A 56,395-nucleotide genomic window follows, 5' to 3' on the forward strand; every position below is an offset into this window, starting at 1 on the left:
ACTCATTGACAGTACAAATATATATGTTTTATTAGGTATCTTGCAATACATAGTACCTTGTTTTTAACAATTTTTTAGAAAAAGTTTTTAGAAACAAACCGGGGTACCTTTTTTATAACAGATGTAAAACTAAATGGAAACGTTGCAGCACACCAGACAAAAAAGATGAAATGTCGATTTTACCTTCTGAAACGTAAAGGTTTAGGGATAAAACAAAAAAGCTGTCAGCAATAGCCGACAGCTTTTTTGTTTTGCTGACTTTCCTATTTTATTTCTCCCTGAAAAAGATGGTGATCGGAACGCCCGAGAAATCGAAGTTTTCCCGCATTCGGTTTTCCAGATAACGCAAGTACGGTTCTTTCACATGCTTCGGGTTGCTGCTGAAAAACACAAACGTCGGTGAAGGTGTAGGAAGCTGTATCATATATTTGATATTGATGTATTTTCCCCGGTTTGCGGGCGGCGGATATTTCTCAATTTCCGCCTGCATTACTTCATTCAGCTTTGAAGTGGAAATTTTCTTGGTTTTGTTTTTGTAAACCTCCATTGCCTTTTCCATCACCTGATGAATACGCTGTTTTTCAATAACGGATGCGAAAATGATCGGCATGTAGTTCATCGGAGCCAGCCTTTCGAGCAATGCTTTCTTGTAAGTGTCGGCCGTTTTGGAATCCTTTTCGACAAGGTCCCATTTATTCACCATGATTACAATTCCCTTTTTAGCTTTATCCGCCTGACCAATGATGTTAAGATCCTGACCTTCAAGTCCCAGTGTTGCATCCAGCAGAATGATACAGACATCGGATTCTTCCATTGCTTTTACAGAACGCAGCGTTGAGTAAAATTCAATGTCTTCTTTTACCCTCGATTTCCTGCGGATTCCCGCTGTGTCCGTCAGGATGAATTCCATTCCGAAGGCATTGTAATGCGTATGGATGGCGTCACGCGTGGTACCCGCAATATCCGTAACGATGCTCCTGTCTGTTCCGGTAAGTACATTCAGAAACGACGATTTTCCTACGTTTGGACGGCCCATGATCGCAATGCGCGGAATTCCTTCTTCGGGATTTTCGACTCCGGCTGTTTCGAAATGCTTGATGACCTCATCCAGCAATTCGCCTGTTCCAAATCCGGTTTGTGCCGAAACAGCATAAATATGATCGCCGATACCCAGCTCATAAAATTCCGCTGCCGATTGATAACGTTCCGTTGTTTCCGCCTTGTTGGCCACCAGATAAACCGGCTTATTGAATCGCCTGAGCACATTTGCAAAGTCCTTGTCCAGATCCGTAAGTCCGGTCATGGTATCCACCATAAACAAAACGACTGTTGACTCTTCAATCGCCAGCTCAACCTGATCCCTTATGGCGCCTTCAAATATATCTTCCGAACCTACAACGTAGCCTCCGGTGTCGATTACTGTAAAATATTGGTCTGTCCATTCGCCGTAACCGTAATGCCGGTCGCGGGTCACGCCGCTCTGATTGTCCATAATGGCTTTACGGCTTTCCGTAAGGCGATTGAATAATGTGGATTTGCCCACATTCGGACGACCAACGATTGATATTATATTTGCCATTTTTTTACTTGATAATGATCCAAACGGTTTGATAAAGTTTTACCGTTTTTCATTCAATTGTTTAATTATTCTTCATACCCAAACTGACGAAGCTTGTTTTCCTTGCTTCTCCAGTCCGGTTCTACTTTTACATGTTGTTCAAGAAACACTTTTTTACCAAAAAATTCTTCCAGATCCTGCCTGGCCTGAATTCCGATTTTTTTCAGCATTTCCCCTTTTTCTCCGATAATGATTCCTTTCTGGCTTTTTCTTTCTACAAGAATTTCGGCGCGGATTACAATGATGTCGTCCCTTTCCTTGAATTCTGTAATTACAACTTCGGAACTGTATGGAATTTCCTGGCGGTAATTGAGAAAGATTTTTTCCCGGATCATTTCAGAAGCAAAGAAACGCTCAGGCTTGTCGGTTAGTTCATCTTCATCAAAATAGGGCGGATGAAACGGCAAACGCGTGATAACGGCATCAAACAAAGTAGCAATGTTGGCATTATGCAAAGCAGAAATAGGCACAATCGCAGCGGGCTGGATCAGCTTGTCCCATTCTTCCATCTTAGCTTTTACCTGTTCATCATTCGAAAGGTCTATTTTGTTCAAAACCAGAATGACCGGTGCATCCGCGCGCTGCAGTAACGGCAATACTTCATGATCCGCGGCCTTCTCTCCTATTTCAGCGACAAACAAAACCACATCGGCATCTTCCAGCGAACCTTTTACGAAAGTCATCATCGAATCATGAAGCTTGTACGAAGGCTTTATGACACCGGGCGTATCCGAGTACACAAGCTGAAAAGGAATTCCTTCGTGTTTCCCGTTCAGGATTCCCATGATCCTGTGTCTTGTAGTTTGTGCCTTGGCCGTAATGATCGACATCCTTTCGCCCACCAGAACATTCATCAAGGTGGATTTCCCAACGTTCGGCTTGCCTATGATGCTGACAAATCCTGCACGATGGCTGCGAAGGGAAATATTTGTTTCCTGTTTTTCTTCCATAAAGTTGCTTTTTTCTGTTCAGGAAATGAATGGCTGAAAATTATTTTCCGCTTGATCCTGAGCGGTAAACCTTTCCAATCCAGCTTTTTCAAAATTGTATCTTCCTGATAATTATGCAAATCTACGGCTTTCCGTTCATCAAATTGCAATTTACGGGCACTTCCGGAAATATCCGGCAGAAAATTTTTTGTTAAAATCTTTTGCAAAAAGCTATTGTATTAAAATAGTTTTCCTATATTTGCACTCCAATTCAACGCCGCGGGATGGAGCAGTTGGTAGCTCGTTGGGCTCATAACCCAAAGGTCGCTGGTTCGAGTCCAGCTCCCGCTACTACAAAAGGTCACTAATTCACATTAGTGGCCTTTTTTCTTTTTACGGCAATTTTTTCTGCCAAAGCTGCCGCCCTGTTCAGGCATGATTTTGATCAAATCATTTCCTTCAAAAATTCATTTGCATTCAAGAAGATTTATCATTCAGAAATATGCTGTTCCCGATTTGCAGTCTGCGTTTTGTTACCATTTGCCTTTCACTGCTTTTGTCCGGCCTGTTTTCTGCCTCGGGGCAAGATGTTGATAAGCAATTTGAGAGAAAAATAATTGCCAAAGGCCTGAGCGATCCGTGGAATATAATTTACGGGCCTGACGATCATTTATGGATCAACGAAGCCAAAGGGTATCGTGTGCTGAAAGTAAATCCGGCCAATGGAAAAATGGATGTGCTGCTTGACCTTAATTCCGAAAAAACCTTTCCGAGATACGACACGCTGAACGATTCCAAAGACGGCAAAAAGCCCTGGCCGCAAGGCGGACTGATGGGTATGGCGCTGCATCCTGCATTACTGAGCGGAAAACCTTATGTTTATCTTGCCTATGTATATGATTTTGAAGGCAAAAAAAGCACAGGTGACGGACATGATCCCAGAGACGGAGGATTTCACTTCAAAACCAAAATCGTCCGTTATACGTACGAAAAAGACAGCAACAAGCTGCATGATGCTTTAACGATCTGCGATTCCATTTCCAGCAGTAACGATCATAACGGCGGCAGGCTCGCCATTTCTTCCATGGATGGAAAAGAATATTTGTTTTATTTAATCGGCGATTTGGGCGCTGGCCAGTTTACCAATGCAGGAAGAGCAAACCATGCGCAGGATTTGCGGTATTATGAAGGCAAAATCCTGCGGTTCAATACAGAGCCGGATAAAAGCGCACAAACGGCTGATCAGTGGATTCCGAAAGACAATCCTTTCCATTCGGGTTCGTCCAATGCCGTATGGAGTCTCGGGCACCGGAATCCGCAGGGACTTGCTACCATGAAAATCAATGGAAAAGAAATCCTTTATTCCTCCGAGCACGGGCCCTTTTCAGATGATGAAATCAATATCATAAAAAAAGGCAGAAATTACGGTCATCCGCTGGTTATCGGCTATGCGGACGGGAATTACAACGGACTTGCGGCCGGCGTTACCGAAAAGGACAGCCTGCCGGGGATCTGGAACACGGCTTATCCGCTGATCGAAAATGAGCAGCTGAATGCCAAGAAGCTGAAAAATTATGAAAATCCTGTAAAGAGCTTTAATGCTACGGAAAACAGCAGATTGAAAGAAGTGCTGGAAGCAAGCCGTTCCGGTGATGAAAAAAAGGCGGAATGGGAATCCGTTGCACCTTCCGGAATTGCTGCCTATACTTCGGATCTTATTCCGGAGTGGAAAAATTCACTGCTGGTTACTTCACTCAAACAAGGCAAACTGATCCGTCTGAAACTGAATGCAGCCGGTGATAAGGTCACGGATGAAAAGGAATACTTTAAAGCGCCGGTCCGCTATCGTGACGTTGCTGTTTCAAGAGACGGCAGAAAGATTTATCTGGTTACAGATAATTCCGCTGTTACATCGGGACCTACGCAGGAAAAACCCAAAGACATTTCAGATCAGGGCGCGATTATTGAATTTACATACGTTCCTTAAATCTTCAAGTCACAGAAGTGGAATCCTTTTCTGGCGTATTCGGGAAAAGGTATTTGGTCACAACCAGAAAAAATGTTGTTATGTTAACTGTCGCCGTCGTTATTAATGTAATTATGACAGTATCGGACAAACTGAATCTGAAATGAATGTATTTTACACCTGTACGCAGCAGCGGGTCCAGAAAATTATAGCAGTAAACTTCTCCCAGTCCGTTCAGCCAGACAATAATGACAACGGTAATCAGCCAGACCGAAACCATCCAGAAAATATATCCGGCGTACTTTTTTCTTTCCCGTATGTTTTGAGAAAGCCCTTCAAGGCTTACTTGCTGGAGTAAAGTAAGAAAAGTTTTTTCACTGATATCCTGCTCGGTGGACTCAGGCGATGCGGAAGTTACCCAGTTTCGCAGGGTGTTCCTGTCAATGGGATTCGGAGTATTAGCCTGCGGTTGATCGGATTTGCTGCTCAAAGTAATTTTTAATCAAGTTGTCGTCAATTACACCGTTCTCACCAATATTCCTGTAAGTAATCGCCCAGGGCGAATCGGGCGAATGAGACCAGTTTGAAAGGGTTATTGCATCCACGTCTTTTGTAATTTCCCAGGTGTTGTTAATGGCTTCCAGGGCTGATTCAGAAAGTTCGGAAAAGTATTCAAGCGGCTTTGAATTGACCAGAATGGAAGTTCTTTCGATAATCGGAGCATTGCCCCATTGCTTGTATAACTGATAGATGGTCGGAACAACCGGGCCGAACTTCCATGCCAGGAATTTTTCCCGGATCAGCGGATTTCCGTTATTAATGGCCAGATGAAGACCATGTGCAAAAAAAACCATTTTCTGCAACTTCATCTGCGTTACAGGATTGCTTTCCTTTATACCCAAATTAACAAACTGTCCGGCAATGAGTACGGATGAATACATAACTGAATCTTAAATCAAAAATACTTTATTACATGCAATGTACACAGTATCAACAGAAACTAATGTTCGTACAACCAAAAAGTTTACACCTCTTTTGATTGGTCTGTTTGCTTGTATATAAGTAATGTTATAAAAACTGAAGAAAAGTTGTGCCAAACTTGATTGTGACCATTCCACCGTATTCTACTTTGTTAAAATGATCGTCTCCTTTGATCCGGATGCCCAGAAACGGCGTTACACCGATCTTTACGTTTGAATTATCCGAAAGTAAGGGATAAAAGAAAACCCAGCTTTCAAGTCTCAGCCGGTTGAGGTTACCAAAAGGATTATCGGAATCACTCTTTCCCGTAAAATCATAATACACGGCCGGCGAATAACTGAAACTGCCTTTTCCTGGATAAATTTGCAGGGAAAACGCCGGAGAAAATAGCGAGGCAACGCCGGGCGGATCAATAATCATATCTGAAACGGTAACAACGCCATTGTTGTTTGCAGGATTTACAACGCCCGTTTCGCCGGCTGCCGTCCAGTCATGCGCGTAACGCAGCCGGAACTGCGGCGAAAGCTGCGTGGCACCCGAAGAACCCGCTGAAAAGAAACCGACATATTTCAGTTCCAGATCGTAAGATGTTTTGCCTGTTTTCTGCTGACTTTCCGAATTTCCAAGCGGATAATATTTAAAGCCGGTGTATCCGTATTCTATTTGTCCTCCGAAAGAATGCCTGGAAATATGGCCCGATTCCTGCGTATTGTCCCTGGTAAACTGAACGGCCATAATCGCTCTCCATTCCGAAGTAAACCGGTCAATCTGAAGAAGATTTTGTGCTTCATCCGTCAGCGGAAGCCGGATGGACGGCCTCAGCATAAAGGTTTTCCCTTTTTCCGGTTTTTGCCAGTTCAGTTCAGGCCCGGCTTCGATCAGACCGTTTCTGATTGAAGTCATTCCGTTGATATAAGGCAGCAACCTGAATTTTGCCTCTTGTGCAAAACTTATAAACGGAAACAGGAAAACAAGACTAAAGAAGAATTTCTGTTTCATAATAACCTCCCTGTAATTTCAGTGTAAGACTTTGATCGTCTGCTGTTCCGGGCAAATCAAGGCCGATTGTAAAAGATGCATTGTCAATACCGATCACCCTGACTTTAATTCTGACCTGCGCATCCGGAATTTTGCCTGCCCACGTTTTCTTGTCTGTCCCATCAGACTGGATTACTTTGACACCATTAATGAAAGCATAGAACAACGTTATGCCGCCGCTCACCGGTTCAAGCGTCAGGGTGAAGTCACGGTTTGTATTTTGGGATAACAATAGTGCTTTTTTTTTAGCCATTCCGGTCAAATTTAGATGAGCATTATAATTTTATAAGCATTACAAGATAGTAATATGACCGGTAAAAAACTCCCTTAAACCGTTAAATTAAAGCCTTGCTGTGTTTTGGATTAATGTCATAGGTTTGAAGACATCTTTACCATCTTACATTAAGGATAACCGTGAACCAAATTACTTGGCTTGAAAATCGAAACAACAGATACAGATTGTTGATCGCAGCCTTTGCACTTCTGATATTCCCCTTTGTTGCTGTTTCTTTTTTCAATTTCCCAACTACCGATGATTATTGCCATACGTTGGCTGTGAATAACTTAGGTTACTGGAAATATCAGGAACATTACTGGAAAACCTGGTCCGGGAGATATGTCGGAACACTTATTTCGTCTACCCAGCCACTTGCCTATGGCTCGTATTCCGGATATAAAATCGCTCCAATAGTCCTGCTTTTTATTTACGTACATGCCTTTATCTACTTCGTAAGAGGGTTTACACTGGACAAGTTTGAAAAATGGGAAACTGCATTGTTCGCCTTCTTACTGCTTTTTGCAATGATCACTGAAATGCCAAGTGTTGCAGGATATTTTTATTGGTATACAGGCTATTATTATACACTTGCCGACATTGGTACACTTTACCTGCTAGGCTATCTTTTCCGGAATCTTAATGATTTTTCATGGCGCAAAATTATTATTATATGTTTAGGAATGATCCTCTTAATCGGAATGAATGAGTATACGCTTTTATGGCTTGTTTGTATCACCGGTGCTGTATTCTTTTTCAATAGTATCAATCTGAAACGCTTCCTTGCCAAAGAATTCATCCTGAGCCTCGTTGCTTTGGTATTCGGCGTGCTGTCGGTTACAGCCCCTGGAAATAACGCACGGGCAGAATCCGGACTTTACCCGACAGCATTGAAATACAATCTGATTTTTTCTGCAAAAAGCAGTTTGCTTTGGGCGGTGCACAACTTTTCACAAATGGCGCCCACATTGTATGTGCTTACACTCGTGCTTATTCCTTTTGCCGCTCGTTTGTACAACTTACGCCGCCCGGAAGAGTTCAGGTTTTTTGATATGCATCCTGCAATTTCAATACTTGTTTTTATGGCCAGTCTTTGGCTGACTTATTTTCCATCTTACTGGTCCATAGCAGAGCCGCCAAATTTGCGTGGTCAGTGTGTTATCAATTTCTGGACATTGATCGGATGGACTTATAATGTATTTATTCTGGCTTTTTGGCTTTCAAAAAAGGGGCTGATGACACTGCCTACTCGGATGGGCATCCTGCAATGGGTTGTCGGTCTGTATTTTTTAACCTCCTATTTCAGCAACTTCAATTTCAGATCGGCATGGTCGGATCTTATCACGGGCAGAGCATCGCGCTATAACAAGGAAATGATCGCCAGAACACAATTGGTAGAGAATACAAAGGAACAACAAGTATATGTGCCAAAACTTCAGAACGTTCCTTATACCATTCTGATAGTATCGGAAAAATTTGACCCTGCATGGGCTTCTGTAGAAGTAAATAACGGCTGCGCAGAGTGGTATTTCAAGAAAAAGTTCTTTTATAAATGATCGATGACGGCCTGTATCTTAAAATTTGTTACGCATTTACTTGATGTAAGCTTAATTCAAGATGCCCGGTAGCGTTTTGCCTTGATTCAGCTTATAACAGCCTTCCAGCTTTTAAATGTTTGGCCACTTGGGCAGCAGCCTGAGAATGCCCGTAACAATTCCAATGATGGTCATAGACGAATGTCCATTCTTTATCTTTGTCCGAATTTAAAGCAATTGTTTTGAAGCCGGTCTTGAAAACTTGAGCTTTTAATGCCTTAGATACCGAAGGATGGAAGATGATAACTTTGTTTGACAATTGATAATGCTCTTTCACATATGCTAACAACTGGCTAGTATAACGCTCCTTCTGATCTGATTTGGTAGTTGGGATTTTATTCTTGTCAGATCTGCCAGGAACAAGGATCTTACTGGACCCAAAGCGATTGTAAAGATAGTAGGCGAACTTGCAACTGTAAAGAATCTTTTTCAGACCTGGCATCTTCATTACTGCCGGAACCATTTTCCCTTGTTCCAAATCTACCTGCATGATGTCAGAATGACGATTGAGATTACTGATACTTTCGGTAAAATCCTCATTGTTTACATAAATCAAGTGCAGCTTTACATGCAGTGAATCCAGTTCATCTGCAATTTCCAGCGCCTCGATAAAAGACACTCCTGACCGTCCTGCTTCTAAAAATTTCACCTGCGGAAAATGATTCTTTAGAAGTGCATCCTGATGACAGTTTTCAGGATTCATAAAATTTTCAATAAATGAGTCGCCAATGATTGTCACAAGACTGTCATTGCTATCAACAAATTTTCCGGCCCACCCTAATTTGTTAATATGCCATTGATGGCTGCCTCCTTTCCAGTATCCGGTTTGCTCCGGGACGTATTTCTGAATACCATGACTATCCAGATATCGCTGAGGAATGTCACTGTTTAAATGCCATACCCTTGCAATTATTTCGCCCAGAATACAGCCAACAAGTACAATGAAAAGAATTTTTGCTAAAAAGATTTTCATTTCAGAATTGAAAATAAATGAACTGTTGCTGGTCACCGGCAAACACAAACAAAGCAATCACAATAAGGTAATAGAACGCATATTTGATAATGCGAGGCCATTTATAGCCAAGTCTGGCAATTGCATAAGGCTCCTCTCTGCCAAGCCATTCAATGCAGATAAAAACAGCAATTAATGTGAGCAGATATCCCGGCTTTATTTGCGGGACGGTAAACAGGCTAGTTGAGAAAATGCCGCCGATGTATGAGATTGCATGGTTGATGCTCTCGGCTCGAAAAATGATCCAGGCGAATGTAGTAATGATAAATGTGGTTACGATTCTAAAAAAATCTCCGAGAGATGGCAAAACTTGTCCTTTTGCTACAATTTCTATGTGATTACGATTATTATTCGAAAGTAATAGCGGAAGAAAGAAAATTGCATTCAGGCCACCCCAGGCTATAAAAGTCCAGTTGGCACCATGCCAAAACCCGCTTAACAGAAAAATGATAAAGGTATTTCTCACTTGTAAGCCCAGACTTCCTCTGCTCCCGCCCAGTGGGAAGTAGACATAATCGCGGAACCAGGAAGAAAGAGAAATATGCCAGCGTCTCCAAAATTCAGCTATATCGCGAGAAAAATAAGGATAGGCGAAATTACGGAGCAGTTCAATTCCAAGCAGCCTTGCGGTACCCAGCGCCATGTCTGAATACCCGGAAAAGTCTCCATAAATTTGCATTGAAAATAGAAAAGCTCCCAGTAGCAATGTACTTCCTGAGTAAGTATCGGAATGATCAAAGATCAGGTTTACATATTCGGCACAATTGTCAGCGATTACAACTTTCTTGAAGAGTCCCCAAAGAACCTGCCGCAATCCATCCATTGCCTGATTGTAATCAAATTTTCTTTTTCGCTGGATTTGGGGTAAAAGATGCGTAGCCCGTTCAATAGGACCTGCTACCAACAACGGGAAAAAGCTTACAAATACAGCATAATCTATAAAATTCCTTTCAGGCTTTATTCTTTCTTTATATATGTCAATTACATATGACAGCCCGTGAAAAGTATAGAAGGATATTCCAACGGGAAGAACGAGATTTAAAAAGGCAGGAGTTACATTGAAGTTCAGCCCGGATAGTACTGTCGCGAATGAATCGGCAAAGAAATTATAGTATTTGAGAACGCCTAAAAAGGAAAGATTCACGGACACACTGACGATGAGCCAAATTTTTTTTGTTGATACTTTGGTAGCCTGTCCGATATACAACCCGGTGAAATAATCAAGGCCGATAGAGAACAGCAGCAGAAACAGAAAACGGTAATCCCAGCATCCATAGAAGTATAGGCTGGCTATCAATAATATCAGATTCTGAAAAATCAGGCTTTTCCTGCTAGCAAACCAATAAATTACAAACACTACCGGAAAGAACAGAGCAAAGCTTGGAGAGTTGAAAAGCATAAGGTTGTAAGTACATATTACTCGTTACTATGTTACCAAACAAACTTACAGCAACCAATTCGCAAGTATAGGAGTTAAATGTCAGGTGATTATCTTGCGGTAAATACCACTTTTCTGGCGGGTCACCTCATTATTTTACGGTTTTTGAAATTACATAACTTCACGCAGGCAGAAGCATAATTTTTTAACATTGTTGACTTTTCAGTTTTCTTTATTTACCTTTGCAAGCCCAAATTACGGGTAGACAGAGATTTATAGCGCAATAATTTGATAATGAGATGAAACGTACCTTTCAACCATCGAATCGCAAGAGGAGAAACAAGCACGGATTCCGTGAAAGAATGTCCACTGCAAACGGGCGTAAAGTAGTTGCCGGCCGTCGCAAGAAAGGCCGTTGGAAACTAACGGTATCAGACGAAAAACGTCATAAGCAATAATCAAAGGCTTGAAAGTTGAGTAGAGGACGTCAGTCTTTCATATGTCTGCCAGGTTCGGTATTCTAAACTTGGCAGACACTTTTTTCTTCTACAGGAACTTGAAACAAACATTTGGTAAAAATGAACGCTTATGCAGCCACCGTGTAATCGGGCGGCTTTTTAAGAGAGGTAGTTCGGAGGTCCACACGTTCTACCTTTTTCCTTTCAGGGTACTGTATATTTATGATCCGCAGGCCCCTCCTCTTCCCCAGGTTTTATTTTCTGTTTCTAAAAAACAGTTTAAAAAAGCCGTTGACCGCAACCTGATCCGCCGCCGCTGCAAGGAATCTTACCGGCTCAACAAAGAATCGTTGCTTACATTCTCCACGGAATCAAGACCTTCCTACATTGCTTTTTTGTATCTTGCAAAAGAAATAACTTCTTACGACGTTATTGAAACGGCCATGAAGCAAACGCTCAAACGACTTGAAAAGCTGCCTCCTGCCATTCAGAAAAATCAATCCAATTCCTGAACATAGATGAAAAAGTATCTTCGCTCTTTCTGGCTGGCAATTCCTGTAGTTGCAGGCCTGACTTTTGTTTCTTTCCGGCAGGATGACCGCTTATTTGAAATAGCGCGTAACCTTGATATCTACGCTACGCTGTTCAAAGAACTGAATGCCTATTACGTGGACGAGATCAATCCGAACCAGCTGATCAAAACCAGCATTGACGATATGCTCCGTTCGCTTGATCCTTATACCGTCTATTACGCCGAAGATGATATTGAGGATTACATGACGATGACAACCGGAAAATATAACGGCATTGGTGCGATTGTCAGTTCCATTGACAAAAAGCATACGGTCATGATGGTTTATGAAGACACGCCTGCACAAAAGGCCGGATTACAGCTCGGTGATGAAATTATTAAAATCAATGGCATTGATCTTTCAACAAGAGAAGATTTTGATACCGGAAAACTGCTGAAAGGCCAGACCCAAACCGGCGTTACACTGACTGTAAAACGTTACGGCACTCCGAAACCGCTGGAAATTTCATTGAACCGGGATATTGTGAAAGTAACCAATGTTCCGTATTATGGCATGATCAGTGAAGATGTCGGTTACATTGATTTAAAAGATTTTACCGCAACAGCTTCCCGTGAAGTCCGGAATGCATTTCAGGAACTGAAAGGAAAAGGCATGAAGCACGTTGTGCTTGACCTGCGCGATAATCCGGGCGGATTGCTGAACATGGCCATTGAAATTTCCAATATATTTATTCCTAAAGGTCAGGAAATCGTTTCCACAAAAGGAAAAGTAAGCGAATGGAACAAAACCTACACCGCTTACAATCCGGCTCTTGATACCGAAATTCCGGTTGTGGTGCTGACAAATAACCGGAGCGCTTCTGCGGCGGAAATCGTTTCAGGCGTTATTCAAGATTATGACCGGGGCGTGCTGATCGGACAGAGAACGTATGGAAAAGGGCTTGTGCAGACCACACGGGATCTTTCTTTCAATACCAAAATGAAAATCACAACGGCCAAATATTACATTCCAAGCGGAAGATGTATTCAGGCTATTGATTACAGCCACCGGAATGATGACGGAAGCGTTGGTAAAATTGCCGATTCGCTGATGACAGAGTTCAAAACCACGAACGGCCGGTCTGTTTTCGACGGCGGCGGTATTTTGCCGGATATTCTTACCGAAAAAGAAACCTATTCTCCGCTGGCCACATCATTGGGACGCAATCGCCTTTTCTTTGATTATGCAGTAAAATACCATTTTGAACACCCGACGATCAAGCCCGCAAAAGAATTCCATTTGTCCGATGCTGATTATACAGCTTTTGTAAAATGGCTGGGCGACAAAGAATACGACTACACTACGCAGGTGGAACGCGATATGAATGATCTTGAAGCTTCTGCAAAGAAAGAAAAGTCCTTTGAAGTAATCGAAGATCAGCTTAAAGCGCTAAAATCCAAGCTTTCTCACAGCAAAGACAACGATCTTCAGATTTTCAAGCCGGAGATTAAAAAAGTGCTTGAGGAAGAAGTCATCAAGCATTATTATCTGGAAAAAGGCATGCGGGAAGCTTCCTTCAATGAAGATCCGGAAGTTAAAGCTGCACTTGCATTGTTCAAAGATCCGGCCCGTTACAACCAGCTTCTCAAAAAGAAATAATTCCGGCCCGTCTGCAAAGGCGGGCTTCTCTTTTTTATGCTCTTACTAAGTATTGATACTTCTATCCGCGGCTGTTCCGTGGCTGTTCATGAAAATTCAGGATTGTTGGCGAGTTATGATCTCAATACAGACAAGTCGTCTTCATCCATACTTACAACGCTTATTAAAAGTGCCGTTGAACACAGCGGTTACGATTTGGCGGATCTGGATGCAGTTGCCATTGCCAAAGGTCCGGGTTCCTACACAGGCTTGCGCGTTGGCGTTTCCACGGCAAAAGGTCTCTGTTATGCACTGGACAAACCTTTGATTGCCATTAACACGTTGCAAGCCATGGCTTTGCAAGTCGCACCTTTTTATGCCGGACATTTGCTCTGCCCAATGATTGATGCGCGCCGGATGGAAGTTTATGCTGCCGTGTTTGATGATCAGAATAATTTTGTATGGCCAACGCAAGCTGTTATTATGAACGATGCATCTTTTCAGGATTTGTTAACAGATCATAAAGTAGTGTTTTTTGGCGACGGTGCTGCCAAATGCAAGCCGCTGTTGCTGGAACATCCGAATGCGATTTTTCCGGAAATGGAAATCCGGCCTTCTGCCATTACCATTGGGAAATTGGCTGTTCAGGCTTTTGAAACTAATCAGTTTGAAGACGTAGCTGCTTTTGAACCGTATTATCTGAAAGATTTCATGTCGCCTCCACCCAAAAAGGCGAACCTGACAGTGTAATTCTCAATTCTGCATTCAGCAAGCAAACAAACTCTTCTTTTTTGTTGTTACTGATTTACTAATTTATCGTGTAAAATGGAAACTCAGGAAATTGTAAACCGCGTTGCCGTCAGTGGCATTGTTTCACTGGACTTGGAAGAACTGTATCATCCGGGCGAACGCATTCTTTATGATATAAAAGATAATCTGTGGCAGGGAATGATCCTGCGGGAAAAAGATTTCCGCGAATTTCTGAAATCGCATGACTGGGTTCAGTATCAGGGAAAAAATGTGGCCATCATCTGTTCAGAAGATGCGATTGTGCCAACCTGGGCGTATATGCTGCTTGCCGTTCAGCTGGAACCTTATGCCAATGCCGTCGTTTTCGGCGACCTGGATGCGCTGGAAAGCAAATTGTTTACAGATGCGATCCATAAACTGAATCCTGAGGAATTTACGGGAAAACGCGTGGTTGTAAAAGGTTGCAGTAAAGTACCGGTTCCCGTTTCCGCATATGTTGAAGTAAGCCGTTTGCTGAAACCGGTTGTTCAGAGCCTGATGTTCGGCGAGCCATGCAGTACGGTTCCGATTTACAAAAAGCCCAGATCTTCCGCTTCTTCCACTGACTGATTTTCTTCTGTTTTGAACAGCTTAAAGGTCATTCTGTGATAAGAGCAAGGACCATGCAGGCTCAGTGCTTTTCTATGATGGATTGTAGGATAACCGACGTTGGTTTCCCAGCCGTAATGCGGAAACTGATTTGCGAGACTGCACATAAGCTCATCACGGTAATTTTTGGCCAGTACCGAAGCTGCTGCAATGGAAAGGTAATGCGCATCGCCTTTGATAATACAAGTATGCGGAATCAGCGGATACGGCGTAAAACGGTTTCCGTCCACAAGCAAATGCTCCGGTTTCAGATGCAGCTTGTCAACGGCACGGTGCATGGCCAGAAAGCTGGCTTTCAGAATGTTGATCTTATCTATTTCAAAATTGTCAACTTCGGCAACGGCATAGGAAAGTGCTTCCCGGATGATTTCTTTTTCAAGTTCCATACGCTGCCATTTTGTAAGTTGCTTGGAATCGTTCAGATAGGAATGCGAGTAATCTTTGGGCAAAATTACTGCTGCCGCCACAACTGGTCCGGCCAGACAACCGCGGCCCACTTCATCCAGCCCGGCTTCGATGACATTCATGTTATAGTAAGCTTTCAGCATCAGTCTTCCAGAATATTCGTCATAAATGTACTTTTTGTTCCCAGCGCCACCAGCAGGAACAATACGGCCCAGTAAAGATAAATCCGGTAAAAGTCGCTGATATCGCGGGATACAACGTTTCTGGCTTTTACTTTTTCGAGCTGGTCAATTTGTTTAAACACCGTTTCAAGCGCCGTATTATCCGTTGCCCTGAAATATTTCCCGTTTCCCAGGCCGGCAATGTTTTTCAGCTCACTTTCATCAACGAATGCATTTGAAATATTGGTACTGTCCTGCCGCGCTGCTTTTTTAGGCCGCCCGACGGAAATGGTATAAACTTTCACACCGAACGCATTGGCCAGTTGTGCCGAAGTTGCCGGGCCGAGATTGCCGGAAGTATTGTCTCCGTCGCTGATCAGAATGGCCACTTTACTTTCACCCTGCGTATCTCTCATCCGGTTTACAGCCACGGCCAGCGCACTTCCGATGGCCGTTCCCGGAGTCGGGATCATGTCCGGTTTGATCTCGTCCAGAAAACCGTATAATAATTCATAGTCCGTTGTAAGCGGACAAAGCGAAACGGCTTCGCCTGCGAAAATAATAAGCCCGATCCGATCTTGAAGACGTCCTTTTATAAACTGCCTCGCAACGGTTTTTGCCGCTTCCAGCCGGTTCGGGCTCAGGTCTTTTTCCATCATGGAATCCGAAATATCCAGCAACAGCATAATATCAATTCCTTCCGAATACTGGTCTGTACGTTCTGAAATGATCTGCGGGCGAGCCAGGCAAACGAGTATCAGACTAATGGCCAATGCAACACAAACCGGCTGGATCAAACGCAGAAGTGTAAGCCAGTCCCTGAAACCTTTTACGGGATTATAGGTTATGACAAGTTTCTGCTTGTGTTTCCGGTACAATGCATCGCGCAGCCAGAAAAGTAAAGGCACAAACGGCAGCAGGTACAAAAAGTAAGGATAAACCCATTCAAAGGAATTCAGAACATCATACCGGAACCATTTCAATGAATACCATTCTTCCATAAAAAACTATATTACCGGGCTGTCCAAAATAAATCTTCTTTTATTCTGATAATTCCGCGTGGCTCCGGCTTTGAGAACTTCCAGATACGTATGCATATTTTTGGAAATAACCTGACCGTAAATAATGCCGTCCATGTTTTTCAATGCTTCTGCAAGTGCTTCGTCGGGCATGTTGTCAACGATTTCACGTGTTGTATACGTTGCAAAAGGCTTTTTTTCCAGTCTTTCAAGATAATTTTTCCAGACGATAATGGCCTTTTCCGCATCTTTGATATTGTTTTTTTCACGTGCATTGCGCATCAGCCTGTTAAATGACCGCAGATATTCCAGATGCCGGCGCTGCAATTTTATAAGCTGCCATTGCTTGTAAATATCCTGTCCGAAAACCCAGTAAATGCTTCCGATAAACCCGATGATCAGCGCTACGCTTCCGATGAGTACAGAAAAATTAAACTGGCTGCTGAGCGGCAACAAGCCTGTTTCGGCCACAAGAACCGGCTTTTCTGTTTTCTCAAATACATTGCTTCGGATCAGAAAAAGGGAGTCCGGTTCGGTAAATACAGCCGTACAGTCTTTTTTATTGAAAATATAAACCGGCATCCGCAGCGACTGCACATTGGAAACATCAAATGAAACCAGATGATAAACGGCGCTGTCCAGCGTTCCTTTTTCATTGGTACTGGAAACAAAACTGGTTTTTGATATTATTTCAAAGGGGGAAAAGTTAAAGGAAGTATCCGGAAAAAAAACTTCGGTATTGGGTTTATGGCGTATGCTCAGCGAAAAATAAACCGGTTTTCCTACTTCCACGCTGTCGGTCAGAAAAATCCCCGACGGCTTCTGGCCGTAGCTGGCAAGCTGCATGACAAGAAGAAAAATAAGGATCCGGCAAATCGTTAAGTTTTGTTCCGGCAAAAACCATTTCCGGATTACCGATTTTAAATAAATCCGGAACTTCAAAAATTCCTTTATAACCATTGAATAACTATTGTGCAGCATTTTTGGTATAACGCCTCACCTTGAATAAATGGATAAGCGCGGGAACATAATCTTCCTGCGTGTTGATGGAAATATAATCCGCGCGGTTCTGATGACAGAGTTTCTGCAGTTCCGCACTTCTTTTACCAAACCGGCTTGCCATTTCCTGACGGTATTGCCGGGAAGAAGTATTTACCCAGACCGTACTTTGCCTTTCTGCGTCATAAAGCGGAATAATACCCAGTCCTGGCAAATTCACTTCACGCGTATCGTACAAATGAATGACAATCAGGTCATGTTTGCGCGCCAGCGCTTTGAGGTTATGCTGATAATCATTGTCGATAAAATCCGAGATCAGAAAAATCAGGCTGCGGCGTTTCAGAACGTTCAGCGCAACCAGAATGGCTTCTGCAATATTGGTTCTTGTTGACTCCGGAACCAGTTTATACAATTCAGAAATGACGCTGTAACCATGTTTCATGCCGTCGGAAGGCCGGATGTAACGTTCGTTGCGATCCGAAAAACACAACAAACCCACTCTGGAAGCTTCCTGAATGGCCGACAAAGTCAGTACGCCGCAGATTTCCTTTGCAATATCGATTTTAAGTCTTTTCAGCTCACCGACCTGCTGCGATGCACTTACATCCAGCATAAAAAACGCAGTCTGCTCTTTATCTTCCTTAAATATCTTAATGAACGTTCCGTGTCCTTTTGCGGAAGTATTCCAGTCAATAGCCCGGACGTCATCGCCGTACTGATAAAGACGCAGATCATCAAATTCAAGGCCCGATCCTTTAAAGACAGAATGAAAGTTGCCGTGACGTTCGCTGGTCACCGCTTTTCGCATACGTATTTCGTACTTTCTGAGCTTTCCCAGGAATTGTTCAAACATAAGTTTTGCAAAAAAATTATCACCTTTGTCATCCGGTGCATCTAAACAAAGATAGGCATTTTGAGAGTTATGAAGTCTCCGACCATGAATTTCACAAACAGATTAATCCTTTTTCTGATCACCGGCATGCTGCTTTCCGGCTGTGTGGATGATGAAAAGCCGCCGAAAAATACACTTTCGGAAGAACAGATGGCAACTATTCTCACAGATATTCACCTGGCCGAGTCCAGGGTTAACCGTTTGCAGCTAAGGTCGCTGGATTCGTCTATCATGATTTTCAACAAGCTGAAAAACGATATCTGGAAAAAACATAAAGTGGACACCGTTGCTTACCGGAACAGCTATTCTTATTATATGACGCATCCGCAGCAGATGACACGCATTTATGAAAAAGTAAACAGGAAAATTACGCTTCGCGAGAAAAATAATAATATCAAGTTTTAAACAGTTATTAATTCCCTATACCACACATTAACATTCAAATCCAACCTGTTGTGAACAAAAGCATTGTAGTAATCCCTACCTACAACGAAATTGAAAATATTGAAGCCATTATACGCAAAGTATTAAGCTTGAATTACCCCTTTGATGTACTGATTATCGACGACGGATCGCCGGACGGTACCGCTGCCGTTGTGAAGGAATTACTTAAAGAATTTGAAGAATCCTTGCACCTTGTGGAAAGAAAAGGCAAGCTGGGCCTTGGGACCGCCTATATTCATGGATTTAAATGGGCTCTGGAACGAGGATATGAATACGTCTTTGAAATGGATGCCGACTTTTCGCATCCGCCTGAAGATCTGATGCGCCTGCATGATGCCTGCGCAGTCGATGGTCATGATGTTGCAATCGGATCGCGCTATATTACGGGTGTAAATGTTGTAAACTGGCCGATCAACCGTGTTCTGATGTCGTATTTTGCCGGATATTACGTAAGGATGATCACCGGCATGCGCATTATGGACCCGACTGCGGGTTTTATCTGCTACACGAGCAAGGTTTTAAGAACCATTAATCTGAACAACATCCGGTTTATAGGCTATGCATTTCAGATCGAGATGAAATTCAATTCCTGGAAGTATGGCTTCAACATTGTGGAAGTTCCCATTATTTTCACAGACCGTACAAAAGGAGCTTCCAAAATGTCGCGCGGAATCTTTAAAGAGGCAATCTTCGGCGTTATCAGCCTGAAAATCGAAAGTTTGTTCAAACGTTACATTCCTTAAAAACCAAGTTCGGAAACAGCCAGCCAGCTCATTAATCCGGTTGAAATTTCCAGTGCACTTTCATCAATATCAAAAGTGGGCGTATGTACGCCGGAAATAATTCCTCTGGCTTCATTGCGCGTTCCAAGCCTGTAAAAGCAGGAATCGACAACCTGGGAGTAAAATGCAAAATCTTCCCCGGCCATCCAGAGATCAAGGTCAACAACGTTTTCGGTGCCCATGTATTCCGTCGCTGCCGTTCGGATGCGTTGGGTAAGTGCCGGATGGTTTTTCAGGAAAGGATACCCTTTTACAATATCAAATACGCAGCTTCCGCCCATGGATTCGGCAATTCCTTCGGCCAGCTTTTTCATCTTCCGCAAGCCGTCTTCGCGCCATTCTTCATCCATGCAGCGCCACGTTCCCTGAATCGTTACTTCATTGGGGATCACATTGGTGACACCGTCGGCAATAAAGCGCCCGAATGAAAGTACCGCCGGATTGGCGGGATTGCGGTTGCGGCTGATGATCTGCTGCAATGCGACAATAATATGCGAAGCCATCAGAACAGGATCCACAAGCTGATGCGGTGCCGCTGCATGCCCGCCTTTTCCTTTCACGGTAAGATACAGTTCGTCCGTACTGGCCATGTACATGCCTTCGCGAAAGCCGATTTTACCAACCGGAATGTTGGGTGCCACATGCTGCCCGATCATACTGGCAGGCTTCGGGTTTTCCAGAACGCCTTCCTTGATCATCAGCGAAGCGCCGCCGGGAGCCTTTTCCTCGGCCGGCTGAAAAACTAGCTTTACCGTTCCTTCAAATTCATCTTTAAGCAAGTTTAATATTCTCGCCGTTCCGAGCAATGACGAGGTATGTACGTCGTGTCCGCAGGCATGCATAACACCCGGAACTGTGGATTTGTATGGCACCTCGTTGGCTTCCAGAATAGGCAGCGCATCCATGTCCGCGCGCAGGGCAATAATCCTTTTTTCCGGGTTACGGCCTTCAATGAGCGTGACAACTCCGGTTCCGGCAACGCCTTCATGCGGCTGCAAACCCATTGCAGTAAGTTCCTTAGCAACATATACCGCCGTTTTGAATTCTTCAAAAGATAATTCCGGATTGCTGTGCAGGTGACGGCGGTGCGCAATAATATCCTGCGCCTGATCTTTTGCAATGGCTTTTATTTTTTCCTGAAGCTGTGACATACTGAATAAAATCTTTTCTGACAGAATGGCGATTCGAACAAATCGTTACCAAAGGTAATAAGAAATAAAATGGCGTTTTGCAGCTTGCATTTCACGGCAGTTGCTTTTTCCTTTTGGTAACAAGGACGTACACATTGAATGTTGTTACAAAGAAAAAAAGTAATTTTGACCATATTAAGTACCAATCAGCACAGCACAAATGAATCAGAAAGAGTTTTTAGAATCGTTGGTTTGTCCGCTTACAGGAACCGCACTGAAAATTGCAGAAGACGGAAAAACACTCACGAGCGAAGACGGCACCATATATGAAGTAGGCGAAACCGGCATTGTCAATATGCTTTATCCCAAGGAATTATTGCCTGAAGATGCGCGTGAACAATATCTTTATGATCAGGCTTTCCTTCGCTACGACAGAGGTGTTTCCTGGGTTTTCGAAACCTTGAACCATTCGGACGAAGCTGCGACCAGAAAATTCTTTATAGATCTGATGGAGCTGAAACCCGGCATGAAGGCGCTGGAAGTGGGCGCAGGAACCGGCAAGGATTCTGCGCTGATTCTTGATAAAATCCGGCCGGGCGGCACAGCGGTACTTTCCGACCTTTCACCGAACATGCTGAAAAGAGCGCAGGAAAAACTTTCCGCCGAAGACGTAAATGTTCATTATTTTCTGGGCAACGGCTCTTACCTTCCGTTTCCTGACGATACGTTCGATGCTGTTTTTCATTTTGGCGGAATCAATACTTTTTCGGAGCGAAAAAGAGCTTTCAACGAACTTACCCGCGTTGTCCGACCCGGCGGAAAAGTGGTCGTAGGCGATGAAAGTGTGGCGCCGTGGTTACGCAATACACCGACTTATGCTACTTTACTGAAAGCAAATCCGCTTTTCCGTGCCGAAGTCCCGATTGAAGACGTTCCTGCCAATGTTGAAAATTTCAAATTGCATTACGTTTTCGGAAATGCCTTTTACGTCATGGAATACAGGGTTACATCCAAAGCGCCGGAAGTCAATATCGATTTGCCGATTCCCGGAAAAGATTTCGTGGATACCTGGCGTTTGCGCGCGGAAAAGGCGGTTGATTAATCAGTAACATTATCATTTTATGTGGGTTAAAAAAGGAGTAATATACAAGCCCGACGGAAGTTTGCCGCACAGCCTTTCACATGCACAGGTTCCGTTTGCGTATAAACACAAAGATTTCCTTCGTATTTATTTTTCTTCCCGCGACGAAAAAGGCCAGTCACGGCCTACGTTTCTGGATGTGGATTACGACGATCCCAAAAAGATCCTTTACATACACGACAAACCCATTCTGGAACTGGGCGGCCCGGGTGAATATGACGAAACCGGCGCCATGCCTTCCTGGTTTGTAAACAGGCCAAACGGCGATATCTGGCTGTATTATACCGGATGGAACCGGACGTGGAATTCGTACCGGCTTTCCATGGGACTGGCGGTCAGCAGCGACGGCGGTTTGTCTTTCAAGAAAATGTTTGCCGGCCCAATTATGGACAGAAGCATTCAGAACCCGCTTTGGGCGGCTCAGCCTTCGGTATTGATTGACGATGACGGCACCTGGCGCATGTGGTATATTTCCGGACATAAATGTGAGTACATCCACGGCTATCCGGAACCCTATTACCGCGGACAGTCTGCAACGTCCAGAGACGGAATTCATTGGGAAATCAGCGACATTCCGACCCTTGACTTTGATGATTTCCTGCATGCAGTCGGCAGGCCGAGCGTATTCAGGGAAGACGGCATTTACAAAATGTACTATTCTTACCGTCATACGCGGGACTACCGAACTGACAGAAATCAGAGTTACCGGCTTGGCTATGCAGAATCTGCAGACGGCACAAACTGGGAACGCAAAGATCATCTCGTAGGAATTGCCAAATCTGAAAACCCGGAAGACTTCGATTACCAAATGATCGATTATGCCAACTATTACGAACATAACGGTAAAAAATATCTGTTATATAACGGCAATGGTTTCGGAACGGCAGGATTTGCCTATGCTGTTTGGGAAAATTAGTTTATTGCAATTCTTTCAATTTTAACATCACTTGACGCAATCATATTATGAGCACACTTCAGGAACAATTCAATAGAGACGGATTTATTCTTTTGAGAAACTTTCTGGACAAGGAAGTAATCAGTAACATATACCTTGACGCAAGAAAAATATTTGCTGCCCAAATTAAACGTGTTACCGGAAAAACGGTGGATGTGGATGACCGCGATGCATTTGAAAATGCCATGTTCGAATTTTTTGAAAAAGATTTCAATGCATTTGTCAATACGGGAAAAACGGTTCAGCATACCTTTTCACTGCACCGCCTCGGCCTTGATCCCAAAATTGAAAATCTGCTGAAAGAAGTCGGTCTTTCCAATCCGATCATCGGCGCGCGGGCAGCCATGCAGTTCAACAGCCGGTTTTTGTCCAAAGACGGCAGCAAGCACTGGAAACTGGATGCACATCAGGACTGGCGTACGGGACAAGGATCGTTGGACAGTGCTGTAATCTGGTTTCCGATGGTGGATGCCGGTGCGGATATCGGTGCATTGCAGGTGATTCCGGGAAGCCATAAAGCCGGCTTACAGGAATCTTCCACATCCGGGTATCAGGGCGGCATTACCACACAGCTAAAAGAAGAGGATTTTGTCCAGACCGAGTTTAAAGTCGGTGATATTCTTATTTTCTCTGCTTTTTTGATACACCAGTCCGGAAACAATATCACGCGCAATATCCGCTGGTCGGTGCAGCTGCGTTACAATAATCTGGACGAGCCGACTTTCATAGAAAGAGGCTATCCGATGGCTTACATCTACAAACCGGAAACCGAACTTGTAACGCCCGGTTTTCCTAGCGTAGCACAATTGAATGAGGTTTTCAGTACGGAATCCTGACATGATGAAAGTATCCGTTTGCGTACCGGCTTACAATCATGAAAAGTACATTGCACAAATGCTGGACGGCGCATTGATGCAGCAAACCCGTTTTCCTTTTGAAATTGTAATCGGAGACGATGCCTCAACGGATGCAACTCCGGCCATTATACAGAAATACATGCAGGAAAATCCCGGCAGGATCCGGGCTTTCCTGCATTCTGAAAATCAGGGCCCGAAAGAGCCAAGAGAATTTGCAGGACGCAACAACGTTCTTCAACTATTGAAAGCATGCAAAGGTGAGTACGTGGCCATGTGCGAAGGCGACGATTACTGGACGGATCCTTTGAAACTTCAGAAGCAGGTCAATTTCATGGATGCCAATCCGGATTTTGCCATGTGCCATCATAATGTAACGGTGATTTACGAAGACGGTTCCGCGCCGCATTTGTTCAATAATCCGGAACAGAAGTTAATTTCCACAATCGAAGATATTCTGGAAGATAAATGGTTTATGGCCACGGCAAGCTGGCTTTACCGCAACTATTTTCTGATCAATGACTTCGCTGACTGGCATGCAAAAGCAGCCGCCGGTGACTGGGCCGTCGCTATTCAGCTTGCTGCAAACGGAAAAATCAGATATTTGCCCGAGGTTATGGGCGTATACAGAAAACACAGTGCAGGGTTGAGCAATGTACATTCCAGAGACAACAGGAATTTCTTGAAAAACAGAAGAGAGATGTTCGAAAACGTCGGCCAATGGCTGGAAAACCGTTACAGCAACACCATTTCCAAAACGCTGGCGGAGTATGACAAGCAACTCTCCCAACCGGAAAAAATTGGCAGTTAAAATTAATAATCTTTAATTTGTACTGTTTTTACCATTTTACATCTATGAAGCTAAGCATCGTAATACCAGCATATAACGAAGAAGAATCCATAACAGACACGCTGACTTCCCTGCATAATACATTAAATAAGTACAATATTCCCCACGAAATTTGTGTAACAAACGACAATTCCAAAGACGGAACGCTCCGGGTGCTGGATGAGCTTTCTGTTCAGATCCCTACCTTGGTTTATTATACAAATCCGGGTCCTAACGGGTTTGGCTATGCGGTAAGATATGGCCTTGAACGTTTTAAGGGCGATTGCGTTGCGGTATTTATGGCGGACATGTCCGATGATCCGGAAGACCTTGCAAAATATTATTTCAAAATGCTCGAAGGCGATTATGACTGCGTTTTCGGGTCACGGTGGGAAAAAGGCGGCAAAGTGGTTGATTATCCGGCTTTGAAGAAAGTAATCAACCGGGTTGCCAATTTTATAGTCCGTATTGTCATGGGCATCAAATACAACGATACAACCAATGCTTTTAAGTTATATAAAAGGGAAACCATTGAAGGAATAAAGCCTTTTTTATCGCCGCATTTTAACCTTACCATTGAACTTCCGCTGAAAGCCATGGTTCGCGGTTACAACTACGCCGTGGTTCCAAACAGCTGGACAAACCGGAAATATGGCGTTTCCAAACTGAAAATCAAGGAAATGGGAAGCCGTTATTTTTTTATATTAATGTATTGCCTAATTGAAAAATACTTCTCGCAAGGAGATTTCATGAAGAAAAACGCTGCTCCGAAGAAAGAAGTCAGCCGTTGAAACAAGGTTACTTTATTTGATCCATTCCTGGACAAACGTCATTTTGTGCGCTATGTAGGAAATCGCAAGTCCCCAGAGCAGCGCGCTGGAAGTCATCCATAAGAAAATAGATGCTCTTGGCACGCGGAAGGCAACGGCCAGAATGGGCCCGAACAAAGGCGTAAATAATGGCGGCGTCAGAAAAGCAATTCCTATGATCCCGAATTTCTGCCAGATATTAACGGCAAGGCGTGTTGTCTTTGTAAATCTTTTCGGTTGCGATTTCCGGTTCTTTTTGATCAGTTCCTGAATTCCGCTTCCAAGATATGTAAGTACCAGTACGCTGAACATCATTCCGGCGGCAGAGCACAAAGCCGTTTCAATCCAGCCCAGTTTGAGAATGACACCGGTAATAGGACCTCCGAAAAATTTAAGCGTACTCGCAAGCGCAACCGACAAGTATTTAAGAGCAATTGTTTTCATTTACACTTTCACCTGAATCATATCAGAAGCAAAACGTCTGGTTTCTTCATTTGTTTGAACATAGTCGGAATAAGAAGGATCAGATACAAACGCTATTTTGGCGACGCTCTCGATAATGACATCCGAAATTTCCAGAAACCCGATTTTATCCAGAAGGAAAGCTTCTACGGCAATTTCATTGGCTGCGTTGACAATACAGGCTGCATTTCCGCCTTTTTCCAGTACTTCGTAGGCAATGGCAAGGTTCCTGAACGTTTCCAGATCGGGTTTTTCAAAGGAAAGCGAAGGATAATCCGTAAAGTTGAAACGTGGAAAATCGGATTTTACGCGCGTCGGGTAATTCAGGGCATACTGAATCGGAAGTTTCATATCCGGCAAACCCATTTGCGCCTTGATGCTGCCGTCTTCAAACTGTACAAGCGAATGGATAATGCTTTGCGGATGAACGATCACGTCTATTTGTCCGGCCTGCAGATCAAATAACCATTTCGCCTCGATTACTTCCAGCCCTTTGTTCATCAAGGTTGCAGAATCAATCGTTATTTTGGCACCCATTGTCCAGTTCGGATGTTTAAGCGCCTGCTGTTTGGTCACATTGGCCAGAAATAATTTATCTTTTCCCCGAAACGGCCCGCCGGACGCTGTCAGGATTATTTTTTCAACCGGATTTTCGGCTTCTCCGACAAGGCACTGGAAAATAGCCGAGTGCTCCGAATCCACCGGATAAATATTCACTTTGTACTGTTTTGCCAGACTTGTAATGAGTTCGCCGGCAACAACCAGCGTTTCCTTGTTTGCCAAAGCAATGTCTTTTCCGGCTTTAATGGCATGAATGGTGGGCAAAAGGCCGGCATAACCGACCATGGCAGTCAGAACTATGTCAACCGAATCGGATTCTACGACGGAAACCAGCGCAGAAGCACCGGCATGAACTTTAACGAAAATAGAGGATAAAGCGCTTTTGACCTTTTCATAATGCCTTTCATTGCCGATCACAACTTCCAGCGGGCGGAATTTGATTGCCTGCTGAATTAATAAATCGGCATTATCCTGTGCAGTCAGTACGGATACGGAAAAAATCTGGGGATTGGCTTCAATAACTTCCAGCGTTTGGGTACCAATGGAACCGGTTGAACCTAAAATAGCTATTCTCTTCTTCATCTTACATTTTCACGTTAAAGATCCGTTTCAGGACCGGTTCATTTTCAGTAGTTCATCCGCTATTTTACGGTCATTGGATAATCTTGGTACTTTGTTCTGTCCGCCGAGTTTTCCGTTTGCACGCATATAATCTATAAAAGCGTTTTTGCGCAACGGCACCAGTTCGAGCGGACGCAGAATATTGCCTTTGATCAGATCCAGATAATAAATATTAAGTTCCGTCAATCGCTGATTAATGTCCCGGGCAAATTGCTCACTGTTATGCGGCATTGCTGCAAATTCAACAAGCCATTCATGATAAGGAAGTCCGCCTTTATCGGAATTTACCATTGGAGCTACTGTAAATTCCACAACTTCCGTTTCGGGATGGCGTTCCATTGCATAGCGCAGTGCTTTTTCGATTTCCTCACCGATTACATGCTCGCCGAAAGCGGAAATAAAATGTTTGATCCGGCCTGTTACGAGTATTTTATACGGATTTGTTGAAACAAAGCGAACCGTATCGCCAAGCGAATAACCCCATAATCCGGCGTTATTGTTGATAATAACTGCGTAGTTACGACCGATTTCCACTTCTCCGATGGATAACCTTTTTGGATTTTCGTCAAAAAAGTTTTCAACAGGAATGAATTCATAGAAAATTCCGGTATCCAGCAGCAAAAGCAGACTTTCATCTTCCTGCGAATTCTGGTAGGCGAGAAACCCTTCGGAAGCCGGATACAGTTCAATGGAATCGATCCGCTTTCCGATGGATTCAAAAAGTTTGGCTTTGTAAGGCTCAAAATTGACACCGCCGTAGATGAACAATGAAAAATCCGGAAATACATCTTTGATCTTTTTTCCCGTCCGCTCGGTAATCCTGTCAAAATACATCTGAACCCACGGCGGAATGCCCGAAATCAGCGACATCGGCTGATGCAGTGTTTCGTCAATGATTTTATCCAGCTTCAGTTCCCAGTCTTCAATGCAGTTGGTTTCGTAGCTTGGCATCTGGTTGGAGCGCAGATAGCCCGGAACATGATGATTGGAAATACCTGACAAACGGCCTGTCAGTACGCCGCCGGTTTCTGTCAGGACGGGGCTGCCGGAAAGAAAAATCAGTTTTTTATCCAGGAATTCAGCTTTTTCGGTCTCGGCAATATACGTCAGAATGGCGTTGCGGGCCGAATTGATGTGATTGGAAATGGAATCTTTTGAAATCGGGATGTATTTTGTACCGGAAGTAGTACCTGACGTTTTGGCAAAATACAAAGGCTTGTCAGGCCACAGCACATTGCTTTCTCCCGTTTTGATTTTCTCAATATATCCTTTCAGATCTTCGTAATCACTGACCGGAACAGCTTCTTTGAAATCCGAATAAGAATGGATATCCCTGAAAAAATGGTCTCTTCCAAACTGAGTATCTGCGGCTTTTGCAACGAGCTGCTTTCTCCATTTTTCCTGAACTTCAAGACTTTTTGCAATCCATTCCTGCTGTTGACGTACAATATACCGAGCCAGCGGCTCACTTAAAAGTGCTCTGATTCCCATAGTGAAAACAAAGGTACACAGGATTTGTAAATTCTATTCTACATGCATGTTTAAGGGCCATTTATGGCCTGAAAACCACGCTATACCGAAATTTTTTAAATGCCTTTGTTTGTGGGTAATTATCTGTAATTTTGCCATTCTGAAATCAAAGTGAGCGAAAATTTTAATAAAATATATGGGATTGTTTGATTTTTTGACTAGCGATATAGCAATAGATTTGGGTACTGCGAATACTTTGATCATTCATAAAGATACAGTAGTTGTTGACGAGCCTTCCATTATTGCAATGGACAAAACCACCGGAAAAGTGCTGGCGATCGGGCATACAGCTATGCAGATGCATGAAAAAACAAATGAAAATATCAAAACAATCCGTCCGTTAAAAGATGGTGTAATTGCCGATTTTACTGCTGCGGAAATGATGATCCGCGGAATGATCAAAATGATCGATACCGGAAACCGTTTTTTTACACCTTCACACCGCATGGTCGTTTGTATTCCCTCCGGCATTACCGAAGTTGAAAAACGGGCTGTTAAAGATTCCTGCGAGCATGCAGGCGCCAAAGAGGTTTATATGGTTCACGAACCGATTGCAGCAGCGATTGGTATCGGCATAGATATTACGCAGCCTAACGGCGTTATGATCGTAGATATCGGCGGCGGTACGACGGAAATTGCGGTTATTGCATTGTCGGGTATTGTCTGTGAACAGTCAGTACGCATTGCAGGCGACGTTTTTACCAGAGATATTGTCGATTACATGCGCCGCGAACATAACCTTCTGATCGGTGAGCGTTCAGCGGAACTGATTAAAATGGCCATCGGCTCGGCTTCTCCGGAACTGGAAATCCCGCTGGACGATTATCAGATACGCGGACGTGACCTTATGACAGGTATTCCCAAGGAAATACGGGTTACTTACAGTGAAATCGCTTATTCGCTTGACAAATCGATTTCAAAAATTGAGGAAGGCGTGATGAAAGCGCTTGAAATATCTCCTCCCGAGCTTTCAGCCGACATTTTCAAGAACGGCATTTACCTTACCGGCGGCGGCGCCTTGATTCATGGCCTGGACAAGCGCATTGCCCAGAAAACCAAACTGCCCGTTCACATTGCAGACGACCCGCTGAAAGCGGTTGTAAAAGGAACCGGCGAAGTTCTTAAGAATCTTGAATTATACAAACCCGTACTGATTTCGTAGTATTGGATCGTTCACAGTTTATCCGTTGAAAAATAAGTATATTTTTGATTGATGAACTGCGTGTGAACATTTTAGCCCATGCTCCAACTCGTTGATTTCGTAGTCCGGAATCGTTTTTTCCTGGTTTTTGTTTTGCTGGAAGTACTCAGTGTATGGCTTATCGTGCGCAGCAATTCGTACTGGGGCGCTACTTATTTCAATACTTCCAATTACTACGTTGCCAAAACGCTGGCCTTTTCGAATTCTGCCAAGGAATACACCCGGCTGGACGAAGTAAATGCAGACCTTGCCAAAGAAAACGCGAGGCTGAACGCGCTTGTGACCAAACTGAACCAGACCAATTCCGCGGATGCGCCGGCCGGCTACGTTCCGGATTCTGCATTTGCAGCACGTTTTACTTACACGGTTGCCAAAGTAGTGGATAATGAAACAAACAAGACCAATAATGTACTCACTATTGACAAGGGAACCGCAGACGGCATCCAACCCGGCATGGGCGTCATTTCAGCGACTGGTGTCGTAGGCAAAGTCCGTTTTTGCTCGGAAAACTTTTCACTGGTCACGTCCATTCTGCATTCCCAGTTCATGGTTTCGTCCAAGCTCGTCCGCAGCAATGAAATCGGATATGCAAAATGGCCGGGAAAAGACCCGAATTTTATAGATATGGTCGACGTTTCAAAATATACCAAAGTTTACAAAGGTGACTCGGCGGTAACGTCCGACCAGAACTCCGTTTTCCCGCCTGGAATCATGGTTGGAAAAGTGGAAAGCATAGCGGTTCATCCTAACCAGACCTTTTACAATATCATATTGCGCCTGTCTACCGATTTCAGGAACCTTTCATACGTTTATGTGGTACAAAATCAACAACTTGGGGAGCAGGAAAATCTTAAAGCACGTACAATAGAACGAAAATGAGCTTACGCGAGGCCATACAATATTTCTTAATGATCCTGCTGTATTTGTTTTTGCAGATCTTTTTCTTGCGGAATATGGTGGCTTTCAATTATGCATTCTGTTTCATCTACATAGCCGGTGTTTTGCTTCTTCCTGCAGATACAGACAGAATGTACCTTTTGCTGATCGGCTTTGCAATCGGATTTACTGTCGATGTTTTTTCCAATACTTTCGGAATGCACGCCTCAGCAACAGTGCTTATTGCATACCTGCGTCCATTTCTGATTCATTACCAAATGAAGTCGAAAGGTGCGGAACGGGCCGAAGTCGGTATCCGCGCGCAGGGTTTCGGCGCTTTTCTCGGATATATATTCCCGCTTGTACTTCTGCATCATGCCATGCTGTTTTTTATAGAGATGAATTATTTTGGAATGATCCTTTATACTTTGATAAGAATCGGCGCAAGTACCCTCTTTACAACCCTACTGATAATTTTACTGGAACTTTTTTCCAAACGATAATATGACATTTTGACGCGATTAAGTTTTTGGCTCGGAATTTGATGTTTATACATGTAATTGCGATTGGAAGCTACCCGGTTTAAAATGTTGTAAAAGTAGTGGTTTCGTTTCCTTTGATTTTATCGTGAAATACTGGCTGTAAAAAGCTTCAAAGAGCCATTTATCAAATTTAATTTGTACCATTTGGAGCTGTTGTTAATCTTTGTAAATTCAGCATTCCTATGTTAGTTGCCATGTCAGAAACGCTCACGACTAATGAATACACGGATGATCTTCGATATGAAGTATTTAACCGCGAGTTCATGCCACACATTGATTCCATGTACAACTTCGCATTTCGTCTTACCATGGATGAAGACGATGCAAACGATCTTGTTCAGGACACATACCTGAAAGCTTTTCGTTTTATTTCATCTTTTGAGCAGGGAACCAATGCGAAAGCGTGGCTTTTCAGAATTTTGAAAAACAGCTTTATCAACGATTATCGTAAAAAAAGCAAAGAGCCATCCAAAGTAGATTATCAGGAAGTTGAAACCACTTACAATTCGGAAGAAGCATCCGATACGACTTACACTGTAGACCTGCGTGCCGATGCGGTACAGGAACTGATCGGCGATGAAGTTGCAAACGCACTGAATTCCTTGCCGGTTGATTTCAGAACGGTTATTATTCTGTGTGACATTGAAGGTTTTACTTACGAGGAAATGGCCAAGATTCTGGACATTCCGATCGGTACGGTAAGGTCCAGATTACACCGTGCGCGCAACCTTCTGAAAGAAAAATTAAAGAGTTATGCGAGTTCCATGGGATATGATTCATAGGTTGTGAAACTTTTTTTATAACCTATTCGGTTATAGGGTACAACTGTACATATTCCATATTCTATTTTTCATTTAAAAGATGAACGCATCTCTTACTACGCCTTCTGTTACAGAAGAAGCGCAAAAACAAACCATGAAGCATACATGTGAGCATCATGCCGAATGCATGAAGGTCATTCAGGCTATTCTGGATGATGAGGCCACAGATGCTGAAAAAGAACATTTCCGCACAAACATGGATAAGTGTATTCCTTGTATCGAATCGTACCGTTTAGAAAAATGCATTAAGGATTCGCTCAACTTAAAAATCCAAAAGAAACCTTGTCCGCAAAGTATTCTGGACACCATTATCTCAAAAATAAACAGTTAATTCTGTTCGTGTGAAAGGCAAGCTTATCATATTTTCTGCTCCTTCCGGCTCTGGAAAAACAACCATTGTACGGCATCTTTTAAATAAATACACCACTCAACTTGCATTCTCTGTTTCTGCCTGTACACGCACCAAGCGCACCTATGAAGTGGACGGAAAAGATTACTATTTCCTGACACTTTCCGATTTCAGGAAAAAAATTGCAGAAGATCAGTTTGCAGAGTGGGAAGAAGTATATGCCGGCAATTATTACGGAACATTGAAGGCCGAAATACAAAGACTTTGGAACGAAGGCAAGCATGTGGTTTTTGATGTGGATGTGAAAGGCGGACTGAAGCTGAAAGAAGCTTATGGAGAAAACGCACTTGCTGTTTTTGTAAAGGTGACTTCCGAGGAAGAAATCAAAAGGCGCCTGTCATTTCGCGGAACGGAAACACAGGAATCCCTTGAAACACGTCTTGCCAAAGTCCGCTACGAGCAAAGCTTTGAGCACGAATTTGATATTGTTCTTGAAAATGATATGCTGGAAGAAACGCTTGAAAAAGCCGAAGAACTTGTCCAGTCCTTTATCGCACAATGATCCAGAAAATCAATCATGAAAATCGGTTTATTTTTTGGATCTTTTAACCCCATTCACATCGGCCATCTGATTATAGCCAATACAATGGCCACTTCTGCGGATCTGGAGCAAGTCTGGTTTGTTGTGAGCCCTCAGAACCCGTTCAAGAAAAATAACAGCCTGCTGCATGAATTTGACCGCTACGATCTGGTGCAAAGAGCAATCAGTGACAATTCAGCACTGAAAGTAACGGATTTTGAATTTCACATGCCCAAGCCAAGTTACACGATCGATACGCTGATCAGAATGCAGGAAAAATATCCGCAGCATGAATTCAGACTGATTATCGGTGAAGATAACCTGGCGCAGTTTCCAAACTGGAAAAACCATGACAAAATCCTGGAATATACCGGCTTGCTCGTGTACCCGCGCCCGGATTCAAAAAAACATATTTTCGGAAATCATCCGGCTGTAAAATTCGTCGAAGCTCCATTGCTGGATATTTCAGCAACTTACATCAGAAATTGTCTTAAAACTGGAAAATCCATCCGCTATATGGTTCCGGAACCGGTGGAACAGCTGATCAGGATCAAGAAATTTTATCTTTAACCCCTTACAGCGGGCGTGTCTGATAAGTGATTTCAGACAAAAGACCGACTGCATTGAATTTCAGGATTACTTTTTCTGCATTCGATCTGGTTTTGATATCATTGCATTGCTCTCCTTTTTCCAGAAAGTACACATAGAATTTAAGATTCCGCTCACCTAACTGGTGAATATCCGGCCTGCCGAGAATCTTTCCGATATCATCGGCAAATTTACCTTTCAGCTCGTTCTGAACTGCTTTGAAATCCTGTTTAAGACCTGAACGTACGTTGTTGCATGCGCCGCGGTCATTGCGCCATTTTTCAAGATCCAGGTTTCCCAGTTTGTCCGGAGGTGCAGAGCATGCATTCATAAAAGTGATCAGTATGAAAACATAAATCAGGACGTTGAATCTGGCCATATCAAATCTGAAAGTTTGTTTCTAAATATAAGGCGAAACTAAACATATAATCGTGAGTGAAAAAGATCTTTGATCGGATAAGTGCAATGTGTCCGGATCATCGTTGTAATTTGCAGGATTCAGTACTTTAACTTTTCTGATTTTTCACTTACAAAGCTATGAAATCTATATTGCTTGCTTTTGCCTTTTCAATAGCTGCATTGCTGACAAATGCGCAAACGGGTGCTTTGCCGATAGACGGAACGGATTGCTCCAACCTGTTTTTTAAAGCATTGCTGGAAGAAGATGCGGGCAGCCTGGAAAACCTGGTTTCAGCTGATTTTACAGTTACTGATTTTCAGGGACAAACCGTTAACGGCAACCAATTTCAGGAAGCATTTTCACAAGGTATTATTGTAATAGAATCCGGCATGCTGTCCGGGACGATGACACGCACTTACAATAACGTGGCCGTTGTAACCGGGCGGTGGAACGTAAGTGCAAAGCTCGCTAACAACCGTTATCAGGGTGAAATGTCTTATATGTCCGTATGCGTCAAATCCGGCGGGATCTGGAAAGTAACGGCGGTACAGTTAACGCCGATCCGCTGAAAAGCGTTATACATGCAAAAAGGAGAACTTGACCGGTTCTCCTTTTTGCATGTATATAAAAACTTTTGCTAAACGTTCATCAACGACTCACGACGGCGCATTTTGCCGGCAGGAATCCCGAACATCATTTTAAAACGGCGGCAGAAGTAAGCTGTATCTTTGTAGCCAACATCCGAGCCGATAGCGCGGATGCTCTTTTTGGAAGTACGCAGCAGATCCACGGCTTTTTCCATGCGCTGATATTCGATGTAATCCTGCGGATTGATCCCGGTAAGCATTTTGAAATACTGTCCTACATAATCTTCGGAAACATTCGCAACGTTGGCCAGCACTTTATTGGAAAGATCGCCGCCGAGATTGTCTTTGATATAGGCAAAAATGTCGATCAGACGAGGGTCTTTGAAATACGTGCTGTTGGTTACCAACTGCTCAACAAACAGCTTGTTTTTAAGGATATAACGGATGATCTCAATAACGACTTCTTCCGTTTTTATTTTAATGATACGGCCTTTTCCGGGCGTATCCAGCATATCTTCGGTTAATATCTGATTGATTGTGATTGCAATCTGATCATCTCTTTTTATAAGAAACGGCGGAACATCAAGGGAAGTAAAGAAGTTAACAGTGTCAAAAACTTTGGCCTCAAAAGATATCAGTCCGAATGAATTGGGTAATTTTCCGATTAATGCCGGATCATTGCCGCCTTCGATATAGTTGTCACGATTGGTCATGAACTCTTCATTCGATACCGTTTTGGCGGTCGCCGTATTGCCGTATGTTACCGTGGCATGCTTGCCGCCGGGAATAAACAGCATATCTCCTTCCTCAACCTTCTGCGATTCTTCGGATCCAAATGAAACTTCTCCATCGTACAAAATTGTTAACGAATTTTGTACGTCATAAAAGTTTTTTATCGTAATAGGTTGTAAAATACGGATATGGCGAGCCTTTACAAATTTAACCCCTAACGATTCAATAATCTTATTATAGTCTTCCATACTTGATATATTTAAGGGCCTTTTGACCGTTGATGCAATTTTTGTACAAATCTAATAAATTGTACAAAACTAATACAAGTATAGATTGACAAAAAACTGAAAAAAAGTGATATTTTGGTATGATTTTAATCCAAGATTTAGAATAAAATAGTCTTGATCATATGAAAGAGATCATTTTAGGAGTTCTCTTGCAATTACAAGTTTTTGGATTTCTGAGGTACCTTCATAAATCTGTGTGATTTTGGCATCCCGCATGAGCCGTTCTACATGATATTCTTTTACATATCCGTAGCCGCCGTGAATTTGTACCGCTTCGGTTGTCACCCACATGGCTATATCTGATGCATGAAGTTTGGCCATTGCCGCAGCCATCACGTAATCTTTTCCTTCATCTTTAAGCCTTGCTGCTTTGTATACAAGCAGACGTGCCGCTTCTATTTTGGTTGCCATTTCCGATAACTTGAACTGAATGGCCTGATGTTCACTGATCGGTTTGCCAAATGTTTTTCTTTCCCTTGCATATTTGAGCGACAGGTCAAAAGAGCCGGCTGCAATGCCAAGTGCCTGCGCTGCAATCCCGATCCGGCCGCCGTTCAGCGTGTTCATTGCAAATTTGAAACCAAAGCCGTCTTCTCCGATCCGGTTTTGCTTCGGAACTTTTACATCCGAAAACATCAAAGTATGCGTGTCCGAAGCTCTGATTCCCATTTTATCTTCCTTTTTTCCGACAACAAATCCTTCAAGACCTTTCTCGACCAGAAAAGCATTTATTCCTTTATGCTTTTTATCCGGATCTGTTTGTGCTATTACGAGACAAACCGAAGAAGTGTTGCCGTTTGTGATCCAGTTTTTTGTACCGTTCAGAATGTAACAGTCTTCAGCCTCAACGGCTGTTGTATGCTGCGAGGTAGCATCCGATCCGGCTTCCGGCTCGGAAAGGCAGAAAGCCCCGATCATTTTTCCCGATGCAAGCGGTACAAGATATTTTTGCTTTTGCAGTTCCGTTCCGTATTTTTCAAGTCCCCAGCAAACCAAGGAATTGTTTACGGACATAATAACTGCTGCTGACGCATCGATCCGGGCTATTTCTTCTATGGCAATCACGTAAGCCAAAGTATCCATTCCGCCGCCGCCGTATTCAGGAGAAACCATCATTCCGAAAAATCCCAGTTCACCCATTTTACGGATTAGTGCAGTGTCAAAATGCTGGGCATTGTCTCTTTCGATGATTCCCGGCAAAAGTTCGTTTCTGGCAAAATCTGCGGCGGCATCCCGCACAGCAAGATGTTCTTCTCCAAGGTTAAAATCCATTCCGGTAAGTTGTGAATGATAGGTCATGGCAGTTCAGATTACAACATCAGCTAACGACTGAATTTACGTATTAAAAGGAACATGCAAAAGCATGCAATTTTCTAACGGCTTAAATCTTTGATAATTGCTACTCATTTTCATCAAAACTTGTCTTAAGTTTGCGCCTGAATTTCTCTGCTGACGCACACGGTTTTCACAGCAACTTCTTTATTTATATTATTTTAAATGCCCGTTCTTACTGTATTTTATATCAAACTCCTCATCAATCTCGGTTTGACGTTCGCAATTGTCTGGACGGTCAGCAGAACTGCGCTGTTTGCAAAATGGCAGATTGAAAATGAGAAAATGATCTTTCTGCTCGGCTTTGTCCTGCTCAGGCTGATTCCCTGGATCGGCATTTTTTTGGTCTTGAACGAAGATCCGCGGGGCGATATTCCATTCTTTTTTTACAAGGCCGAAGCAGCTAAAAAAGGCGGGTTTGTTTACCGGGATTTCTGGTCTTACCATGCGCCATTGTACGCATACATCATCAGTTTGCCGGTTTGGATCTGGCATAATTCGCGTGCTATTGTCCTGTTTATGGTGCTGATGGAATCAGGAATTTTATGGCTTACTTACAAAACCTACAAATTCAGAACGGAAAGGGCTTTACAGCTTGCTATTATATACTATCTTCTGCCGGCAGGCTTCATGTATATTCTTGTTGACGGGCAGGAAGAAGTATGGTTCTGGGGCGCTGCACTGCTGATGTGGCGGTTTACAATCCGGAAACCTGAAAATTATGAAGTCGGTATCGGGCTGCTTTATGCACTGGCTCTTCTGACGATCAAGGTAACTTTCATTTTTCTTTTGCCTGCATTGTTACTTGTCGCCAAAAAACCCGTCAAAATGCTGCTTGTCATGGCGGCGGTGGGATTGCCGGCCATCGGATTTTTATACTGGCAGATCGGCGACCTTTTCCTGATGCCGATCCAGCATACCGAACAACTGATGACGCCTAATCTGTTTTCCATCAGCAGGCCTTTTATTGAGATGATCATTCCAATCAATGAAAAGAAATCCACGCTCATCAACTGGTTCGGATTGCTTTTTACCGTGTTTATTCCGGCTTACATGGCTTATAAAGCGCGTTACAGGCATATTAATGAAGTACTGCCCGGGATTTTTATTGCATGCTTCGTCTGCATGATGATATTTCAGGCAAGTGCAATGGGCGCTTACGTGATCGCGTATTTGATGGCTGTTCTTTTTGAAATCGTTGATCTCAGAAAAACGGCTCACGTTGCGGTTCTTTTATTACTGAACTGGCTTACGGTTGTCCAGCCTTTTATTTGGGTCTATATCAAACAGCCTGCTTATACTTCGCTCGCAATGTTTGCAAATGCCGCATACCTTTTTGAATATGTTCTGCAGATACTGAACGTGCTATGCTTCTTCTGGGTGCTGCGTGAAACCTACCGCAAGACTGTACGTCCTGAAAACCTTGTAACGGCATGAATATAGTCATCGCCAAACTGGGCATCAGCCTGATTTCCACGCTGCTGATCGTGATGCTTCTCTGGAAACAGAATACGCTGACATTATGGCTGGAAAGTAAATCTGCCAGAATTACTTTGCTCATTGGCTGGATTGTCCTTCGTCTGATTCCGTTCATTCTGGTTTATCTGATCGCCGGACTGGAACCGACTTCGGATGTAAACGGCTTCTGGGATGAAGCCAGCAAGGCATCGCTCGGGCAAGTGGTATACCGTGATTTCTGGTCGCCGTACTCACCGCTTTATGCATATTTTCTGGGCATATGGCTGAAATTGTGGTATAGTCCCAAAATGATCGTGCTTGCAATGGCAGCTATGGACGGTGTAGCTTTGCTTGCTTCCTACCATTTTTTCAGACCGTTCCAGTCACGCGGAAAATTTCTCTTCAAGTCCATCCTGTACCTTTTGCTGCCGGGTTCTCTTGTTCTTTGCATTATTGGCGCACAGGAAGATGTCTGGATGTGGCTTTTTGTAATTCTGGCTTACTACGTACGCGAAAGAACACTGAAAGTAGAATGGTATGCTGCTATTCTGGCGCTTGGGCTGCTCATGACCAAAGCCATTTTTGTACTGATTCTGATCCCGCTTTTTATGCTGGAAAAACACAAACTCCGGCTTGTTATTCCAATGGCTGTAATCGGTATTTTATCCATTGCCGTGCTTTATCCGCTCGTCGGATGGGGATTTACGCAGCCGCTGGATGAAGCACAGACACTTCGTGCTCCGAATATTCCTTCTGTGATCAATCCGCTGTTTTCCAATCAGCTTGGCGTCGGAGAAAAGTTCTGGAACTGGATCGGACTTGCGATTTCGGTTGGACTTGCATGCATTGCTGCGTTAAGGCTGCGAAATGCTGATTTCAGAATGATGCTTTCCCGAATCTGGGTGATATTGTATGCCACCATGATGATCGTTCAGCAGAGCGCATACAGCAATTACATTTTCCTGTTTCTCATACCGCTTGTTGTTTACATCATCAACTGGAAAAGCAGAACGCAAGTCATTCTGCTGATCATTTTCAACATACTCTGCGTTGTTCATCCGTCTTTCTGGTGGAGACTGGAAATGCCTTGTTACATGACGCCGGCAGATATTACCGCAACGCAGCAAAGATTTCTGGATTACATCATGCAGGTAAGCATTGTCGTATTGACCGGATATTTTATCTGGCTGGCTTTTCCGAAAAGAAAAACGTTTTTACCCGCTTCAAAAATTCAGGATTAAACAGAAAACAGTTTTCATTTTCCAAGCAAAAAGCCTTCACTTTCGTAAAGGCTTTTTAGTATAATTTGTGTAAATCAATTTACTCAATCGTATCAAAACCGCAATAAGGAACCAGCGCAGAAGGAATCTTTACGGTTCCGTCAGCCTGCTGATTGTTTTCAAGCAAAGCGGCCACAATTCTCGGCAATGCCAGTGCCGATCCGTTCAGAGTATGCAGAAGCTGCGTTTTCTTGTCAGCCGTTTTGTATCTCAATTTAAGCCGGTTTGCCTGATAAGTCTCGAAATTTGAAACAGAACTGCATTCCAGCCAGCGTTCCTGCCCAGCAGACCATACTTCAAAATCATAAGTCAATGCCGAGGTAAAACCCATGTCCCCGCCGCAAAGACGCAAGATCCTGTAAGGAAGTTCCAGTTTTTCAAGCAATCCTTTTACATGATTTACCATTTCGTCCAGTGCAGTATAGGAATTTTCCGGCCGGTTAATCTGCACAATTTCGACTTTATCGAACTGGTGCAAGCGGTTCAATCCTCGTACATGCGCGCCCCAGCTTCCCGCTTCACGACGAAAACACGGCGTATAGGCTACATTTTTTACCGGAAGGTTGTTTTCTGAAACAATAACATCTCTGTACAAATTGGTAACCGGCACTTCGGCAGTCGGGATCAGATAAAGATCATCCGCTGCGTCGTGATACATCTGGCCTTCTTTATCCGGAAGTTGCCCGGTAGCAAATCCGGAATCCGAATTGACGACGATTGGCGGCTGTACTTCGGTATATCCTGCTTTTCCGGCTTCATCAAGAAAAAAGGCGATCATTGCTCTTTGCAGCCTTGCAGCTTTTCCCTTGTAAACCGGAAAACCCGCACCGGAAATTTTATTCCCCAGTTCGAAATCAATGATCGGAGCCTGGTTTTGTCCCAATTTCCGGATCAGTTCCCAATGCGGCAATGCACCTATGGGCAAAAGCGGCTTGTTTCCTGCTTCCAGCACAGTGATATTATCCTCGGCTGTTCTTCCTTGCGGAACACTTTCGTGTGGCAGATTAGGTAATTTTACAAGTTCGTCAAGCAATGACAATTCAATAGCTTTATGCTGCTCGTCCAGCGCTTTGGAACGTTCTTTAAGTGCTGCCGTATCCGCTTTTGCAGCTTCCGCTTCTACCTGCTGGCCCGATTTCATCAAGGCGCCTATTTCCTTTGCTTTTGCATTAGATCTGGCCAGTGTTTCATCCAGTTCCTGCTGTAATTCTTTGCGCTTCTGATCCAGATCAATAATCTGGTCTACTGCCTGTTCAGCGTTTTTAAAATGCTTTTTTGTTAATCCTGCGATAGTCAGTTCTCTGTTATCGCGTATAAAGCTGGTTTGTAACATATCTTAGGGAGCTGTAAAAATATCTTTCATTGCATCTTCATAATAGAAAAGACGCTCATTCAGCACGTTCAATGCTTCTGCCTTGTATTTGGAATGGATAAGCAACGAAAGATTATGTTCCGATGCTCCGTACGAAATCATTCGTATTGGAATGTTTTTCATTGCGTCCAGTACTTTTAATGCAATTCCTTCTTTGTCAGCACTGAAATTTCCTACAATACAAATGATATTCTGATCACGGTCATGTTCTTCAAGATCAGCAAATTCACGCAAGTCAGCAGTAATTTTGTCCAGATTTTCGGAATTGTCAATTGTTACCGATACTGAAACTTCCGATGTCGTAATCATATCGACAGGAGTTTTGTATTTTTCAAAAATCTCAAATACTCTACGAAGAAAACCGTAGGCATTCAGCATACGAGTAGAATGAATGTAAATTGCCGTTATATTGTCTTTTGCAGCAATCGCCTTGATGTCGCGGTCAGAAGTCTGGTTTGCAATCAATGTTCCGGGCGCATCAGGCTGCATGGTGTTTTTTAGCCTGACCGGAACGCCGCGCAACTTGGCAGGCGTAATCGTACTCGGATGAAGAATTTTGGCACCGAAGTAAGCCAGTTCTGCTGCTTCCTCAAACGTCAGTTCACGGATTGGAAAAGTACGTTTTACAATCCGCGGGTCATTATTATGCATTCCGTCGATATCCGTCCATATCTGAATTTCATCGGCACGAATTGCTCCGCCAATCAGAGACGCCGTATAATCAGAACCACCGCGTTTCAGATTGTCAACTTCCTCACGCGGATTTCTGCATATGAATCCTTGCGTTATAATCGTCTGTCTATCGGTATATTGATTCAGGATTGTCACCAGCTTTTCTTCAATCGTAGCCAGTTCAGGCTCGCCGTCTGCGTCAATTCTCATGAAATCCAAAGCAGGCAGCAAAACAGAATTTTCGCCTTTTTCTTCCAGATAAGCCTGAAACATTTTGGTACTCAGTATTTCTCCTTCTGCAACAAGTTCCTTTTCCTGCTTGATTGTAAACGGCTTGATGCCCACGAGGGACTTTATAAATCCAAATTCGGTATCAACAATCTCCTGTCCCTTTTCCAACCCTTCGGAAGTAGCATATAATTCCTTGATAAAAAGATTGTAATGCGTTTTCAGATCTTCAATCAAAGAACTCGCTTGTGCTTCATCAAAAGCTTTTGCCGCTTCTCCAATCGCAATCAGCGCATTTGTTGATCCGGACAAAGCCGACAATACAACAATTTTACGGCTTGGATCATTATTAAGAAGTTCACGGATCGAATGCATGCGTTCAGGCTTTCCAACCGAAGTACCGCCAAATTTCCAGACTTGCATATGTGTAAGGTATAGAATAAATGAATTTCAGATAAAGACAATTGTTTATTTTTCAGCCCAACTAGGCTTTCCGTATATTTTCATGCAGTCCGATCATCTTGATAGCTGTCATAGCTGCTTCGTCGCCTTTGTTTCCGTGGATACCGCCTGCCCTGTCCAGCGCCTGTTCCATCGTATTGGGCGTAAGAACACCGAAGATAACGGGCTTATCCAGCTTTAAACTTACGTTTGTGATTCCTTGCGCTACGGCATGATTAATATAGTCATTGTGCTTTGTCTCGCCCTGAATAACCACGCCCAGGGCAATTACGGCATCAATATCCGGACGCTGGGCAAACCATTGCGATCCGAGTGTAAGTTCAAAGCTTCCGGGCACATTTCCTCTTTCAATATTTTCCGGCGCTGCGCCATAATCAACAAGCGTTTTATATGCGCCTTCAAAAAGCCTTTCTGTTACTTCACTGTTCCATTCTGCAACGAGTATGGCAAATCTTTTTTTACTGATATCCGGTAAACCGTTGGTATTGAAAACACTTAAATTTTTATCTGCGCTGGACATAGTTATCAGTTTTTCGGATAAATCCGTGAAAGTAGATGGAATCAATTTATATATAAACAAATAAAAAAAGGATAAAACCCGTGTCGGCTTTATCCTTTTTTGAAACAGAAATGGTTAACCATTATTTGCCGACCTGTCCCTCCAGTAATCCCATGTATTTCTTTGCGTTCACCACTTCCGATGAAAGCGGGAATTCGTCAACTACACGTTTATAAGTGGACATGGCATCACTCGGTTTGCTGGCTTTTTCCTGAGCAATAGCCAGTTTCATTAAATATACCGGTGTAAAGTATTCGTTCTTTTCATAACCCGCCGCTTTCTCGTAGTAAGAAATGGCTTCTGCCGGTTGATTTTTTTCCATATAAGCATCTCCGATCAGCGACTGTGCCCGAGCATGAACAAGCAAATCGTCAGAACTGAAAGATTTGAGATGATTGATTGCATCGTCGTATTTACCTTGTTTCAGTAAAGCGACGCCTGCATAAAAGTTTGCAAGATTACTGGCATCCGTACCTTTGTAGCTGTCAGCAATAGATAAAAGTCCTTCATTTCCTCCGCTTCCGTTCAGCGCTTTCTGAAGTGAATCTGCTTCAAAATCATAAACTACACTTGCAAGTGCCTGCTGAGCAGTTCCTTCCTGACTTTCGATATAAAAGCGATATCCGGCAAATGCAACAAGCGCCAGTAATACAGCACCCACGATACCTACGACAACTTTACGATTTTTTATAAAAAAAACCTCTGCCTTATTGATTTTGCCTGCCAGTGCTTCCGGAGTTTCAATGATTTCAAGCCCGGACTCGTCCGTCTTTTTCTTGCTCATATAAATTAATTCGATTTTGGAGTGCAAAGTTATGAAAACTTTATGAAGTCAAAACAAGTTATAGCACAATTCTTTATATGCTTTATAGTGTAATTCTATAACCAGACGGAAATTTCCATTACTGAATACCTGATAGAACAGAATATATATGACTTTACACTATAATGCACCGTATACAGCCAGAAACTAAAACTGCGTGACAGCAGGAAAGCCGGCACGCAGTTTCAGTACATTTATATATAAGATCAGATGTACAATGGAAATTGTTTCATCCAGTTATTGACTTCTTCTTTCACCGCTGCAATTTTCGCATCCTGATCATGATTTACAAGTACGGTATCAATCAGATCCACGATGCGCTCCATATCCGTTTCCAGCAATCCGCGTGTGGTCATCGCAGCCGTTCCTACCCGGATACCGGAAGTGATCATTGGCGATTTATCGTCAAACGGAACCATATTTTTATTGATGGTAATATCCGCTTTGATCAGCGTATTTTCAGCCAGTTTTCCCGTAAGTCCTGATTCAATGCCGTTTTTGGTTCTCAGGTCAATCAGCATCAAGTGATTGTCAGTTCCGCCGGAGATAATCCTGTAACCTTTTTCAACAAACGCTTTGGCCATTGCCTGCGCATTTCTGGTAACCTGCGTTGCGTAGTTGTAATAACCGTCGCTGAGTGCTTCGCCGAATGCAACGGCTTTTGCAGCAATAATATGTTCCAGCGGACCGCCTTGTGTTCCCGGGAAAACACCCGAATCCAGCAAAGAAGACATCAAGCGGGTTTGTCCTTTCGGTGTTTTGATGCCAAACGGATTTTCAAAATCATTCCGCATCATGATAACGCCGCCACGAGGGCCACGCAGTGTTTTGTGCGTTGTAGTCGTTACGATATGGCAATGATCAAATGGATCGTTCAGAAGACCTTTGGCAATCAGACCGGCCGGATGGGAAATATCGGCAAGCAAAATGGCGCCAACCTGATCAGCTATGGAACGCAGGCGTTCGTAATCCCAGTCGCGGCTATATGCCGAAGCGCCGCAGATCAGCATTTTAGGCTTTTCTTTCAGGGCAATTTCCTCTACTTTGTCCCAATTGATCAAACCGGTTTCTACCTCAACACCATAAAATACAGGCTGAAAGTATTTTCCGGAAATGTTCACAGGAGAACCGTGCGTAAGGTGTCCGCCATGCGCAAGGTTGAAGCCCATGATTTTGTCACCCGGGTTCAGGCAAGCAAGGAATACAGCGGTATTGGCCTGCGCGCCGGAATGCGGCTGCACATTGGCCCACGTTGCCCCGAAAAGTTCTTTCAAACGGTCGATGGCAATCTGTTCAATTTCATCAACTACTTCACATCCGCCGTAATATCTTTTTCCGGGAAGTCCTTCTGCATATTTGTTGGTCAATACACTTCCTGATGCTTCCATCACTTGTCTGGAAGTAAAGTTTTCAGATGCGATCAGTTCAATACCGGATTCCTGGCGATGCTTTTCTCTGTTTATGAGATCAAAAATGGTCGTGTCACGTTCAACGCTTGTGAGTGTAGACATGGGATATACTGGAAAAAGATGTGATGTTAGCTTGAATAAGGTGCAAAAATACAAGCATTTATTGTTGAATAAAATAATAACAGTTACTTTATCCGAAATGTCCTGTTCACGCTTTTTATGATTACAGTTTATAGCCTCAATGGGGTTATATCAAGTATTTTAGAACAAAAGTTATTTTTAAATTATTTTAATAATAATTCATTATGAATTGTATTTTTGCCATCGTTTGCGTGTCTGAGTCTTTTTTCTGACATTTTGCCAAGTTCCAATCGTACTTTGTATAATGTGCTTTTCCGGAATATGATCATTCTCTAATCAGTATTATTCATAAACTCTTAATAATATCCGTCATCTATGAGCCAACAAACGGTAAATTCCCAGACTATCCTGATGCAGACTGCCAATCATTCAAAAGGTACTGCCGGAACAATCGGGCAGCCCATTACTTATGAAAAAATACCGACACAGATCTTTGCAGATTCAAAAGAAGCTTCCAATGCGGTTGCCAGAGAAATTGCAGATCTGATTCGTCAGAAACAAAATGAAGGAAAGCCATGCGTGCTTGGCCTTGCAACCGGATCTTCACCAAAGACTGTTTACGCCATTCTTGTCCGTATGCACAGGGAAGAAGGGCTGAGTTTCAGGAACGTAATTTCATTTAACCTGGATGAGTATTATCAAATGGAACCGGATTCCATTTACAGTTATCACCGGTTCATGAAAGAACAGCTGTTTGATCATGTGGATATATTAAAGGAAAATTATTTTATACCGGACGGAACCGTTCCGTCTTCTTCACTGAGAGATTACTGTACTTCTTATGAAAACAGGATCAATGCCGTTGGCGGTCTGGATTTTCAACTACTGGGTATCGGCGGAAACGGGCATATCGGATTTAACGAACCCGGCGCGCTGATCAATTCCCGCACAAGGCTGATTACACTGGATCATTCCACGCGTGTGGCTGCTTCCATGGAATTTGGCGGACTGCATAACGTTCCCCGCAAAGCCATTACGCTCGGCGTAGCGCCTATTCTGAACGCGCGCCGCATTGTATTGCTTGCATGGGGCGAAAGAAAAGCTTCGGTAATTCAGCGAGCGGTGGAAGGACCGGTTTCTGAGCTGAATCCTGCATCCTATCTTCAGGCGCATCCGGATGTTTCCTTTGTTGTGGACGAAAGCGCAGCATCCGAACTTACCCGCATCAAGACGCCCTGGGCAGTTGATTCGGTCGTTTGGGATAACAAAATGATTAAAAAAGCAATTACGCATTTATCTCGTACATTGAGCAAACCGATTCTGAAACTAACCGACAAGGACTACAATGACAATGGTATGAGTGATCTGCTGGCGCAGTATGGCTCCGGATATGAAATCAATATCAACGTATTTAACCAGTTACAGCATACAATAACCGGCTGGCCGGGCGGAAAACCGGATGCCGATGATACTTACCGTCCGGAAAGAGCTTTGCCTGCTAAAAAACGCGTGCTTATTTTCAGCCCGCATCCGGATGATGATATTATCTCCATGGGCGGTACGTTCCAGCGGCTTGTTGATCAGGGTCATGAAGTGCATGTTGCTTATCAGACTTCCGGAAACATTGCCGTTGCTGATGATGAAGCACTTCGCTTTATTGACTTTGTCGTTGACTTCAACAATGGTTTTGGAATAGATAATGAAGAAACAAACCAGTTGTTCCTGGATGCAAAGAACTTTCTGCGACATACCAAAGACAGTGAAATTGATACACCTGAAATACGCAAAGTAAAAGGTTTGCTGCGACGCGGAGAAGCCAAGGCAACATGCCGCTTTGTAGGAATTCCGACCAGTCAGGCGCATTTCCTGAACATGCCTTTTTACGAAACGGGAACAGTTCAGAAAAAACCGATCGGCGCAGAAGACATCCAGATCATAGAAAACCTGATTGACGAGATCAAGCCGCATCAGATTTATGCAGCCGGCGATTTTGCCGATCCGCACGGAACGCATAAAGTTTGCTGGGATGCGATTGAAGCTGCACTGAACCGGTCGAAAGAAAAAGAATACATGAAAGACTGCTGGGTATGGCTGTATCGCGGTGCCTGGGCAGAATGGGATATTTATGAAATAGAAATGGCAGTTCCGATGAGTCCGGATCAGGTTCTGAAAAAACGCCAGGGAATATTCAAACATCAGTCTCAGAAAGACGGCGTTGTATTTCAGGGCGAAGATTCAAGAGAATTCTGGCAGCGTGCAGAGGAACGGAACAGAGGAACGGCCCATTTGTATGACGAACTCGGGCTTGCCGAATACGAGGCAATGGAAGCTTTTGTAAGATGGAAATTCTGACAGGAACCAATTTTAAAAAGAAAGAGCTTGGTATGATACCAAGCTCTTTCTTTTTAAAGCGTATATCCGTTTTATAATTCCATATCAATCCACATGCGTTGCGCCATTTTTTCAACCATGTTCATGATACCCTGCAAGGCACCAAAAACAATACACAACGGCAGAATAACCGGCAGGAATATCAGCCATTGCAATGCCATATTATAGTTGAACCTTTTAAAAACAGGCGTTTTCATAACGGGAACGTGTTGTTAACATCAGAGTTGAGTATCCTAAATTATATAAATATTTTAATCCTAACAAAGCTTTATTATAAAAACCTTTACATATTATATAACATTCTTATATTCAATATAACTATTTCTACTATTTAGCTAAACAAATATTACCTCGGCTTGCTTCGTACACATGAGATTCGTTGGCTGTTAAAAAATTTTTGTTTATTTGTTATAGTAAAGTAAACTGCAATTCCGACATGCCGTCTTCTGACATCATACAATTATTACCTGATTCCATAGCCAATCAAATTGCCGCCGGAGAAGTTGTTCAGCGACCGGCATCCGTAGTGAAGGAGTTACTGGAAAACGCCATTGATGCAAAAGCCAATTATATACAGGTGATATTACGGGAAGCCGGTCGTACGCTGATCCAGATTATAGACGACGGCACAGGCATGTCCGAAATGGACGCAAGAATGTGTTTTGAAAGACATGCCACTTCCAAAATTCGTCAGTCAGAAGATTTGTTCCGGATACGTACCATGGGCTTTCGAGGTGAAGCGCTTGCATCCATTGCCGCTGTTGCACAAGTGGAACTCCGGACCAGACAGGAATCCGACGAACTGGGAACCCTGATCCGGATTGAGGGTTCGGAAATAAAAACGCAGGAAGCAGTTGCATGCTTGAAAGGAACCAGTATTCTGGTCAGGAATTTATTTTTCAATGTTCCGGCACGAAGAAATTTCCTGAAATCCAACTCCGTAGAAATGCGGCATGTGCTGGATGAATTCCAGCGCGTAGCACTGGCGCATCCGCAAGTCGGTTTTTCTTTGCACCATAACGATACGGAAGTGTTTAACCTGATGCCCGGAAAGCTTGTACGGCGTATTGTGGATATTTACGGAAAAAGTTACCGGGAACAACTGGCTTTCTGCCAGGAAGACACTTCTTATATCAGCGTTCGCGGATACATCGGAAAACCGGAATTTTCAAGAAAAACCCGGGGTGAACAATTCTTTTTTGTCAATGACCGCTATATCAAGCACAGTTACATGCATCATGCTGTAATCAGTGCATTTGACGGGACCATACCGGAAGGAAGTCATCCGTTCTATGTGCTTTTTATAGAAATTGATCCTTCGCATATTGATATCAATATTCATCCGACCAAAACGGAAATCAAGTTTGATGACGAGCGATCGGTGTACGCCATTGTCATGGCTGCAGTTAAGAAAGCAGTCGGTATTTACAATCTTTCGCAATCCATCGATTTTGAGGGCAACACCAATTTTTTAAATACCTCGCCTTCGGATCAAAACAATAATCTGATTCCGAGAACCGTCATGCCGGATTGGGTTGCACAGTCCAAAAGAGACGAAAATAACCAGTCAAGATCCAATCTTACAAACTGGAACAAACTTTTCGAAGGATTACAGAACCCGGATGACCGCAACCGCGAACTGGCTGCATTCGAGCTGAACACACCGACTGCTTCCCGGCCATCGTATCAGGAAGAATCAAAAACAGTTGCAAGCAAAGTGAACCGGATGGCACTCGAAGCCATTTCTGCGCCGGAAAGTGATGCCATGCTTTTTCAGCTGCATAACCGGTTTATCCTTTCGCAGGTTAAAGACGGCATCATGCTTATTGACCAGAAAGCCGCTTATGAACGCATTCTTTACGAACGATACCGCAAGATGCTTACAAACCGGAACGGTGCATGTCAGCAGCTTCTTTTTCCGAAAACCATACGTCTGACGCATTCTGACATGCAGCTTGTGCATGAAACCAAAAAGGAAATCAGAAGTCTGGGGTTCGAGTTTGACGAATTCGGCTCAAATGAACTGATCATCAGAGGGATCCCGGCAGATTTGCCGGAAGAAAGCGAGCAGGATCTTTTTGAAGAATTAATAGAACAATTGAAGCAGAGCTACTCGGATCTAAAACTGAACAAACCTGAAAGTCTGTCCAGATCGCTGGCGAAGCGTTTTTCCATCCGTTATGCGGTAAAACTTTCACTTGTTGAAATTCACACGCTTATCAATCAGCTTTTTGCCTCAACGGACCCGAACCGGACGCCGACGGGCGAAGCAATTATTGTTTTGCTCACCATGGATAAACTTACAAGCATATTCAAGGGTTGAAGAACAAAATGACGAGGTGCGCAGTTATTAAATAAATCATTGATTTTCATAAAATATGTTGGCCATAACACCTACCGTAAGGAATTTACTTATACTGAATATCTTGTTTTTTATAGTTGATAAATATGCCCTGAATCTTACAAACGGATTTGCCTTAAGGTCGCTTTTTTCACCTGACTTTTTGCCTTTTCAATTTGTAACTTACATGTTTCTTCATGCGAATTTCGGACACTTGCTTGGTAATATGTTTGGTTTGTTCATGTTTGGTCCGCTGCTGGAAAGAGTCTGGGGTCCCAAAAAATTCCTTTTCTTCTACTTTTTTACGGGAATTGGCGCAGGAATTCTGTTTTCAGGAATTGATTATTTTGAAAACAGCCAGGTAAGACAAGCTGTTGAAATATATACACAAAATCCGACTCCGGACGCACTGGTTGACTTTATGAGCAAACATGCCAGAGGAATATATGAAGCCAGCCTTGATTTTGTAAATAAATTTGAAGATAATCCGACAAATTCCAGCTATATTCAACAAAGTGTTAATTTTGTAAACTCGTATTATCAAGGTTTGATAAATACACCGTTGGTAGGCGCTTCGGGAGCAATTTTTGGCATACTTATGGCGTTTGGTTTATTATTTCCAAACACTGAGCTTTTTCTGCTTTTCGTTCCGTTTCCTATAAAAGCAAAATATTTTGTTGCTTTTTATGGATTATACGAATTATACGAAGGGATACAAAACGCTCAGTCAGACAATGTTGCGCATTTCGCACATATCGGGGGAATGCTATTTGCATACATATTACTGCGTTACTGGGGTACGCAAAAAACAAATTTCTATTGAAAGATGAGCAATATTGTAGATGACGTTAAAAGGGAGTTTGCTAAATCGGAAAATGCACTCGTCAAGATAATCCTAATCAATACAGCAGTATTTCTGGTACTGCTGCTCCTGAAGATCATTCTTACGCTCTCTCAATCCTCGAATGTATATTACGCCGTTCTTGATACTTTAAAGCTTCCTGCTTCCACAAACGAGTTTATACACAGGCCCTGGACATTATTAACCTACTTTTTTACACATGAAGATATTTTCCACATTTTATTCAACATGCTTTTCCTTTACTGGTTTGGAAAGCTTGTGGATGAGTATCTCGGTGCAAAACGGGTTATAGCGCTTTATATGCTTGGCGGAATAGCTGGCGGAGTCATTTACATGGTTTTATACAATGCCCTGCCTTATTTCCAGTCGCAGATTCAGGATTCCAGAATGCTGGGTGCTTCTGCAGCAGCCTTTTCGGTTGCAGTTGGTGCATCGACTTTGCTTCCGAATTATACTTTTAACCTGATTTTCCTGGGTCCGATCCGGATCAAGTTCATAGCACTTTTTTACATTATACTTTCTCTGGCGCAAAGCCTTGGTGAAAACGCCGGCGGTAACCTTTCTCATCTTGCCGGAGCCATTATAGGGTATGTATTTATCAAGCTGTTGCAGAATGGAACGGATCTTGGGAAACCTATTTATGCCATTGTAAACAGCTGGTCACGCCTTTTCCGAAAGCGTCCTTCCATGCAGGTTACTTACCGCGAACGGCAGGTATACCGCAATACGAACGTATATTCCGCTTCATCTTCCGGAACCATAGAAGCACCTGACCAAATTGAAATAGATTCTATTCTGGATAAAATTTCAAGGTCCGGTTATGAAAGTCTTACAAGAGAAGAGAAGCAAAAGCTGTTCAAGGCGAGCCAGCAAAAGTAAAATCAGGTTTAACCCTATTTACGTAAAATTGTATTTCAGCAGGTTTCAATAATCTGATTTTAATAACCTCACTATGCTTATTACACCTGGAAAACTATTATCCAAAATTGATTCTCCTGCAGATTTACGGAAACTGGACAGCTCACAACTTCCGCAGGTCTGTAATGAATTACGCCAGTTTATCATTGATAACGTTTCTGTTTACGGAGGACATTTTGGAGCAAGCCTGGGTGTAGTCGAATTATCTGTTGCTCTGCATTACGTATTTAATACACCCGACGATCAGCTTGTATGGGATGTTGGCCACCAGGCATACGGACACAAAATCCTTACAGGCAGACGCAATGATTTTCATTCAAACCGGACATACGGAGGTATTTCCGGATTTCCGAAACGTAAAGAAAGTATATACGATGCATTTGGCGTAGGGCATTCCTCTACGAGCATATCCGCTGCTTTGGGAATGGCTGTTGCATCTGCATTGGAAAAAAATTATGAACGCCAGCATATTGCAGTAATTGGCGATGGTGCCATGACAGCCGGAATGGCGTTTGAAGGAATGAACCATGCAGGAGCTACGGATTCCAATCTGCTTATCATACTGAATGATAACTGCATGGCAATTGATCCGAATGTTGGTGCATTAAAAGAATATCTGACAGACATTACCACTTCTCAAACCTACAATAAGCTGAGGGATGAAGTCTGGAATATGCTTGGAAAGATGAGCAATTTCGGAAAGAGTGCCCAGGAAATTGTTTCGAAAGTCGAAACCGTTATGAAAACGGCCATACTTCGTCAGAGCAACCTTTTTGAATCATTGGGCCTGCGTTACTTCGGACCAATTGACGGCAACGATATAAGTCATTTAACGGATGTTTTAAAGGATCTTAAAAGTATTCCCGGACCAAAGCTTTTACATTGCCTTACGGTTAAAGGAAAAGGGTACGGCCCGGCAGAAAAGGATCAGACCAAATGGCATGCACCAGGCATTTTTGACAAAATAACCGGGGAAATCAAGAAAAAAGTTTACGACAGCCCGCAAGCTCCGAAGTATCAGGATGTATTTGGAAATACGATCGTAGAATTAGCGAAGCAAAATCCGAAGATCGTTGGTGTAACTCCGGCGATGCCATCCGGCTCTTCATTGAACATCATGATGAATGAAATTCCGGACAGAGCATTTGACGTCGGAATTGCCGAACAGCATGCAGTTACTTTTTCGGCAGGAATGGCAACGCGCGGAGACATTGTATTTTGCAATATCTATTCAACTTTCATGCAAAGAGCGTATGATCAGGTAATTCATGATGTGTGTATTCAGGAACTTCCGGTTATATTCTGTCTGGACAGGGCTGGCCTTGTGGGTGCTGACGGTCCCACGCATCATGGAGTTTACGACATTGCGTATATGCGTTGTATTCCGAACATGATCGTTGCTTCTCCGATGAATGAACAAGAGCTGAGAAATATGATGTATACAGCTCAGCTGGATTCGTTTCAATCCGGAAAATATGCTTTTACCATTCGATATCCAAGAGGAACCGGTGTTATGCCGCAATGGAAATATCCGTTTGAAGAAATAGAAATTGGTAAAGGCAGAAAAGTGAAACATGGAGAGGACATTGCAATTTTATCCTTTGGACCTTTGGGAAATTATGCTGAACAAGCCTGCATACAGCTTGAAAAACAAGGCATATCGGCAGCTTTATACGACATGCGTTTTGCAAAGCCTCTGGACGAAAAACTTTTACATGAAATTTTCGCTTCATTCGATCGTATTGTTACGCTTGAAGACGGATGCCTGCAAGGAGGATTTGGAAGTGCTGTGATTGAATTTATGGCCGATAAAGAATATAATTCCAAGGTTAAAAGACTGGGAATCGCGGATACCATTATCGAACACGGAGAACCGCATGAACTTTATAAGGAATGTGGCATTGATACAGCAGGCATTATGAAGTCAGTAACGGAATTTCTGGAAGCTAAAAGTACTTTAAATGTGTTTTCGCTATAAAGTATCCTTTGTCCTGATCGTTGTAACTACATATATACAAAATATAGGTGCTTGTTCCTGCTTATAACCAAGTAGAAACAAGCACTAATTCTTTCCAAGTCATTCAAAGCTAACTTTATCATACATCTGCTTTTGAGTCTTTGGTTTCTTATAAATCATTGATTTCAACATAATAATCATCTGGTTGTAATTACCAACCTGATTCAAACATTTCCTTTATACCCGAACTTTTCGCTTTGTCAATTCAATCTCTTGATTCAATTACTTTCAGTCATAACTCGTTTTTAAGCCTTATTAAAGGGAATGCTATAATTGCTGGCTATATTGACTTTCTATGTATTTAAGTATTGGTTCCTTCTATTTTATGAGGTCAAGAACATTAGTCATGGAGCAACTTGAATTAAGCTTATAATTGAGGAAGTATTTGGTATTTCTTACATCTCAAAATGTGCATGAAACGATTTGAAGCCAGACTGCCTGACTTTTTCATACCACTTTGCCAATCTGATGAGCCTTTATATTTTTTAGTAGTAGAGATATTATTGCTTAGTTCCAATTGTTTGATCATTTGCCCTTTTAAGACTAGAGAAACATTCAAATAAGAGTTATGCTTTACTCTCTGGCTGTTAGTACAGGTATCAGGCTTTTTGTACAACGTATATCTAATTAGAGCCGGTATTGTTTTACCAAACCGCTATTGCCAGCATCGTCAGCTGATATTCTTTTGCTTGCTAAATAGCATTATCCTCTTGATTTAAATCTTCATAATTTCAATGCAGACTTTATCGCCAACTTTTGAAACCGACTTAGAAATGAAAATATTGAAGTAAGTCAATCCCTGCCATTAACACCTTAAAACCGTACAATTGCCAAAATGTTATTTGGAATACTATCAACTAAAATCCTTGCAACGATCTATTGAAAACTTACTACTCATCAACGTTCCATTAGCTACCTCAATTAAGTCTCTAAAGACTACTTTCCTATTTAGTATCAGATTATTTGATACGTTAAATATAACGAAATCTTATATAGCCTCTAATGAAAAAATCTTGGACAGTAACTATTGGAAAGAAGTCTAAGAGAGTAAATTTTTTCTTTCAAAATCATTCTCTTGTACATTTCTTATTAAACACAAATAAGAAAGGCTTCGCCCTATTAGCCAGTAGAAATCAAATTTGAATTTTCTAGAATGAACTTTGAAGATAGCAGCTGAGCCCAGAACAGGAAGCTCTCAAGACGAACAGGTTCAAGATAAAAACGGATCAAGACCAAATGTTGTGGAGCAACTTGGATTAAGCATATAACTGAGTTAGGCGATAATGGAAGAATTTGACATTACGAACCCCTCGAAACTGACTTCTAAAAGCTTTGATCTTCGCGTTGAAGGATTCGGCGGATGCATTGGTACTTCTGTTGTCAAAATAGTTGACAATAGTTTTGTAGTGATTCTGGATTGAACGGGCGACGGTATTGAATGATTTGAAACCGGATTGCCTGACCATTTCATGCCATTTTGCAAGCCTAGTGAGCCCATAAATCTTTTTGGTAATTTTCGAGAAGATGTTGCTTAATTCTATCGACAACTTTTATGCCCGTTTAAGGTCTGGAAAGCGTTCAAAGAGAAGTTGCGCTCTTTCTTGCTGGCTATCAGTCCAGGCATTAGGCTTTTTATACAATGCATATCTGCTCCGCGCTAGTAATTGTTTTACGGTAGCACCGTTGGGCAATATTTCTGGCTGATATTCTGCCTGAGCGGCTTTTGCTGCCTGGATGGCGTCATTTTCTTGATCCAGCGCTTGCCAACGATGTTTGATTCGGATCTCTTGCAAAGCTTCGATAGCTAACCTTTGCACGTGAAAACGGTCGGAGACGCGTGTTGCCCGTGGAAAACATCTCTTAGCGATCATTAATATGCTACCAGCCATGTCAAGCGTAATTTGAGATACCTTTTTACGTCGTGCTTCTGGAATTTTGCGCATGACTTCAATAACTGCTTCGGCCTTGGTGCCTGCGATGATGGCTATAATGCTCCCTTTGCCGCCTTTGGCGGTTTTATTAGTGAGTATAGTGTACAACTCACCATGTGAAAGGCTGGTCCGTCAATAGATAAATGAAACCCTAGATTCTCAGAAAACAATAGCCACTTTTTGGCATGGACTCGCTGATTCCAACCTTTGAATCCACTCTGAAGATCGGGGTACTGACGCAATAATGCTATCCTATCAACTCCGTAGAACCCTCCAATAGATCTGATATTATTCGGGTTGGTATCTACCGATTTTCGCCTGGCGGCCCGGTTTTAAAAAAGCGGAAAACTCACTAGTCATCCGCGTTCCATTAGCTACCTCAGTCCAGTCTGGATAAACTACTTTTCCATTTTTGGTATTGAGCCATCTGCGGCGTTTAATATGAAGAAAGACCTTATGGCCTCGAATTGGGAAATCCTGAACAGTAATTGTCGAAAAGAAGCCTTTGGAAAGTAGATTTTTTCTTTCGGGATCATTCTCATCTTCATTTTTCTCATCGATATGTACGTGAAAAACACCGTCCTGCCGGTCGATAGAAGATAACTCAAAGTTTTAGAGGATGAACTCTGGTAAAAGAAATTGAATGATACGCAGGAAACTTTCCAAAATAAACTGGTTTGATTAAAAACACAAACCTAGATAAATCCTATGCGCTCCACAAGTTTTTAACTTGATCCGTTTTGTATTTGAATGTAACGCCGGGGCGGGGATGGAGCACAAAGAAAAAGACCATCTTTTTGGGGATGGTCTTTTTACGATGGTATTGTGGCGGCTACCTACTTTACCGGGTTTGATCCAAGTATCATCGGCGGTTCCGGGCTTAACTTCTCTGTTCGGAATGGGAA

The 56,395-nt window shown here is 43.0% G+C and carries 54 protein-coding genes, 1 tRNA gene, 1 rRNA gene and 2 pseudogenes; 30 read left to right on the forward strand and 28 right to left on the reverse strand.

What is annotated here, in order from left to right:
- Positions 1-268 precede the first annotated feature (268 nt).
- Positions 269-1,579: a ribosome biogenesis GTPase Der gene (gene der / locus FEM55_RS23865; RefSeq protein WP_138283843.1), complete on the reverse strand. Its 1,311-nt coding sequence runs from the start codon at positions 1,577-1,579 to the stop codon at positions 269-271.
- 65 nt (positions 1,580-1,644) lie between these two features.
- The gene (gene era / locus FEM55_RS23870) at positions 1,645-2,568 is read right to left on the reverse strand and encodes a GTPase Era (protein WP_138283844.1); all 924 of its coding nucleotides are present in this window, start codon (positions 2,566-2,568) and stop codon (positions 1,645-1,647) included.
- 257 nt (positions 2,569-2,825) lie between these two features.
- Between era and FEM55_RS23875 the strand changes: the two genes are divergently transcribed.
- Both FEM55_RS23875 and FEM55_RS23880 read left to right on the forward strand, forming a co-directional pair.
- Positions 2,826-2,898, forward strand: a tRNA-Met gene (locus FEM55_RS23875).
- 151 nt (positions 2,899-3,049) lie between these two features.
- A complete protein-coding gene (locus tag FEM55_RS23880; protein WP_138283845.1) occupies positions 3,050-4,534 on the forward strand; it encodes a PQQ-dependent sugar dehydrogenase in 1,485 nt (494 codons plus the stop codon).
- A gap of 4 nt (positions 4,535-4,538) precedes the next feature.
- Here FEM55_RS23880 and FEM55_RS23885 read toward each other — a convergent pair whose 3' ends face one another.
- The 4 genes from FEM55_RS23885 to FEM55_RS23900 all read right to left on the reverse strand — a co-directional run bounded on the left by FEM55_RS23885 (position 4,539) and on the right by FEM55_RS23900 (position 6,785).
- Positions 4,539-5,003, reverse strand: a complete 465-nt coding sequence (locus FEM55_RS23885) for a hypothetical protein (RefSeq protein ID WP_138283846.1) — start codon at positions 5,001-5,003, stop codon at positions 4,539-4,541.
- Positions 4,972-5,454: a Panacea domain-containing protein gene (locus FEM55_RS23890; protein ID WP_138283847.1), complete on the reverse strand. Its 483-nt coding sequence runs from the start codon at positions 5,452-5,454 to the stop codon at positions 4,972-4,974. The genes FEM55_RS23885 and FEM55_RS23890 overlap by 32 nt, the downstream gene beginning before the upstream one ends.
- A gap of 127 nt (positions 5,455-5,581) precedes the next feature.
- A complete protein-coding gene (locus FEM55_RS23895) occupies positions 5,582-6,493 on the reverse strand; it encodes a hypothetical protein (RefSeq protein ID WP_138283848.1) in 912 nt (303 codons plus the stop codon).
- Positions 6,471-6,785, reverse strand: a complete 315-nt coding sequence (locus FEM55_RS23900) for a hypothetical protein (protein WP_138283849.1) — start codon at positions 6,783-6,785, stop codon at positions 6,471-6,473. The genes FEM55_RS23895 and FEM55_RS23900 overlap by 23 nt, the downstream gene beginning before the upstream one ends.
- Before the next feature lie 302 nt (positions 6,786-7,087).
- Between FEM55_RS23900 and FEM55_RS23905 the strand changes: the two genes are divergently transcribed.
- The gene (locus FEM55_RS23905; protein ID WP_229209398.1) at positions 7,088-8,362 is read left to right on the forward strand and encodes a hypothetical protein; all 1,275 of its coding nucleotides are present in this window, start codon (positions 7,088-7,090) and stop codon (positions 8,360-8,362) included.
- 91 nt (positions 8,363-8,453) lie between these two features.
- Here FEM55_RS23905 and FEM55_RS23910 read toward each other — a convergent pair whose 3' ends face one another.
- Entirely contained in the window at positions 8,454-9,374 is a 921-nt protein-coding gene (locus FEM55_RS23910; RefSeq protein WP_138283851.1) for a hypothetical protein, read from the reverse strand.
- Between the two features lies 1 nt (position 9,375).
- A complete protein-coding gene (locus tag FEM55_RS23915; RefSeq protein WP_308420226.1) occupies positions 9,376-10,620 on the reverse strand; it encodes an MBOAT family O-acyltransferase in 1,245 nt (414 codons plus the stop codon).
- Between the two features lie 470 nt (positions 10,621-11,090).
- Between FEM55_RS23915 and rpmH the strand changes: the two genes are divergently transcribed.
- From rpmH to FEM55_RS23940, 5 genes are all read left to right on the forward strand, one after another.
- Entirely contained in the window at positions 11,091-11,249 is a 159-nt protein-coding gene (rpmH, locus tag FEM55_RS23920) for a 50S ribosomal protein L34 (RefSeq protein ID WP_015813300.1), read from the forward strand.
- 98 nt (positions 11,250-11,347) lie between these two features.
- Entirely contained in the window at positions 11,348-11,761 is a 414-nt protein-coding gene (gene rnpA / locus FEM55_RS23925) for a ribonuclease P protein component (protein ID WP_138283853.1), read from the forward strand.
- A 6-nt stretch (positions 11,762-11,767) separates the two neighbouring features.
- The gene (locus FEM55_RS23930; RefSeq protein ID WP_138283854.1) at positions 11,768-13,420 is read left to right on the forward strand and encodes a S41 family peptidase; all 1,653 of its coding nucleotides are present in this window, start codon (positions 11,768-11,770) and stop codon (positions 13,418-13,420) included.
- A 36-nt stretch (positions 13,421-13,456) separates the two neighbouring features.
- Positions 13,457-14,149: a tRNA (adenosine(37)-N6)-threonylcarbamoyltransferase complex dimerization subunit type 1 TsaB gene (gene tsaB, locus FEM55_RS23935; protein ID WP_138283855.1), complete on the forward strand. Its 693-nt coding sequence runs from the start codon at positions 13,457-13,459 to the stop codon at positions 14,147-14,149.
- A gap of 75 nt (positions 14,150-14,224) precedes the next feature.
- Positions 14,225-14,758 (forward strand): DUF2480 family protein, encoded by a 534-nt coding sequence (locus tag FEM55_RS23940; protein WP_138283856.1) that lies wholly within the window; start codon positions 14,225-14,227, stop codon positions 14,756-14,758.
- On the opposite strand, the gene rnhB is transcribed toward FEM55_RS23940, so the two are convergent.
- The 4 genes from rnhB to FEM55_RS23960 all read right to left on the reverse strand — a co-directional run bounded on the left by rnhB (position 14,719) and on the right by FEM55_RS23960 (position 18,234).
- Entirely contained in the window at positions 14,719-15,345 is a 627-nt protein-coding gene (gene rnhB, locus FEM55_RS23945; RefSeq protein WP_138283857.1) for a ribonuclease HII, read from the reverse strand. The two genes, FEM55_RS23940 and rnhB, sit on opposite strands and share 40 nt — an antisense overlap.
- Complete coding sequence (locus FEM55_RS23950) at positions 15,345-16,364, reverse strand: vWA domain-containing protein (RefSeq protein WP_138283858.1); 1,020 nt, start codon at positions 16,362-16,364, stop codon at positions 15,345-15,347. Before FEM55_RS23950 ends, rnhB begins: the two co-directional genes overlap by 1 nt.
- Before the next feature lie 6 nt (positions 16,365-16,370).
- Positions 16,371-17,228, reverse strand: a complete 858-nt coding sequence (locus FEM55_RS23955; protein WP_138283859.1) for a hypothetical protein — start codon at positions 17,226-17,228, stop codon at positions 16,371-16,373.
- A gap of 121 nt (positions 17,229-17,349) precedes the next feature.
- Positions 17,350-18,234, reverse strand: a complete 885-nt coding sequence (locus tag FEM55_RS23960; protein WP_138283860.1) for a DUF58 domain-containing protein — start codon at positions 18,232-18,234, stop codon at positions 17,350-17,352.
- Between the two features lie 69 nt (positions 18,235-18,303).
- Here FEM55_RS23960 and FEM55_RS23965 point away from each other — a divergent pair, with 69 nt between their 5' ends.
- Positions 18,304-18,678 carry a DUF4296 domain-containing protein gene (locus tag FEM55_RS23965; protein ID WP_229209399.1) on the forward strand — a complete coding sequence of 125 codons (375 nt, stop codon included), beginning with the start codon at positions 18,304-18,306 and terminating at the stop codon, positions 18,676-18,678.
- A 50-nt stretch (positions 18,679-18,728) separates the two neighbouring features.
- Positions 18,729-19,460, forward strand: coding sequence for a polyprenol monophosphomannose synthase (locus FEM55_RS23970; protein ID WP_138283861.1), 732 nt, complete (start codon positions 18,729-18,731; stop codon positions 19,458-19,460).
- Here FEM55_RS23970 and FEM55_RS23975 read toward each other — a convergent pair.
- Entirely contained in the window at positions 19,457-20,650 is a 1,194-nt protein-coding gene (locus tag FEM55_RS23975; RefSeq protein ID WP_138283862.1) for a M20 metallopeptidase family protein, read from the reverse strand. The genes FEM55_RS23970 and FEM55_RS23975 overlap by 4 nt on opposite strands.
- A 199-nt stretch (positions 20,651-20,849) precedes the next feature.
- Here FEM55_RS23975 and FEM55_RS23980 point away from each other — a divergent pair, with 199 nt between their 5' ends.
- The 5 genes from FEM55_RS23980 to FEM55_RS24000 are packed head-to-tail and all read left to right on the forward strand — an operon-like array spanning position 20,850 to position 25,199.
- Positions 20,850-21,731: a class I SAM-dependent methyltransferase gene (locus FEM55_RS23980; protein ID WP_138283863.1), complete on the forward strand. Its 882-nt coding sequence runs from the start codon at positions 20,850-20,852 to the stop codon at positions 21,729-21,731.
- Positions 21,732-21,750: 19 nt separating this feature from the next.
- Complete coding sequence (locus FEM55_RS23985) at positions 21,751-22,686, forward strand: hypothetical protein (protein ID WP_138283864.1); 936 nt, start codon at positions 21,751-21,753, stop codon at positions 22,684-22,686.
- 47 nt (positions 22,687-22,733) lie between these two features.
- Positions 22,734-23,561, forward strand: coding sequence for a phytanoyl-CoA dioxygenase family protein (locus FEM55_RS23990; RefSeq protein WP_138283865.1), 828 nt, complete (start codon positions 22,734-22,736; stop codon positions 23,559-23,561).
- Position 23,562: 1 nt separating this feature from the next.
- Entirely contained in the window at positions 23,563-24,390 is an 828-nt protein-coding gene (locus tag FEM55_RS23995; RefSeq protein ID WP_229209400.1) for a glycosyltransferase family 2 protein, read from the forward strand.
- A gap of 44 nt (positions 24,391-24,434) precedes the next feature.
- Positions 24,435-25,199 carry a glycosyltransferase family 2 protein gene (locus FEM55_RS24000; protein ID WP_138283866.1) on the forward strand — a complete coding sequence of 255 codons (765 nt, stop codon included), beginning with the start codon at positions 24,435-24,437 and terminating at the stop codon, positions 25,197-25,199.
- A 12-nt stretch (positions 25,200-25,211) separates the two neighbouring features.
- Here FEM55_RS24000 and FEM55_RS24005 read toward each other — a convergent pair whose 3' ends face one another.
- The 3 genes from FEM55_RS24005 to FEM55_RS24015 are packed head-to-tail and all read right to left on the reverse strand — an operon-like array spanning position 25,212 to position 28,352.
- A complete protein-coding gene (locus tag FEM55_RS24005; RefSeq protein ID WP_138283867.1) occupies positions 25,212-25,661 on the reverse strand; it encodes a hypothetical protein in 450 nt (149 codons plus the stop codon).
- The gene (locus tag FEM55_RS24010) at positions 25,662-26,822 is read right to left on the reverse strand and encodes a 1-deoxy-D-xylulose-5-phosphate reductoisomerase (protein WP_138283868.1); all 1,161 of its coding nucleotides are present in this window, start codon (positions 26,820-26,822) and stop codon (positions 25,662-25,664) included.
- Positions 26,823-26,849: 27 nt separating this feature from the next.
- Entirely contained in the window at positions 26,850-28,352 is a 1,503-nt protein-coding gene (locus FEM55_RS24015) for a GH3 auxin-responsive promoter family protein (protein ID WP_138283869.1), read from the reverse strand.
- A gap of 175 nt (positions 28,353-28,527) precedes the next feature.
- On the opposite strand from FEM55_RS24015, the gene FEM55_RS24020 reads away from it, so the two are divergent.
- The 7 genes from FEM55_RS24020 (at position 28,528) to nadD (ending at position 33,330) form a co-directional block, all read left to right on the forward strand.
- A complete protein-coding gene (locus FEM55_RS24020; RefSeq protein WP_138283870.1) occupies positions 28,528-29,553 on the forward strand; it encodes a rod shape-determining protein in 1,026 nt (341 codons plus the stop codon).
- Positions 29,554-29,631: 78 nt separating this feature from the next.
- The gene (gene mreC / locus FEM55_RS24025) at positions 29,632-30,471 is read left to right on the forward strand and encodes a rod shape-determining protein MreC (protein ID WP_138283871.1); all 840 of its coding nucleotides are present in this window, start codon (positions 29,632-29,634) and stop codon (positions 30,469-30,471) included.
- Positions 30,468-30,971, forward strand: a complete 504-nt coding sequence (locus FEM55_RS24030) for a hypothetical protein (RefSeq protein ID WP_138283872.1) — start codon at positions 30,468-30,470, stop codon at positions 30,969-30,971. The genes mreC and FEM55_RS24030 overlap by 4 nt, the downstream gene beginning before the upstream one ends.
- A 221-nt stretch (positions 30,972-31,192) precedes the next feature.
- On the forward strand, positions 31,193-31,792 hold the full coding sequence (locus tag FEM55_RS24035) for a sigma-70 family RNA polymerase sigma factor (protein WP_138283873.1): 600 nt from the start codon (positions 31,193-31,195) through the stop codon (positions 31,790-31,792).
- Positions 31,793-31,871: 79 nt separating this feature from the next.
- On the forward strand, positions 31,872-32,162 hold the full coding sequence (locus FEM55_RS24040; RefSeq protein ID WP_171036644.1) for a phosphohydrolase: 291 nt from the start codon (positions 31,872-31,874) through the stop codon (positions 32,160-32,162).
- Between the two features lie 10 nt (positions 32,163-32,172).
- The gene (gene gmk, locus FEM55_RS24045; RefSeq protein ID WP_138283874.1) at positions 32,173-32,742 is read left to right on the forward strand and encodes a guanylate kinase; all 570 of its coding nucleotides are present in this window, start codon (positions 32,173-32,175) and stop codon (positions 32,740-32,742) included.
- Between the two features lie 15 nt (positions 32,743-32,757).
- A complete protein-coding gene (gene nadD / locus FEM55_RS24050) occupies positions 32,758-33,330 on the forward strand; it encodes a nicotinate (nicotinamide) nucleotide adenylyltransferase (protein WP_138283875.1) in 573 nt (190 codons plus the stop codon).
- Between the two features lie 4 nt (positions 33,331-33,334).
- Here nadD and FEM55_RS24055 read toward each other — a convergent pair whose 3' ends face one another.
- The gene (locus FEM55_RS24055) at positions 33,335-33,727 is read right to left on the reverse strand and encodes a hypothetical protein (protein WP_229209401.1); all 393 of its coding nucleotides are present in this window, start codon (positions 33,725-33,727) and stop codon (positions 33,335-33,337) included.
- Between the two features lie 158 nt (positions 33,728-33,885).
- On the opposite strand from FEM55_RS24055, the gene FEM55_RS24060 reads away from it, so the two are divergent.
- On the forward strand, positions 33,886-34,317 hold the full coding sequence (locus FEM55_RS24060; RefSeq protein ID WP_138283876.1) for a nuclear transport factor 2 family protein: 432 nt from the start codon (positions 33,886-33,888) through the stop codon (positions 34,315-34,317).
- Positions 34,318-34,385: 68 nt separating this feature from the next.
- Here the strand turns inward: FEM55_RS24060 and FEM55_RS24065 are convergent, their stop codons facing one another.
- Both FEM55_RS24065 and FEM55_RS24070 read right to left on the reverse strand, forming a co-directional pair.
- Entirely contained in the window at positions 34,386-35,315 is a 930-nt protein-coding gene (locus FEM55_RS24065) for a helix-turn-helix domain-containing protein (RefSeq protein ID WP_138283877.1), read from the reverse strand.
- A 171-nt stretch (positions 35,316-35,486) separates the two neighbouring features.
- Positions 35,487-36,626, reverse strand: coding sequence for an acyl-CoA dehydrogenase (locus FEM55_RS24070; RefSeq protein WP_138283905.1), 1,140 nt, complete (start codon positions 36,624-36,626; stop codon positions 35,487-35,489).
- A gap of 225 nt (positions 36,627-36,851) precedes the next feature.
- On the opposite strand from FEM55_RS24070, the gene FEM55_RS24075 reads away from it, so the two are divergent.
- Complete coding sequence (locus tag FEM55_RS24075; RefSeq protein WP_138283878.1) at positions 36,852-38,123, forward strand: hypothetical protein; 1,272 nt, start codon at positions 36,852-36,854, stop codon at positions 38,121-38,123.
- Positions 38,120-39,385 carry a hypothetical protein gene (locus tag FEM55_RS24080; RefSeq protein WP_138283879.1) on the forward strand — a complete coding sequence of 422 codons (1,266 nt, stop codon included), beginning with the start codon at positions 38,120-38,122 and terminating at the stop codon, positions 39,383-39,385. Before FEM55_RS24075 ends, FEM55_RS24080 begins: the two co-directional genes overlap by 4 nt.
- A gap of 79 nt (positions 39,386-39,464) precedes the next feature.
- On the opposite strand, the gene serS is transcribed toward FEM55_RS24080, so the two are convergent.
- The 5 genes from serS to glyA form a co-directional block, all read right to left on the reverse strand.
- On the reverse strand, positions 39,465-40,757 hold the full coding sequence (gene serS / locus FEM55_RS24085; protein WP_138283880.1) for a serine--tRNA ligase: 1,293 nt from the start codon (positions 40,755-40,757) through the stop codon (positions 39,465-39,467).
- A gap of 3 nt (positions 40,758-40,760) precedes the next feature.
- Positions 40,761-42,119, reverse strand: coding sequence for an aspartate kinase (locus tag FEM55_RS24090; protein WP_138283881.1), 1,359 nt, complete (start codon positions 42,117-42,119; stop codon positions 40,761-40,763).
- Between the two features lie 61 nt (positions 42,120-42,180).
- Positions 42,181-42,678, reverse strand: coding sequence for a 6,7-dimethyl-8-ribityllumazine synthase (gene ribH, locus FEM55_RS24095; protein ID WP_138283882.1), 498 nt, complete (start codon positions 42,676-42,678; stop codon positions 42,181-42,183).
- Between the two features lie 121 nt (positions 42,679-42,799).
- Complete coding sequence (locus tag FEM55_RS24100) at positions 42,800-43,501, reverse strand: tetratricopeptide repeat protein (RefSeq protein WP_138283883.1); 702 nt, start codon at positions 43,499-43,501, stop codon at positions 42,800-42,802.
- A gap of 245 nt (positions 43,502-43,746) precedes the next feature.
- Positions 43,747-45,051, reverse strand: coding sequence for a serine hydroxymethyltransferase (gene glyA, locus FEM55_RS24105; RefSeq protein WP_138283884.1), 1,305 nt, complete (start codon positions 45,049-45,051; stop codon positions 43,747-43,749).
- 390 nt (positions 45,052-45,441) lie between these two features.
- On the opposite strand from glyA, the gene nagB reads away from it, so the two are divergent.
- The gene (nagB, locus tag FEM55_RS24110; protein ID WP_138283907.1) at positions 45,442-47,382 is read left to right on the forward strand and encodes a glucosamine-6-phosphate deaminase; all 1,941 of its coding nucleotides are present in this window, start codon (positions 45,442-45,444) and stop codon (positions 47,380-47,382) included.
- Positions 47,383-47,453: 71 nt separating this feature from the next.
- Here the strand turns inward: nagB and FEM55_RS25065 are convergent, their stop codons facing one another.
- Positions 47,454-47,618, reverse strand: a complete 165-nt coding sequence (locus FEM55_RS25065; protein WP_171036645.1) for a hypothetical protein — start codon at positions 47,616-47,618, stop codon at positions 47,454-47,456.
- 239 nt (positions 47,619-47,857) lie between these two features.
- On the opposite strand from FEM55_RS25065, the gene mutL reads away from it, so the two are divergent.
- The 4 genes from mutL (at position 47,858) to dxs (ending at position 53,520) form a co-directional block, all read left to right on the forward strand.
- Positions 47,858-49,744, forward strand: a complete 1,887-nt coding sequence (mutL, locus tag FEM55_RS24115; RefSeq protein ID WP_138283885.1) for a DNA mismatch repair endonuclease MutL — start codon at positions 47,858-47,860, stop codon at positions 49,742-49,744.
- Positions 49,745-49,799: 55 nt separating this feature from the next.
- A complete protein-coding gene (locus FEM55_RS24120; RefSeq protein ID WP_138283886.1) occupies positions 49,800-50,585 on the forward strand; it encodes a rhomboid family intramembrane serine protease in 786 nt (261 codons plus the stop codon).
- Between the two features lie 3 nt (positions 50,586-50,588).
- Complete coding sequence (locus tag FEM55_RS24125; protein ID WP_138283888.1) at positions 50,589-51,503, forward strand: rhomboid family intramembrane serine protease; 915 nt, start codon at positions 50,589-50,591, stop codon at positions 51,501-51,503.
- A gap of 73 nt (positions 51,504-51,576) precedes the next feature.
- A complete protein-coding gene (gene dxs / locus FEM55_RS24130) occupies positions 51,577-53,520 on the forward strand; it encodes a 1-deoxy-D-xylulose-5-phosphate synthase (protein WP_138283890.1) in 1,944 nt (647 codons plus the stop codon).
- Positions 53,521-54,815: 1,295 nt separating this feature from the next.
- Here dxs and FEM55_RS24135 read toward each other — a convergent pair.
- From FEM55_RS24135 to rrf, 3 genes and pseudogenes are all read right to left on the reverse strand, one after another.
- Positions 54,816-55,598: pseudogene (locus FEM55_RS24135) on the reverse strand (ISAon1 family transposase).
- A gap of 180 nt (positions 55,599-55,778) precedes the next feature.
- Positions 55,779-56,090 (reverse strand): annotated as a pseudogene (locus FEM55_RS25485) (ISAon1 family transposase N-terminal region protein); the annotation flags it as partial.
- 223 nt (positions 56,091-56,313) lie between these two features.
- Positions 56,314-56,395: ribosomal RNA gene (gene rrf / locus FEM55_RS25490) — 5S ribosomal RNA — on the reverse strand; the annotation flags it as partial.

Source organism: Dyadobacter sediminis (genome assembly GCF_005860765.1).
Lineage (GTDB): Bacteria > Bacteroidota > Bacteroidia > Cytophagales > Spirosomataceae > Dyadobacter > Dyadobacter sediminis.

Bases quoted from the DNA above. Each gene is read 5' to 3' on its own strand.
- der (WP_138283843.1), bottom strand. From the start codon at position 1,579: ATGGCAAATATAATATCAATCGTTGGTCGTCCGAATGTGGGCAAATCC.
- era (WP_138283844.1), bottom strand. From the start codon at position 2,568: ATGGAAGAAAAACAGGAAACAAATATTTCCCTTCGCAGCCATCGTGCA.
- FEM55_RS23880 (WP_138283845.1), top strand. From the start codon at position 3,050: ATGCTGTTCCCGATTTGCAGTCTGCGTTTTGTTACCATTTGCCTTTCA.
- FEM55_RS23890 (WP_138283847.1), bottom strand. From the start codon at position 5,454: ATGTATTCATCCGTACTCATTGCCGGACAGTTTGTTAATTTGGGTATA.
- FEM55_RS23895 (WP_138283848.1), bottom strand. From the start codon at position 6,493: ATGAAACAGAAATTCTTCTTTAGTCTTGTTTTCCTGTTTCCGTTTATA.
- FEM55_RS23900 (WP_138283849.1), bottom strand. From the start codon at position 6,785: ATGGCTAAAAAAAAAGCACTATTGTTATCCCAAAATACAAACCGTGAC.
- FEM55_RS23910 (WP_138283851.1), bottom strand. From the start codon at position 9,374: ATGAAAATCTTTTTAGCAAAAATTCTTTTCATTGTACTTGTTGGCTGT.
- rpmH (WP_015813300.1), top strand. From the start codon at position 11,091: ATGAAACGTACCTTTCAACCATCGAATCGCAAGAGGAGAAACAAGCAC.
- FEM55_RS23930 (WP_138283854.1), top strand. From the start codon at position 11,768: ATGAAAAAGTATCTTCGCTCTTTCTGGCTGGCAATTCCTGTAGTTGCA.
- tsaB (WP_138283855.1), top strand. From the start codon at position 13,457: ATGCTCTTACTAAGTATTGATACTTCTATCCGCGGCTGTTCCGTGGCT.
- FEM55_RS23940 (WP_138283856.1), top strand. From the start codon at position 14,225: ATGGAAACTCAGGAAATTGTAAACCGCGTTGCCGTCAGTGGCATTGTT.
- rnhB (WP_138283857.1), bottom strand. From the start codon at position 15,345: ATGCTGAAAGCTTACTATAACATGAATGTCATCGAAGCCGGGCTGGAT.
- FEM55_RS23950 (WP_138283858.1), bottom strand. From the start codon at position 16,364: ATGGAAGAATGGTATTCATTGAAATGGTTCCGGTATGATGTTCTGAAT.
- FEM55_RS23955 (WP_138283859.1), bottom strand. From the start codon at position 17,228: ATGCAGCTTGCCAGCTACGGCCAGAAGCCGTCGGGGATTTTTCTGACC.
- FEM55_RS23960 (WP_138283860.1), bottom strand. From the start codon at position 18,234: ATGTTTGAACAATTCCTGGGAAAGCTCAGAAAGTACGAAATACGTATG.
- FEM55_RS23965 (WP_229209399.1), top strand. From the start codon at position 18,304: ATGAAGTCTCCGACCATGAATTTCACAAACAGATTAATCCTTTTTCTG.
- FEM55_RS23975 (WP_138283862.1), bottom strand. From the start codon at position 20,650: ATGTCACAGCTTCAGGAAAAAATAAAAGCCATTGCAAAAGATCAGGCG.
- FEM55_RS23980 (WP_138283863.1), top strand. From the start codon at position 20,850: ATGAATCAGAAAGAGTTTTTAGAATCGTTGGTTTGTCCGCTTACAGGA.
- FEM55_RS23985 (WP_138283864.1), top strand. From the start codon at position 21,751: ATGTGGGTTAAAAAAGGAGTAATATACAAGCCCGACGGAAGTTTGCCG.
- FEM55_RS23990 (WP_138283865.1), top strand. From the start codon at position 22,734: ATGAGCACACTTCAGGAACAATTCAATAGAGACGGATTTATTCTTTTG.
- FEM55_RS23995 (WP_229209400.1), top strand. From the start codon at position 23,563: ATGATGAAAGTATCCGTTTGCGTACCGGCTTACAATCATGAAAAGTAC.
- FEM55_RS24000 (WP_138283866.1), top strand. From the start codon at position 24,435: ATGAAGCTAAGCATCGTAATACCAGCATATAACGAAGAAGAATCCATA.
- FEM55_RS24005 (WP_138283867.1), bottom strand. From the start codon at position 25,661: ATGAAAACAATTGCTCTTAAATACTTGTCGGTTGCGCTTGCGAGTACG.
- FEM55_RS24010 (WP_138283868.1), bottom strand. From the start codon at position 26,822: ATGAAGAAGAGAATAGCTATTTTAGGTTCAACCGGTTCCATTGGTACC.
- FEM55_RS24015 (WP_138283869.1), bottom strand. From the start codon at position 28,352: ATGGGAATCAGAGCACTTTTAAGTGAGCCGCTGGCTCGGTATATTGTA.
- FEM55_RS24020 (WP_138283870.1), top strand. From the start codon at position 28,528: ATGGGATTGTTTGATTTTTTGACTAGCGATATAGCAATAGATTTGGGT.
- mreC (WP_138283871.1), top strand. From the start codon at position 29,632: ATGCTCCAACTCGTTGATTTCGTAGTCCGGAATCGTTTTTTCCTGGTT.
- FEM55_RS24030 (WP_138283872.1), top strand. From the start codon at position 30,468: ATGAGCTTACGCGAGGCCATACAATATTTCTTAATGATCCTGCTGTAT.
- FEM55_RS24035 (WP_138283873.1), top strand. From the start codon at position 31,193: ATGTTAGTTGCCATGTCAGAAACGCTCACGACTAATGAATACACGGAT.
- FEM55_RS24040 (WP_171036644.1), top strand. From the start codon at position 31,872: ATGAACGCATCTCTTACTACGCCTTCTGTTACAGAAGAAGCGCAAAAA.
- nadD (WP_138283875.1), top strand. From the start codon at position 32,758: ATGAAAATCGGTTTATTTTTTGGATCTTTTAACCCCATTCACATCGGC.
- FEM55_RS24055 (WP_229209401.1), bottom strand. From the start codon at position 33,727: ATGGCCAGATTCAACGTCCTGATTTATGTTTTCATACTGATCACTTTT.
- FEM55_RS24060 (WP_138283876.1), top strand. From the start codon at position 33,886: ATGAAATCTATATTGCTTGCTTTTGCCTTTTCAATAGCTGCATTGCTG.
- FEM55_RS24065 (WP_138283877.1), bottom strand. From the start codon at position 35,315: ATGGAAGACTATAATAAGATTATTGAATCGTTAGGGGTTAAATTTGTA.
- FEM55_RS24070 (WP_138283905.1), bottom strand. From the start codon at position 36,626: ATGGATTTTAACCTTGGAGAAGAACATCTTGCTGTGCGGGATGCCGCC.
- FEM55_RS24075 (WP_138283878.1), top strand. From the start codon at position 36,852: ATGCCCGTTCTTACTGTATTTTATATCAAACTCCTCATCAATCTCGGT.
- FEM55_RS24080 (WP_138283879.1), top strand. From the start codon at position 38,120: ATGAATATAGTCATCGCCAAACTGGGCATCAGCCTGATTTCCACGCTG.
- serS (WP_138283880.1), bottom strand. From the start codon at position 40,757: ATGTTACAAACCAGCTTTATACGCGATAACAGAGAACTGACTATCGCA.
- FEM55_RS24090 (WP_138283881.1), bottom strand. From the start codon at position 42,119: ATGCAAGTCTGGAAATTTGGCGGTACTTCGGTTGGAAAGCCTGAACGC.
- ribH (WP_138283882.1), bottom strand. From the start codon at position 42,678: ATGTCCAGCGCAGATAAAAATTTAAGTGTTTTCAATACCAACGGTTTA.
- FEM55_RS24100 (WP_138283883.1), bottom strand. From the start codon at position 43,501: ATGAGCAAGAAAAAGACGGACGAGTCCGGGCTTGAAATCATTGAAACT.
- glyA (WP_138283884.1), bottom strand. From the start codon at position 45,051: ATGTCTACACTCACAAGCGTTGAACGTGACACGACCATTTTTGATCTC.
- nagB (WP_138283907.1), top strand. From the start codon at position 45,442: ATGCAGACTGCCAATCATTCAAAAGGTACTGCCGGAACAATCGGGCAG.
- FEM55_RS25065 (WP_171036645.1), bottom strand. From the start codon at position 47,618: ATGAAAACGCCTGTTTTTAAAAGGTTCAACTATAATATGGCATTGCAA.
- mutL (WP_138283885.1), top strand. From the start codon at position 47,858: ATGCCGTCTTCTGACATCATACAATTATTACCTGATTCCATAGCCAAT.
- FEM55_RS24120 (WP_138283886.1), top strand. From the start codon at position 49,800: ATGTTGGCCATAACACCTACCGTAAGGAATTTACTTATACTGAATATC.
- FEM55_RS24125 (WP_138283888.1), top strand. From the start codon at position 50,589: ATGAGCAATATTGTAGATGACGTTAAAAGGGAGTTTGCTAAATCGGAA.
- dxs (WP_138283890.1), top strand. From the start codon at position 51,577: ATGCTTATTACACCTGGAAAACTATTATCCAAAATTGATTCTCCTGCA.